At 64.6% G+C, this 57,671-nt stretch carries 48 protein-coding genes and 3 pseudogenes (1 of these 51 running past the window's edge); 35 read left to right on the top strand and 16 right to left on the bottom strand.

Features of this window, described 5'->3' with window-relative positions:
* Positions 1-848 carry the 5' portion of a bifunctional sugar phosphate isomerase/epimerase/4-hydroxyphenylpyruvate dioxygenase family protein gene (locus tag BEK68_RS22785; protein WP_012430328.1) on the bottom strand. The gene continues 1,039 nt to the left of window position 1, outside the view, so only the first 848 of its 1,887 coding nucleotides appear in the window; the start codon lies at positions 846-848; its stop codon lies beyond the left edge, outside the window.
* A gap of 130 nt (positions 849-978) precedes the next feature.
* Here BEK68_RS22785 and BEK68_RS22780 point away from each other — a divergent pair, with 130 nt between their 5' ends.
* From BEK68_RS22780 to BEK68_RS22760, 5 genes are all read left to right on the top strand, one after another.
* Positions 979-1,746, top strand: a complete 768-nt coding sequence (locus tag BEK68_RS22780) for an IclR family transcriptional regulator domain-containing protein (protein WP_009240699.1) — start codon at positions 979-981, stop codon at positions 1,744-1,746.
* 231 nt (positions 1,747-1,977) lie between these two features.
* Complete coding sequence (locus BEK68_RS22775) at positions 1,978-3,363, top strand: MFS transporter (protein WP_004627269.1); 1,386 nt, start codon at positions 1,978-1,980, stop codon at positions 3,361-3,363.
* 19 nt (positions 3,364-3,382) lie between these two features.
* Positions 3,383-4,216 (top strand): shikimate dehydrogenase family protein, encoded by an 834-nt coding sequence (locus BEK68_RS22770; protein WP_012430327.1) that lies wholly within the window; start codon positions 3,383-3,385, stop codon positions 4,214-4,216.
* A 4-nt stretch (positions 4,217-4,220) separates the two neighbouring features.
* Positions 4,221-5,411 carry an MFS transporter gene (locus BEK68_RS22765; protein ID WP_012430326.1) on the top strand — a complete coding sequence of 397 codons (1,191 nt, stop codon included), beginning with the start codon at positions 4,221-4,223 and terminating at the stop codon, positions 5,409-5,411.
* 81 nt (positions 5,412-5,492) lie between these two features.
* On the top strand, positions 5,493-6,566 hold the full coding sequence (locus tag BEK68_RS22760; RefSeq protein ID WP_012430325.1) for a 4-hydroxyphenylpyruvate dioxygenase family protein: 1,074 nt from the start codon (positions 5,493-5,495) through the stop codon (positions 6,564-6,566).
* Between the two features lie 76 nt (positions 6,567-6,642).
* Here BEK68_RS22760 and ggt read toward each other — a convergent pair whose 3' ends face one another.
* Both ggt and BEK68_RS22750 read right to left on the bottom strand, forming a co-directional pair.
* A complete protein-coding gene (ggt, locus tag BEK68_RS22755) occupies positions 6,643-8,373 on the bottom strand; it encodes a gamma-glutamyltransferase (RefSeq protein ID WP_012430324.1) in 1,731 nt (576 codons plus the stop codon).
* A 143-nt stretch (positions 8,374-8,516) separates the two neighbouring features.
* The gene (locus tag BEK68_RS22750) at positions 8,517-8,993 is read right to left on the bottom strand and encodes an Lrp/AsnC family transcriptional regulator (protein WP_004627279.1); all 477 of its coding nucleotides are present in this window, start codon (positions 8,991-8,993) and stop codon (positions 8,517-8,519) included.
* A gap of 80 nt (positions 8,994-9,073) precedes the next feature.
* On the opposite strand from BEK68_RS22750, the pseudogene BEK68_RS22745 reads away from it, so the two are divergent.
* Positions 9,074-10,281: pseudogene (locus BEK68_RS22745) on the top strand (cystathionine beta-lyase).
* An 11-nt stretch (positions 10,282-10,292) separates the two neighbouring features.
* Here BEK68_RS22745 and BEK68_RS22740 read toward each other — a convergent pair.
* Positions 10,293-10,772: an Lrp/AsnC family transcriptional regulator gene (locus tag BEK68_RS22740; RefSeq protein WP_198135802.1), complete on the bottom strand. Its 480-nt coding sequence runs from the start codon at positions 10,770-10,772 to the stop codon at positions 10,293-10,295.
* A 107-nt stretch (positions 10,773-10,879) separates the two neighbouring features.
* Between BEK68_RS22740 and BEK68_RS22735 the strand changes: the two genes are divergently transcribed.
* The 8 genes from BEK68_RS22735 (at position 10,880) to BEK68_RS22700 (ending at position 15,928) form a co-directional block, all read left to right on the top strand.
* Positions 10,880-11,782 (top strand): DMT family transporter, encoded by a 903-nt coding sequence (locus BEK68_RS22735; RefSeq protein WP_015855712.1) that lies wholly within the window; start codon positions 10,880-10,882, stop codon positions 11,780-11,782.
* A gap of 158 nt (positions 11,783-11,940) precedes the next feature.
* A complete protein-coding gene (locus tag BEK68_RS22730) occupies positions 11,941-12,210 on the top strand; it encodes an H-NS family nucleoid-associated regulatory protein (protein WP_012430321.1) in 270 nt (89 codons plus the stop codon).
* 120 nt (positions 12,211-12,330) lie between these two features.
* On the top strand, positions 12,331-12,855 hold the full coding sequence (locus BEK68_RS22725) for a hypothetical protein (protein WP_012430320.1): 525 nt from the start codon (positions 12,331-12,333) through the stop codon (positions 12,853-12,855).
* 228 nt (positions 12,856-13,083) lie between these two features.
* Positions 13,084-13,350 carry a BufA1 family periplasmic bufferin-type metallophore gene (locus BEK68_RS22720; protein WP_004627292.1) on the top strand — a complete coding sequence of 89 codons (267 nt, stop codon included), beginning with the start codon at positions 13,084-13,086 and terminating at the stop codon, positions 13,348-13,350.
* A 21-nt stretch (positions 13,351-13,371) separates the two neighbouring features.
* Positions 13,372-14,238, top strand: a complete 867-nt coding sequence (gene bufB / locus BEK68_RS22715) for an MNIO family bufferin maturase (protein ID WP_012430319.1) — start codon at positions 13,372-13,374, stop codon at positions 14,236-14,238.
* Positions 14,225-14,983 (top strand): HvfC/BufC N-terminal domain-containing protein, encoded by a 759-nt coding sequence (locus tag BEK68_RS22710; RefSeq protein WP_012430318.1) that lies wholly within the window; start codon positions 14,225-14,227, stop codon positions 14,981-14,983. The genes bufB and BEK68_RS22710 overlap by 14 nt, the downstream gene beginning before the upstream one ends.
* On the top strand, positions 14,980-15,450 hold the full coding sequence (locus BEK68_RS22705) for a DoxX family protein (protein ID WP_012430317.1): 471 nt from the start codon (positions 14,980-14,982) through the stop codon (positions 15,448-15,450). Before BEK68_RS22710 ends, BEK68_RS22705 begins: the two co-directional genes overlap by 4 nt.
* A 61-nt stretch (positions 15,451-15,511) precedes the next feature.
* On the top strand, positions 15,512-15,928 hold the full coding sequence (locus BEK68_RS22700) for a BON domain-containing protein (protein ID WP_012430316.1): 417 nt from the start codon (positions 15,512-15,514) through the stop codon (positions 15,926-15,928).
* A gap of 13 nt (positions 15,929-15,941) precedes the next feature.
* Here BEK68_RS22700 and BEK68_RS22695 read toward each other — a convergent pair whose 3' ends face one another.
* A complete protein-coding gene (locus BEK68_RS22695) occupies positions 15,942-16,364 on the bottom strand; it encodes a hypothetical protein (protein WP_012430315.1) in 423 nt (140 codons plus the stop codon).
* A 101-nt stretch (positions 16,365-16,465) separates the two neighbouring features.
* Here BEK68_RS22695 and BEK68_RS22690 point away from each other — a divergent pair, with 101 nt between their 5' ends.
* The 9 genes from BEK68_RS22690 (at position 16,466) to fdhD (ending at position 28,579) form a co-directional block, all read left to right on the top strand.
* Complete coding sequence (locus BEK68_RS22690; RefSeq protein ID WP_012430314.1) at positions 16,466-16,867, top strand: MerR family transcriptional regulator; 402 nt, start codon at positions 16,466-16,468, stop codon at positions 16,865-16,867.
* A 157-nt stretch (positions 16,868-17,024) separates the two neighbouring features.
* Positions 17,025-18,395, top strand: coding sequence for a TolC family protein (locus BEK68_RS22685; protein WP_012430313.1), 1,371 nt, complete (start codon positions 17,025-17,027; stop codon positions 18,393-18,395).
* 4 nt (positions 18,396-18,399) lie between these two features.
* The gene (locus BEK68_RS22680; RefSeq protein WP_004627308.1) at positions 18,400-19,548 is read left to right on the top strand and encodes an efflux RND transporter periplasmic adaptor subunit; all 1,149 of its coding nucleotides are present in this window, start codon (positions 18,400-18,402) and stop codon (positions 19,546-19,548) included.
* A gap of 2 nt (positions 19,549-19,550) precedes the next feature.
* Entirely contained in the window at positions 19,551-22,646 is a 3,096-nt protein-coding gene (locus BEK68_RS22675; RefSeq protein WP_012430312.1) for an efflux RND transporter permease subunit, read from the top strand.
* A gap of 92 nt (positions 22,647-22,738) precedes the next feature.
* Positions 22,739-23,218: an Hpt domain-containing protein gene (locus BEK68_RS22670; RefSeq protein ID WP_012430311.1), complete on the top strand. Its 480-nt coding sequence runs from the start codon at positions 22,739-22,741 to the stop codon at positions 23,216-23,218.
* A 280-nt stretch (positions 23,219-23,498) separates the two neighbouring features.
* Positions 23,499-25,154 (top strand): OFA family MFS transporter, encoded by a 1,656-nt coding sequence (locus BEK68_RS22665; RefSeq protein WP_024542190.1) that lies wholly within the window; start codon positions 23,499-23,501, stop codon positions 25,152-25,154.
* A 28-nt stretch (positions 25,155-25,182) separates the two neighbouring features.
* Positions 25,183-27,522 carry an FdhF/YdeP family oxidoreductase gene (locus BEK68_RS22660; RefSeq protein ID WP_012430309.1) on the top strand — a complete coding sequence of 780 codons (2,340 nt, stop codon included), beginning with the start codon at positions 25,183-25,185 and terminating at the stop codon, positions 27,520-27,522.
* Positions 27,522-27,767, top strand: a complete 246-nt coding sequence (locus tag BEK68_RS22655; RefSeq protein WP_012430308.1) for a hypothetical protein — start codon at positions 27,522-27,524, stop codon at positions 27,765-27,767. Before BEK68_RS22660 ends, BEK68_RS22655 begins: the two co-directional genes overlap by 1 nt.
* The gene (gene fdhD, locus BEK68_RS22650) at positions 27,764-28,579 is read left to right on the top strand and encodes a formate dehydrogenase accessory sulfurtransferase FdhD (RefSeq protein WP_004627318.1); all 816 of its coding nucleotides are present in this window, start codon (positions 27,764-27,766) and stop codon (positions 28,577-28,579) included. The genes BEK68_RS22655 and fdhD overlap by 4 nt, the downstream gene beginning before the upstream one ends.
* Positions 28,580-28,597: 18 nt before the next feature.
* On the opposite strand, the gene BEK68_RS22645 is transcribed toward fdhD, so the two are convergent.
* A complete protein-coding gene (locus BEK68_RS22645) occupies positions 28,598-30,493 on the bottom strand; it encodes a potassium transporter Kup (protein WP_004627320.1) in 1,896 nt (631 codons plus the stop codon).
* A 351-nt stretch (positions 30,494-30,844) separates the two neighbouring features.
* On the opposite strand from BEK68_RS22645, the gene BEK68_RS22640 reads away from it, so the two are divergent.
* Both BEK68_RS22640 and BEK68_RS22635 read left to right on the top strand, forming a co-directional pair.
* Positions 30,845-31,048 (top strand): cold-shock protein, encoded by a 204-nt coding sequence (locus BEK68_RS22640; RefSeq protein WP_004627322.1) that lies wholly within the window; start codon positions 30,845-30,847, stop codon positions 31,046-31,048.
* A 177-nt stretch (positions 31,049-31,225) separates the two neighbouring features.
* On the top strand, positions 31,226-31,432 hold the full coding sequence (locus tag BEK68_RS22635; protein ID WP_004627325.1) for a cold-shock protein: 207 nt from the start codon (positions 31,226-31,228) through the stop codon (positions 31,430-31,432).
* 76 nt (positions 31,433-31,508) lie between these two features.
* Here the strand turns inward: BEK68_RS22635 and BEK68_RS22630 are convergent, their stop codons facing one another.
* Positions 31,509-33,032: a CoA-acylating methylmalonate-semialdehyde dehydrogenase gene (locus BEK68_RS22630; RefSeq protein ID WP_012430307.1), complete on the bottom strand. Its 1,524-nt coding sequence runs from the start codon at positions 33,030-33,032 to the stop codon at positions 31,509-31,511.
* 1 nt (position 33,033) lies between these two features.
* Positions 33,034-34,371, bottom strand: a complete 1,338-nt coding sequence (locus tag BEK68_RS22625) for an aspartate aminotransferase family protein (protein WP_004627328.1) — start codon at positions 34,369-34,371, stop codon at positions 33,034-33,036.
* A gap of 155 nt (positions 34,372-34,526) precedes the next feature.
* Between BEK68_RS22625 and BEK68_RS22620 the strand changes: the two genes are divergently transcribed.
* The 4 genes from BEK68_RS22620 (at position 34,527) to BEK68_RS22605 (ending at position 38,999) form a co-directional block, all read left to right on the top strand.
* Positions 34,527-35,930, top strand: coding sequence for a PLP-dependent aminotransferase family protein (locus BEK68_RS22620; RefSeq protein ID WP_012430306.1), 1,404 nt, complete (start codon positions 34,527-34,529; stop codon positions 35,928-35,930).
* Positions 35,931-36,122: 192 nt separating this feature from the next.
* Positions 36,123-36,866: an acetoacetate decarboxylase gene (locus BEK68_RS22615; RefSeq protein WP_012430305.1), complete on the top strand. Its 744-nt coding sequence runs from the start codon at positions 36,123-36,125 to the stop codon at positions 36,864-36,866.
* 53 nt (positions 36,867-36,919) lie between these two features.
* Positions 36,920-37,705: a 3-hydroxybutyrate dehydrogenase gene (locus BEK68_RS22610; protein WP_004627334.1), complete on the top strand. Its 786-nt coding sequence runs from the start codon at positions 36,920-36,922 to the stop codon at positions 37,703-37,705.
* 31 nt (positions 37,706-37,736) lie between these two features.
* Positions 37,737-38,999: a DUF3734 domain-containing protein gene (locus BEK68_RS22605; protein ID WP_012430304.1), complete on the top strand. Its 1,263-nt coding sequence runs from the start codon at positions 37,737-37,739 to the stop codon at positions 38,997-38,999.
* Positions 39,000-39,026: 27 nt separating this feature from the next.
* On the opposite strand, the gene BEK68_RS22600 is transcribed toward BEK68_RS22605, so the two are convergent.
* Positions 39,027-41,138, bottom strand: coding sequence for a cation:proton antiporter (locus tag BEK68_RS22600; protein WP_012430303.1), 2,112 nt, complete (start codon positions 41,136-41,138; stop codon positions 39,027-39,029).
* Positions 41,135-42,211, bottom strand: a complete 1,077-nt coding sequence (locus tag BEK68_RS22595; protein ID WP_004627341.1) for an oxidoreductase — start codon at positions 42,209-42,211, stop codon at positions 41,135-41,137. Before BEK68_RS22595 ends, BEK68_RS22600 begins: the two co-directional genes overlap by 4 nt.
* 265 nt (positions 42,212-42,476) lie before the next feature.
* Between BEK68_RS22595 and BEK68_RS22590 the strand changes: the two genes are divergently transcribed.
* From BEK68_RS22590 to speG, 3 genes are read left to right on the top strand one after another with little or no spacing between them, the layout of a single operon-like run.
* Positions 42,477-44,597 carry a TonB-dependent receptor gene (locus BEK68_RS22590; protein ID WP_012430302.1) on the top strand — a complete coding sequence of 707 codons (2,121 nt, stop codon included), beginning with the start codon at positions 42,477-42,479 and terminating at the stop codon, positions 44,595-44,597.
* A 30-nt stretch (positions 44,598-44,627) separates the two neighbouring features.
* Positions 44,628-45,770 carry a PepSY-associated TM helix domain-containing protein gene (locus BEK68_RS22585; RefSeq protein ID WP_012430301.1) on the top strand — a complete coding sequence of 381 codons (1,143 nt, stop codon included), beginning with the start codon at positions 44,628-44,630 and terminating at the stop codon, positions 45,768-45,770.
* Positions 45,771-45,825: 55 nt separating this feature from the next.
* Positions 45,826-46,368 (top strand): spermidine N1-acetyltransferase, encoded by a 543-nt coding sequence (gene speG, locus BEK68_RS22580; protein WP_004627346.1) that lies wholly within the window; start codon positions 45,826-45,828, stop codon positions 46,366-46,368.
* Between the two features lie 16 nt (positions 46,369-46,384).
* On the opposite strand, the gene BEK68_RS22575 is transcribed toward speG, so the two are convergent.
* On the bottom strand, positions 46,385-47,101 hold the full coding sequence (locus BEK68_RS22575) for an ArsR/SmtB family transcription factor (RefSeq protein WP_012430300.1): 717 nt from the start codon (positions 47,099-47,101) through the stop codon (positions 46,385-46,387).
* 88 nt (positions 47,102-47,189) lie between these two features.
* Here BEK68_RS22575 and BEK68_RS22570 point away from each other — a divergent pair, with 88 nt between their 5' ends.
* The 3 genes from BEK68_RS22570 to BEK68_RS22560 all read left to right on the top strand — a co-directional run bounded on the left by BEK68_RS22570 (position 47,190) and on the right by BEK68_RS22560 (position 50,029).
* A complete protein-coding gene (locus tag BEK68_RS22570) occupies positions 47,190-48,329 on the top strand; it encodes a cytochrome P450 (protein ID WP_012430299.1) in 1,140 nt (379 codons plus the stop codon).
* A 48-nt stretch (positions 48,330-48,377) separates the two neighbouring features.
* A complete protein-coding gene (locus BEK68_RS22565; protein ID WP_004627352.1) occupies positions 48,378-48,722 on the top strand; it encodes an antibiotic biosynthesis monooxygenase family protein in 345 nt (114 codons plus the stop codon).
* 152 nt (positions 48,723-48,874) lie between these two features.
* Positions 48,875-50,029, top strand: a complete 1,155-nt coding sequence (locus BEK68_RS22560; RefSeq protein ID WP_012430298.1) for a Gfo/Idh/MocA family protein — start codon at positions 48,875-48,877, stop codon at positions 50,027-50,029.
* A gap of 52 nt (positions 50,030-50,081) precedes the next feature.
* Here the strand turns inward: BEK68_RS22560 and BEK68_RS22555 are convergent, their stop codons facing one another.
* The 5 genes and pseudogenes from BEK68_RS22555 to BEK68_RS25985 all read right to left on the bottom strand — a co-directional run.
* Positions 50,082-50,372 (bottom strand): hypothetical protein, encoded by a 291-nt coding sequence (locus BEK68_RS22555; RefSeq protein WP_012430297.1) that lies wholly within the window; start codon positions 50,370-50,372, stop codon positions 50,082-50,084.
* 168 nt (positions 50,373-50,540) lie between these two features.
* Entirely contained in the window at positions 50,541-53,780 is a 3,240-nt protein-coding gene (locus tag BEK68_RS22550) for a bifunctional cytochrome P450/NADPH--P450 reductase (protein ID WP_012430296.1), read from the bottom strand.
* Positions 53,781-53,930: 150 nt separating this feature from the next.
* Entirely contained in the window at positions 53,931-54,713 is a 783-nt protein-coding gene (locus tag BEK68_RS22545) for a DUF2968 domain-containing protein (RefSeq protein ID WP_012430295.1), read from the bottom strand.
* Positions 54,714-54,819: 106 nt separating this feature from the next.
* Positions 54,820-56,236 (bottom strand): annotated as a pseudogene (locus BEK68_RS22540) (sigma-54-dependent Fis family transcriptional regulator).
* Between the two features lie 990 nt (positions 56,237-57,226).
* A pseudogene (locus BEK68_RS25985) lies at positions 57,227-57,671 on the bottom strand (ABC transporter permease subunit); the annotation flags it as partial.

The following is a 57,671-nucleotide window of genomic DNA, read 5'->3' as shown; positions in this document are numbered from 1 at the left end:
GCCGGCAGTTCTGCCCCGCCCGCTTCGGACTCCAGCCAGAGTAGTGAACGCATGCCATCCAGCGCCGTGAGCCGCGCGGGCGCGGAGCGGAAATCGTCATTGAAGACTTCGAGCGACAAGGGCCCGGTATAGCCCGCAGCAAGCAAGTCGCGCGCAAAGTCCGTCACCGGCAGGTCGCCCTGCCCCGGGAAGTTACGGTGATGCCGGCTCCAGGACAGTACGTCCATCGACAGCCTTGGCGCATCGGCAAACTGCACGAAGAAGAGCTTGTCCGCCGGCACGTTGTGGAGGCCATCCAACGTGTCGCCCAGCGACAGCGTATGGAAGCTGTCGAGAATCAGCCCGAGCGCCGGGTGGTCAGCCTGCTGCACGATTTGCCACGCTTGCCGCCAGGTTCGCGTGTGCCGCCCCCATGCCAGCGCCTCGTAGCCCACACGCAGCCCACGCCCGGCCGCAGCTTCCGCCATCTGGCGCAGATCGTCTGCTGCGCGCGCCGGGTCGTCGATGGCGATGTCCTGCACGTTGCTGCATACCAGCACCGTCTCGACGCCCAGTTCGGCCATCACGTCGAACTTGCGCTCGGCGCGCGCCAGGTTTCGGGCGAACAACTCACGCGGCATGGCTTCGAAGTCACGGAACGGCTGGTACAGCATGATCGCGAGCCCAAGGTCTGCCGCCATCTGGCGCACGCGGTCCGGCGAGCCGTCGAAGTTCAGCAGATCGTTTTCGAAGATCTCGATGCCATCAAAACCGGCAGCGGCCGCCGCCTCCAGCTTTTCAGGCAGCGTGCCGGACAGGCACACGGTGGCGATGCATTTGGGATAGCGCGCTGCGCGGAGCGAATTCATGGCGATGCGTTGTCTGTCGATGCCCGCAGCGTAGGTGGCCACACCCCGCATTCACAAGCGGCATTCGCGCAACAGCGTGCGATCACCGTACAATCATGCGCACATATCGCTCGTTTTTAGGGTTATCGCCATGACGAAGGAACCGCTGAACCGGCGCGACTGGATTGCCGGGCTGGAAAAAGGGCTCGCGATCCTGGAGGCATTCGACCACGAGCACCCGCGGTTGACGCCCACCCAGGCCGCCGAGTTGACCGGCCTTACCCGCACAGCCGCGCGCCGTTACCTGCTGACGCTTGAACACCTGGGCTACCTCACCAGCGAAGGCACGCTGTTCAGTCTGACGCCGCGTGTGCTGAAGGTCGGCTGGTCGTACTTCGATTCGGCGCGCCTGCCGCGCACGGTGCAGCCGTTCCTGCAGCAGGTGACCGCCGCCGTGGGCGAGGTGGCATACCTCAGCGTGCTGGATGATTGGGAGCTCGTTTTCATTTCGCGCACCAGCACCAGTCGGGTCATGAGCACGGGATTCGTCCTGGGTGCACGCGTGCCCGCCCCGCTCGCGTCGGCCGGTGTGATGATGCTGGCCGCGCAACCCGAGCAGAAGGTCAAGGCATGGCTGGAAACCTGTGTGCTGACGCCGTACACGCCTTACACGATCCTGCAGCGGGACCGCCTGTTCGATGAAATCCGCAAGGCCGGCAGGCAGGACTACGCCGTGGTCGAACAGCAGTTGCAGATTGGCGTGCGGGGCGTGGCCGTGCCGTTGCGTGACCGGCACGGCAACGTGATCGCCGCGCTGAGCGTGAACATGCAGGTCGGTGAAGAAACCACCGAGCACGCCTTGCAGCGGGTACTGCAGGTGCTGCAGGACACCGCCCTTTCGATCATGCGCGTGCTGTAGCGCGCCACGCACCTTCGTTGCACCAGGACGCCATGCTTTGACACACGTACGGACTCGGAGAAACCCTTGAGTCGTGCGTTATTCGCACCATATTGTGCGATTATCGAACGAATTCAACGGGCGATCGCTTGTGCGTCGCCCCGGCGGCGGACTACGCTGCGTTGCGTGTACAGACGGCCCTTCATCGAACGCATCGCACGATAGGCCGCACAGATAAAACCGGAGACAACCATGACCGCAGCCCCTGCCCACGAGCCCTTGGGCAAGCACCAGTCGAAGAAAGCCGCCGCCAGCGGCTGGATCGGCTCGGCGCTCGAGTACTACGACTTCTTTATCTACGCCACCGCAGCGGCGCTGATCTTTCCGCAAATCTTCTTCCCCAAGGGCGACCCCAAGACGGCCATCATCGCCTCGCTGGCCACGTACGGCGTGGGTTACATCGCGCGGCCGATCGGGGCGTTCGTGCTGGGCCATCTGGGCGACACGCACGGGCGCAAGAACGTGCTGCTCTGGTGCATGTTCCTGATGGGTTTTTCGACCATTGCCGTGGGCTTGCTGCCCACGTACGACCAGGTTGGGCTGTGGGCTCCCACGTTGCTGGTCATCATGCGGCTGATCCAGGGGTTTGCCGTGGCCGGGGAAATTTCGGGCGCCAGTTCGATGATCCTGGAGCACGCACCATTTGGCCGGCGCGGGTTTTTTGCGAGCTTTACGCTGCAAGGGGTGCAGGCGGGCCAGATCCTGGCGGCTGCCGTGTTCTTGCCGCTGGCGCACTACATGCCGGCCGACCAGTTCAACAGCTGGGGCTGGCGCATTCCGTTCCTGCTGAGTTTCGTGGTCATCATCGCGGGCTACGTCATCCGCCGCGAAGTGCACGAAACACCGGCGTTTACCGCTGAGCAACAGCAACAAGGCCGCCCGCGCTCGCCCGTGATCGACGCTTTCAAATACAGCACGCCCGACATGTTGCGCGTGGTCTGCATGGCGCTGATGAACGTGATTCCGGTGGTGGCGACTATCTTTGGGGCCGCCTACGCGGTGCAGCCGGCTTACGGCATCGGCTTTGCCAAAGACATCTACCTGTGGATTCCGGTGGTGGGCAACATCGTTGCCGTGCTGGTCATTCCGTATGTTGGCGACCTGTCCGACCGCATCGGCCGCAAGCCACCGATCGTGCTGGGCTCGCTGCTCGCCGGCGTGCTTGCGTTTGCGTATCTGTATGCCATCAGCATCAAGAACGTGCCGCTGGCCTTTGGCATGTCGATCCTGATGTGGGGCGTGGTCTATCAGGGCTACAACGCGGTGTTCCCGAGCTTCTATCCGGAGCTGTTCCCGACGCGCACCCGTGTATCGGCTATGGCGATTTCGCAGAACATCGGCACCGCAATTACTGCCATGCTGCCGGCCCTCTTCACCGCCGTGGCACCGCCGGGAGCCACCAACATCTGGCTGACCGTGGGCGCCATTGCCTTTGGCGTAACGGTGATTGCCGCCGTGGCCGCCATGACCGCTCGTGAGACGTACCGCATCCACATGGACGACCTGGGTCAGCCAGCCGCCCAACCCGTCGACAAGGCAGAATATGCCCGCCAGCGGGCCGGAGCCCTCGCTGCCTGAAACACCCCTGCCCTGAACCATGATTTCTGGAAAAACCACCCTCATCGCCCACATCGGCTACCCGACCGAGACGTTCAAGTCGCCGATGATCTACAACCCCTGGTTCGAGCAAAAAGGCATCGATGCCGTTGTGATGCCCATGGGGGTCAAGGCAGAGGATTACCCGCAGAGCTTCGCGTCGATCTGCCGTTTCACCAACCTGCGGGGCGCGCTGATCACCATGCCGCACAAGGTCACCACGGTGGAGTTGGTCGATGAAGTCACGCCGGCGGTGCGCATTGCCGGCGCCTGCAATGCGGTGCTCAAGCGCGATGACGGCACGTTGCTGGGCGACCAGTTCGACGGCGCCGGCTTCGTGCGCGGCGTGCTGCGCAAGGGGCGCCAGCTGGAAGGCGCGCGCGTGCTGCTCTCGGGCGCCGGCGGTGTCGGCTCGGCGATTGCCGCGTCGCTGGCGGCGGCCGGTGTGGGCGAGTTGGCCCTGTACGACACGCGCGCAGAATCCGCCGAATCGCTCGGCCGACGTCTACTCGAGCACTACCCCGCGCTTGCGGTGGGTACCGGATCGAATGATCCGGATGGCTTCGATGTGGTCGTCAACGCCACACCTGTCGGTATGAAGGACGATGATCCTCTGCCCTTCGACGCCGCCCGCATCGCACCGAGCTGCTTCGTCGGCGAGGTCGTCATGAAATCCGAGTACACGCCGCTGCTGCGCGCGGCGCTCGACAAGGGTTGCGATGTCCAGGTCGGCACCGACATGCTGTTCGAGATGATTCCCGCGTACCTGGAGTTCTTCGGCTTCGGCACCGCCACCGCAGATGAGCTGCGGCGCAGCGCTGCCATTGCCTACTGAGCCGATGACGCGTCGCCCTCTGAGCTTTGCCCTGCTACTGCCGTTGTTACTGTCGGCACAGCCGGTTGCGACCGACAGCTACCTCCCCGCCCTGCCAGCCATTGCCCAGGCGCTGGGATCGGCCAGCACGAGCCTCACGGTCTTCGCGCTGGCCTTTGGCATCGGGCAACTGCCGATGGGCAGCCTGGCCGATCGTTTTGGCCGGCGCCATGTGCTGCTGATCGGGCTCGCGTGCTACGCCCTGGCTGCACTGGCCGGCGCGCTGGCGACAACCGCTTCCATGCTGACCGCTGCGCGCGCGCTGCAGGGCTTCTCGATGGCCGCCATCCTCGTGTGTGCGCGTGCTGCCGTACGCGATCTGCACCCGGCACGCGATGGTCCGCACGTCATGGCACGCGGCCTCACGGGGCTGGGCTTCGTGGCGTTGATGGCACCGATTCTCGGTGCCTTTGTCGCGCAACACGCGGGTTGGCGCTGGGTGCTGGTGGGCATGAGCCTCTATGCAATCGTGCTGTGGGCGATGTGCTGGTATGGCTTTGCCGAAACCCGGCAAGAGACACACATCCAGGCAGGCAGCGTGCGCGAGATCTTTGCCAGCGCGGATTTTCGCGCCTGGGGGCTGCTGGCGGCCACGACCTACGCCGGCATCTTCTGCTTCCTGCTGCTCTCGCCGATGGTCTATATCGCGTACCTCGGCTTATCGCCCGAGCTTTATGGTTGGATACCGGCTGGCGGCTCGCTCGTCTATATCGTGAGTACGACCGGCTGCCGGCGCCTGCTGCGCCGCCAGAGCCTCGTGCGGACGGTGCAGCAAGGCGCCACCCTCAGCCTGGTTGGCGCCGGCATCCAGGGTTTGGGCTGCTGGCTGCTTCCCGGACAAGCGTGGCCGCTGCTGCTCGGGCACGGCATCTATTGCATGGGCCACGGCATTCACCAGCCCTGCGGCCAGGCAGGCGCGGTGGGCGAGTTGCCGCACCTTGCGGGGCGCGCGGTGTCATGGTCGGGCTTCATCATGATGCTGGCGGCCTTCTGCCTGGGGCAGACCGCAGCAGCCTTTGATGACACGTCGCACAGCCTCGGCGCCTGGCCCATGGTGGTGCCGATGATGCTTGCCGGCACCGTGCTGGCGTCCATCGCCTTCCTTTGGCTGCCGAAGCTGCAGAGCCAGCCGGATCCACAAAGCGCTGCCGCATAGCGACTGCCGGATGCGCATTGCCACCCCCGTGGTACACAATGCGGTGTCCCCATTCTTTGCTTCAGCCACAGGAGTTTGACCATGAGCCGCAACGCCGACCTGCCGTTCAAGACCGCCGGCTTGGAGTTCATTGAGTTCGCCACGCAAGCGCCGGCAGCGCTCGGCCAGGTGTTCGCATCGCTCGGCTTCAAGGCCATCGCCCGGCACGTAAGCAAGGATGTCACGCTGTATCGGCAAGGCGACATGAACTTCCTCGTCAATGCTGAAGCCGATTCCTTCGCGCACCGCTGGGCCGAGGAATATGGCGTGGGTATCTGCGCCATCGGGATCCGCGTCGACGATGCCCAGCACGCCTATGACCGCGCCGTCGAACTGGGCGCATGGCCGGCCGAGGCAGAGCCGATCGGCCCGAGCGAACTCGTGATCCCGGCTATCCAGGGCGTGGGCGATACGCACCTGTATTTTGTCGACCGCTGGCGCGGCAAGCACGGTGCCAGGGGCGGCCTGGGCGACATCTCCATCTACGACATCGACTTCCGGCCGCTGGACGCCGCCACCGCGCATGAGGACTGGCACCACGCCGGCGTTGGACTGGCCCGCGTCGACCACCTGACGCAAACCGTCGGCCCCGGCCGCCTGCAGGATTGGATCGACTTCTACCGCAACCAGCTCGGCTTCAGCGAAATCCACGAGCTGCACGCCAACTGGCACGTGGCGGCCGATTCCCGCGTGATGGTGTCGTCGTGCGGCATGATCCGCATTCCGCTCTATGAAGAAGGCACGCACCGCGCCCATCTCATGCACGCCTACCTGCCCGACCATCCCGGCGAAGGCGTGCAGCATATTGCGCTGGCCACCGACGACATCCTGCGCACAGCCACATCGCTCGCCGCCAACGGCCTCACTTTCGTCGAGCCGCCCGCGCACTATTACGACACCGTCGACGCGCGCCTGCCTGGTCACGGATTGGATCTGCAAGCCCTGCGCCGATACGGCATCCTGGTCGACGGCGAAATCGTCGACGGCGCACCCAAACTGTTCCTGCAAACCTTCGTCAAGCGCCATCCGGGCGAGATCTTCTTCGAGATCGTGCAGCGACTCGGGCACCACGGCTTTGGCGAAGGTAACCTGCCGGTGCTGACCGCGGCAGCCTGATCCGGGAAACGCCGCAAAGAAAAAGCCCGCCAAGTTTCGGCGGGCTTTTTTCGTGCTGCGGGTGCTGCAATGCCAATCAATAACCGGCTGCCAGCCCCGTGTTGCGACGCGGATCATTCGCGCCATAGAAGCGGTTGTTGCCAACCGGCTTGCCGCCCAGCGACGGCGCCCCGACGATGATCGCCGCCAGGTGGTTGGCCGGCTGCGGCGCGCCAAGGTTGTGGCCCATCGATGTCAGGATCTTGCGCGTATCTTCCGACAGCGCATACGGCTCGACGTTGGTCACATCCGGCAGCCATTGCTGGTGGAAGCGCGGCATGTCGACGGCTTCCTGCACGTTCATGCCGTAGTCGATCGCGTTGATCATGGTCAGCATGACGGCCGTGATGATGCGGCTGCCGCCCGGCGTGCCCACCACCATGACAGGCTTGCCGTCCTTGGTGACGATCGTCGGGCTCATCGACGACAGCGGACGCTTGCCCGGGGCGATCGAGTTGGCCTCGCCCTGCACCAGACCGTACAGGTTCGGCACGCCGACCTTGGCGGTGAAGTCGTCCATCTCGTCGTTCAGGATCACGCCCGTCTTGGCCGCCGTGACCTTCGCACCAAACCAGTCGTTGAGCGTGTACGTGACCGACACCGCGTTGCCGTACTTGTCGGCAATCGAGTAGTGCGTCGTGTTGCTGCCTTCATGCGGCTCGACGCCCGGCTTGATGTCCTTCGACACGCCCGCCTTCTTCGGGTCGATCACGGCACGGATCTTGGCCGCGTAGTCCTTGCTCAGCAGACGGTCCAGCGGGTTCTTCACGAAATCGGGATCGCCCAGGTAGCTGTTGCGATCCACGTAGGCGTGGCGCATGGCTTCGATCTGGTAGTGCGTAGCCTGCGCGGAATGCCAGCCCAGATCTTTCAGCGGATAGCCTTCCAGGATGTTCAGCATTTCGCAGATGATCACGCCGCCCGAGCTCGGGGGCGGTGCCGACACCACGTGATAACCACGGTAGTCGCACTCGACCGGCGCCAGCTCGCGCGTCTTGTAGCTGACGAGATCATCTTGCGTGATCAGGCCACCGCCGGCCTTGCTCGATGCAGCAATGGCCTGCCCGACCCAGCCCTTGTAGAAGCCGTCGGTGCCATGTGTGCTGATCTCACGCAGCGTCTTGGCCAGATCATGCTGCACCAGCTTCTCGCCCACCTGGAAGGGCTGCCCCTTGTTCAGGAAGATCGCGCCCGATGCGGCGTCTTCCTGGAAGTCCTTGGTGGAGGTGTGCAGCATGTCGACATCGCCCTGATCGAGGACGAAGCCCTTTTCGGCCAGCGTGATGGCCGGTGCGATCAGTGCAGCGCGTTGCATGGTGCCGTACTTCTGGCGGGCGTATTCCATGCCGGACACGGTGCCCGGCACGCCCACGGCCAGATGACCCTTGGTGGACGCGCCCTTGATGACGTTGCCGTCCTTGTCCAGGTACATGTTGGCGGTGGCGGCCTTCGGGGCGACTTCACGGAAGTCGAGGAAGGTCTTGCGACCATCGGCCAGCTGGATGGTCATGAAACCACCGCCGCCCAGGTTGCCGGCTGCCGGATAGACCACGGCCAGCGCGTAGCCCACAGCCACTGCCGCGTCGACAGCATTGCCGCCGCGCTTGAGCACTTCCACGCCGACCTTGCTGGCCAGGTGCTGTGCCGCGACGACCATGCCGTTCTCTGCGGCCACGGGTGCGACGGATGCCGCGTGTGTGACGGTCGTGATGCTGATCGATGCGATTGCGGCGGCGATCCACCGCATGCCTGTTCTTGGATTCTGCATAGGAGCTCCTTTGGTACCCTCATGGACGCCGGTCGTGCCAGCGTACGTGTTATGGCGCGCGAACCTTATCAGGCGGCGCGCTGGCGCACTATAGCCTCATCCCCGTATTGACGCGTTGCGCGGGTGGTGGGACGCAGGCAACGCTAACCCAGTGGTACCTCAAGCCCAACCTTCACTCGGTTGAGCACCACGGCCGTGCGGTACCACTTGATGTTGTCGTTGTCGTCGAACAGGCGGCGCGCGAGGGCTTCGTATTCCGTCATCGTGGCCACGTTCAGGATGAGGACGAAATCGGCCTCGCCGGTCACGTAGTAGCACTGCTGCACCTCTGGGCCGGAGAGCGCCCTCTTGAGCGCGGCCATTGCCGCGGTATTGGTGCGCTCGGCATGCACCTCAACGATCACGGTGATGGGTTTGCCCACCCGCTCAGGGTGCACCACCGCCACGTTGCCGACGATGACGCCCGCCTCCTCCATCCGCTTGATGCGCCGCTGCACGGCTGCGGTCGATAGATTGACCTCCTCCCCGATCACACGCAGCGGCGTGGTGTAGCACCGCTGCACGGCGTTGAGGATGGCGATGTCGAAGGCGTCGAGTTCGAGCGATTTCTGTGGGGCCATGGCCGACTCGGAGCGAGAAATTTTTGCGTCTGGCTCGGCAGAATAGCTGAAATTGCTCTCCGGACGTGACATAGGATTTCATGGTTCATGTGTTCGCAGAGGCCCATCCCATGCATTGGCAATCCCGGCTCGTCAGCCCGGAAACCCTTGCCCCTGGCGGTTTTCGTTCATTAGTGACACCGGTCTACCACGGTTCAACCGTGCTGTGCGACCACGCGGCGCAGGTCGTGGACGACTGGCGCCATGCGCAGCACGGCTATACCTACGGCCTCTACGGCACACCGACCGCCATCGAACTCGGCGCACGGATTGCGCAACAGGAGCGCGCTCGCCACAGCTTTATCGTCCCCGGCGGGCAGGCTGCCATCGCCCTCGTCTACTTGGCCTGCTGCGGGGCGGGCAGCCATGCACTGGTGTCTTCAGTGCGTACGGACCCAATCGCAGCATGGCCGACGGCCTGCTCAAACGCATGGGTATCGACATCGAAACCTATGACCCGCTCATCGGCGCGGGCATCGCCGGGCGCATCCGCCCGAACACCGCGCTCGCTTGGACGGAGAGCCCCGGCTCGGTCACGAGGGAAGTGCAAGACGTGCCGGCAATCGTGGCTGCGGCGCACGCGCGCGGCGTGCCGGTGGCGCTCGACAACACCTACATGGCCGGCGTGTATTTCGATGCCTTTGCGCATGGTGTGGGCATCAGCATGCAGGCATTGACCAAGTACGTTGGCGGCCACAGCGACCTGTTGCTCGGTTCGGTATCGGTCAACTCGAAGGCGATGTTCGAACGTGTAGGCAGCGCGTTTGCCGACCTGGGCATGGGCGCCTCGCCCGACGATTGCAGCCTGGCGCTGCGTGGCCTGCAAACGCTGGGGCAGCGGCTTGAGCGCCTGCAAGCCTCCACGCTGGCGGTGGCGCGCTGGCTTCATCTGCAGGATTGCATTGCCACTGTGCTGCATCCGGCGCTGCCGTCATGTCCTGGCCATGAACTCTGGAAGCGCGACTTTACCGGCGCAACCAGCGTGTTTTCGGTGGTGTTCCAGGAAAGCGTCACCGCCGAACAGGTCAATGCATTCATCGATGCGCTGCGCATGTTCCGGATTGGCATGAGCTGGGGCGGCACGAGCAGCCTGGTGATGCCATATCCGGATCTGGCACGGCCGAACCGCCACTATCGCGGCCGCCTGGTGCGGCTCAATGTCGGCCTGGAGGCGCCGGAAGACCTGATTGCCGATCTGCGGCAAGCCATGGCTCGCGCAGCCATCCAGGAGCCCGCCGCCGTCGCATGACCGCCGGCGCGTCATTCAGCCGATGCAAACGGCGGCGCACGCCGCTTGACCGGCTGCGTCTTGACGATGGCGGTGTTGGTCTCGGCGTGATAGGCCACGCGATCGAGAATCTGGTCGAGCTGATCGATCGAGCGCACGTACAGCCGGGCGATGAAGCAGTCCTCGCCGGTGACCTTGTCGCACTCGCCAATCTCCGGAATCTCTTCGATCAGCTTCTGCACGATATGCAGCTTGCCCGGCATGGGCCGCACCCGGACGATGGCCTGCAGCGTGTAACCCAGCGATGCCGGGTCAATGTCGATGGTGTAATGCCGGATCACGCCGCGCTCTTCCAGCCGGCGCAGACGCTCCGACACGCTGGGGGACGACAGCCCCACCTGCTCGGCGAGTTGCTTGAGCGAGATGCGGGAATCGGTCAGCAGGACGTCAAGAATGCGTTGATCAAGCGCGTCAATCGTATTCACCGTGCCTCCTTTCGCCCATTCAGGCATTTCGCCTTATTTCATTAGAAAGAACTTTTAGTTTGCCTTAGAAAAGCAATGGAAGTCAGGCAATCCGCATGCGATCCTTTTTGCATCCAATGCTCAAGGTGGTTCGCATGAACGATAAGACGCGCGGCACGGTCGAGATGACCACCGCCATGGTCATCTCCGGGACGATCGGCTGGTTCGTCGTCCGCTCAGGCCAGCCGGTGGCCGACGTTGTGTTCTGGCGCTGCGTGTTCGGCGCGCTGACGCTGCTTGCGGTATGCGCCGGACTGGGCCTGCTGCGCGGCGCGATCACGTGGCGGCGCGCCGCGATTGCCACGCTGGGCGGCGTGGCCATCGTCATCAATTGGCTGCTGCTGTTTGCAGCGTATCCGCGCGCGTCCATCTCGATTGCCACGGCGGTCTACAACACGCAGCCATTCATGCTGGTCGGGCTGGGCGCGATGTTTCTGTCGGAAAAGCTGACGGCCGCCAAGCTCACGTGGCTGGCCATCGCCTTTATCGGCGTCGTACTGATCGTGCAGGTGGGGCCTGCCGCCAGCGTCGGTACCGATTACCTCGCGGGCATTGCGATGGCGCTGGGCGCGGCGTTTGCGTATGCGGTGGCCGCGCTCCTGATCAAGAAACTGGCCGGTACGCCGCCGCATCTGATCGCGCTCATCCAGGTGTGCGTGGGCGTGCTGATGTTGGCGCCGCTGGCCAACCTGTCGCATCCGCCCGCCGATGCGCATACGTGGGTGATGCTTGTCACGGTGGGCGTGGTGCATACGGGGTTGATGTACATCCTCCTCTATGGCGCCATCCAGCGGCTGCCGACGCATCTGACGGGGTCGTTGTCATTCGTCTATCCGATTGTTGCCATCGTGGTGGACATTGTTGCGTTCGGGCATCGGCTGCAACTCGCGCAGTTTTTGGGCGCGGGGGGGATCCTGCTGGCGGCGGCGGGCATGAACCTGGGGTGGTCGCCGTATCGGTGGTTGCGGGCGCGGGCCGAATCCCCCGTTTCCAAATAACGCAATACGCGCAATAGCCCCCCGCATTCGCAACACGAATGGGCGGCCCAACTGCTGTTATTCTTGTGTGTTTTCCGCTGGCGCCCGGCGCGCCCTGCGCCTGCCTCTCTCTCCCCCTTGGCAGCCGGCGGACAGAAACCCCAAAACATACGTACAAGATGAAGGAAGGTCACCCGCCGGAGCCGGGTCGCGAAACCGCGATCGCCTGGATCCTGGAACAAATGCAAACCTACGATCTGTCTGTCGACGATTTGCAGGCGCATGGCTGCTTTGACGCGCCACCGCCGCCGCCCGCACCACCTGCGTCCATCGGCCCGGTCTACATGAGCGCCGACGGCCAGCACTGGGACGGCTCGGGCGACATGCCCGACTGGCTGCAACGCGCCGTCAATGCCGGACAGAGCATCGAACATTTCCGCGTGGGCTGACGCGCAGACAGCGCAGGTACGCCGGTTGCGCGGTTGTTGGCGTAAGCGCTGCCGGTTCGTTGATCTGTGAGTTTCCACTGCATTGCCGGCCGGCGCTCCAACCCAACGGAGGACGTCATCATGCCGGAACGCAAAACCGTAGAACGTGCGCGCGCCGACAAGCGCCACGGCAAGGCCGCCTCAACGCAGGCAGGCAACTTCGTGAAGGAAGAGATGGATCACATCCGCGAAGGCAAGCACGGTGCGAAAAACACCAAGCAGGCTATCGCGATTGGACTATCCAAGGCACGCCGCTCTGGCGTTGCCATCAAGCCGCCGGGGGAAGGCAAGGCGTCGGCTGCCACGCGCAAGAAGGCGGAACATGACGTGAAGGCGGGCAGCAAGAAGAGCAGCCACGCCAGCGCCAGCGCCAGCAAGGAATCCACCGCAAAGCGCAGCAAAACCACCACACGCACGCTGCAAAAGGAAGGCCATTCGGCGGCATCCAAGTCGTCGCTATCCAAGCAGGCCCATAGCGCGGCCTCCAAGCGTTCGAGCAGTGAACGCTCGGCGGCGGCCAAGAAAGGCGCCGCCACCAAGGGCGCGGCGGGACGCTCCGCTGCCGCAAAGAAGGCGGGACGCACGCGCGCTGCGCACGCCAGGTAAATCTTTCCTGTTCAGTCTGCAGGCGACCCATTGGGGTCGCCTTTTTTATTGCCGTTCGCTGCCCTAAAAAAGAAATTCAAAAAATTTCCGCTCTCCGTGTCAGGAACGCAGCCATGCGCCGACGAAGGTGCACGGAACACATCTGCGCGATGCCGCAGTGCACCGTACGGCGAGGGATTTCGCCCCGTCAGCCGTTCAACGACACCTGTTCACTCAAGGAGAACACAAATGAAACAACACGCCATGATCGCCGCCGCTCTGGGTAGCCTGCTCGCGCTGGGCGCACTGTCGACGCCGGTGCACGCCGCCGACGCTGCCGGCAAGGAAAAGTGCTACGGCGTCGCCAAGGCCGGCCAGAACGATTGCGCCAGCCCCGGCAGCGCCCACGCCTGCGCCGGCCAGTCGAAGATCGACAAAGACCCGATGTCGTGGAAGTACGTGCCGGCCGGCACCTGCGCGCAGATGGGCGGCACGATGCAGACTCCGTCCAAGTAACGCGCGACGCCGGTGACCGCCATGCAGACCGCTCTGCCAACCTGCGCCGGCGCAGGCCTGCGCGCGCCGCACTTTCCTGCCCTGCTGCACGGGGAAGCCCGCTTCCCGTGGGCAGAAGTGCACAGCGAGAACTATCTGTATGGCGGCCCCGCACGTGCAGCGCTGCTGGCCGCGCGAGCGCACCAGCCGGTGAGCCTGCACGGCGTGGGCATGGGGCTTGGCAATGCGGATGGACTGGATGTCGAACACGTACGCGCCATCGCCATGCTTGCCGATGCCGTAGCGCCGGCCGCCATTTCCGAGCACCTGTGCTTCAACCGCAGCGGCGCGCAGGTCGTCAACGATCTTTTGCCGCTGCCCTATTCCCGCGAATCGCTCGATATCGTCTGCGCCAACGTCATGCGGGCACAGGACATTCTCAAGCAGCCGCTGCTGATCGAGAACATTGCCGCGTACATCGACTGCCGCACGCTGGTCGATGCCGACGAGGCCATCTCCGAAGGCGCATTCCTGACCGCCCTCGCCCGACGCACGGGCTGCGGCATCCTGCTGGACCTAAACAATCTGTACGTGAACAGCGTCAACCATGGCGTGACAGTCGAATCCGTACTCACCGATATCGACCCAGCGCTGGTCGGCGAAATTCACCTGGCGGGCTTCAGCGTGGAAGACGGCATGCTGATCGACACGCATAGCGCGCCGGTCCATGCGCCCGTCTGGGCGTTGTACAACGCGTGGGTTGCCAAGCACGGCGCACGCCCGACACTGATCGAATGGGACGCTGAACTGCCGCCCGTGCAGGTGTTGCTGGACGAGGCGGCACGTGCCCAGGCGGTACTGAATCGCCACACCAACGCCATGCAGGAGACACGCCATGCGACTGCCTGACTGGGAGGCACACCTCATCGGCGCGCTGACGCATCCTGTAAGCGACGATGAAACACGTGGCATCGCCATCTACCGCAATGCGCGTCTGGCCATTCTGCGTAACACGCTGGCGGGGGCCTATCCCGTCTGCCGCGCGCTGGTCGGCAACGACTGCTTTGATGCGCTTGTGCGCGACACGCTGGCCGCGCAGGCGTCTACATCGCCCAATCTGCATCGCTATGGCAATGCGCTGCCGGATGTCATTGCGCAATGCCCGTTGGCGCACAGTGTGCCGTATCTGGCTGACGTGGCGCGGCTGGAATGGTGCGTCCACTGGGCGCATTACGCCCCGGATGCACACGTCGAAGCGGCGAACGCCACCCTCCTCGCGCAGCCCGCGGACACCGTCCGCGCGGGGCTGATCGAAGGTGTGCAGTGGGTGGCCTCACCGTGGCCGGTGGTGTCGATCTGGCGCGCACATCAGCCCGGCGCAACCATCGCGCTCAACGAAATCGACCTGGACGCAGCCGAAGCCGCTGCGATTGCCGTGCGGGGGCACCGCGTTGCCGTGCTCGATCTCGATGCCGCCACAGCGATGTTTCTGGCAGCTTGCGAGGCTACGCCATCGCTCCAGACCGCGCTCGAGACCACGTTGGCTGAGCTGCCAGCTTTTGATCTGACCGCGAGCCTATCTGGCCTCTATCGCTCGGGGCTGCTCGCGCTATCTGCATGCCACACAACAATGCCTACCGGAGACACGCCATGAATACCCTCACCACAACCTTTGCCCCACTCACGCGTATCCGCGCATCGCTGGAACGGCTTGCCGGCCCGCAGAGCATGCTCTGTTCGATCATCCTGTTGATCGCGCGCGCGTATCTCTTCTACGTGTTCTTCCGCTCGGGCCTGACCAAACTGCACGACTGGGACACGACCGTGCTCCTCTTCACCGAGGAATACAAGGTGCCGCTGCTGCCGCCCGCACTGGCAGCGGCGCTTGGCACCTTTGGCGAACTGGTCTTCCCCTCTCTGATGCTGGCCGGCATCGTGCCCCGGCTGGCGGCGGCGGGGCTGTTCTTTGTCAACGTGGTGGCAGCGGTGTCGTACTGGGCCAATCTGTCGGCATCGGCCATCGAGTTTCACTTGGTTTGGGGCGTGCTGATTGCGCTCGTGGCGACGGTGGGACCCGGCTGGCTGGCGGCGCAGAACCTTTGGCAGCGCCGTAAGCACTAAGCGGATTGTGTGGGCGGCAGGCTTATGATGTGAGCCTGTCGCCCTCTCTTCAGGAGCATCGATGCGCTTCCCTCAGTTGTCCTTCGCTGCCTCGGCCGGTGTGTTGGCTGCAATCGGCGCCGCAGCGCTTCTTACGGCCTGCGCGTGGGGCGATAGCCCGAACACCGCCGGCGCGCGCATGCTCGACGACTCGCTCCTGACGTACCAGGTCAAGGCGGCGCTGGATCAGGACACGGCGCTCAGCACGCGCCAGATTCGCATCCGATCCAGCCCGGACGGCAAGGTCATCCTGACGGGCTGGGTCGATACCCCAGAGATGGCCCGCCGGGCCGGCGACGACGTCAAACGCTTTGTTGACTCGGCCAAACTCGACAACCAGTTGCGCGTGCTGTCGCGCATGCAGGTGCTCGGCGGCGGCCCGTACATCCCGGCCGGCTTGCCGCCCGAGGCGCCGGCCAGCGCCCCGGCCGCGCGCTAAACCACGCAAGCGGTTACGCTGCCCGCGCGCCTGCTCGCCCGGGCACGCGGCCCACGGGCAGCGATTGCAGCAGCCCGAAGCCAATCTCTGCGATCAGGAAGGGCACCACCAGCAGCGTAGCGCCCGATGCCAGCGCGTATGCCTGCCACGCCGCAAACAGGCCGCGCGCCACGGCGTCGTACCGGCCGAGCACCACACTCGTCTGTCGGATACGCAGCACCGACCACACGCACACCACCGATCCCATCAGGTTGGCCATCAGCAGATGCGTCGGCTCAAATGGCGGCAAGCTGCCGATGCCCAGCGCGTGCGCCAATGCGCTCAGCGCCTGATGCAACAGCGCGAACGTCCATGGCGTGGCAAAGGGTGCGGTCACGATCAGGTCATACCAGGCGCTGGCTCGCACAATGCGCAGGAAGGTCGATTCGGAAACCATGGTGAAACTCCAAAAGGGAAGTGAAGGAGTCGCCACGCTAAAGCTTGGTGTACGCTCCAAGGTCAAGCCCCCCCCCTGACCGCCCCCCCGTCCAAACCACCATGCCTGCTGCTCTCCCCGCGCCCATTTCCAATGCGCATACCGGCGACCTGTCCATCGGCGACTTGGCTGCTGCCACCGGCGTCTCGCGGGATGGCCTGCGCTTTTACGAGGCACGTGGACTGATCCGTGCGCGGCGCCGGAGCAACGGTTACCGCGCCTATCCGCCCGAAATCGTGGAACTGGTGCAGTACGTCCGCACGGCCCAGCAGCTGGGTTTCACACTGGCGGAAATTAGAGAAGGCATGGCGCAGGTGTGGCAGCAACCCGACACCGTTGCCGCCGTCACCGCGTTGCTGCGGGAGAAACTTGCCACCATTGATGCCCGCATCGCCAGCCTGCAGGCCATGCGAGAGGCACTTGCCACGCGCGTCGGCATGGCATGTCCACTTGCACCGGCCTGAGACGGTCGTCATGTCTTGTCATATAACTGTCGCAGACTGGCACTGGAGGGCGGGGTTTTTGCGTTTTCCCCCATCCTGACAGCTTGCTGAGCCGTGAAAGGCGCTTGAAAGTTCGCGTCGGTAAAAACGCTCCCGTCTCAAGGGGGAGTCTGCTGCAGTGAAATATCGGGGTGCGTTTCATTCAAGGGCAAGGGCCGTGCTATGCGCGGTGGCCTGCCTGCCATTTGCCGCTGCCTGGGCAGCCACGCCGGCATCGGCGCCGGCTGCGGCCAGCATGCCGGTCCCGACCATGCCGCCGATCCAGCCATCCGTGCCGGGCGTGACGGGTGCTGGCTTCAACCTGGTCGAACTGTTGCAGGAGCTGAAAGGCAACAACCCGCAATTGATCCAGGGGCGCCACACCTACCTGTCAGCCAAGTCGATACCGCCGCAGCTTGCGTCGCCCAACAACCCGCAGCTCGGCTATATCTGGAACAGCATCCCGAAGGGATTCCCGCTGGCGGTGAACCGCGCGGGCGGCAGCCAGTACAACCTGACGCAGCAGATTCCGTTTCCGGGCAAGAAAGCGCTGGCGGCCGAGATTGCCGATCGCCAGGCTGAGTCCCTGAACGCGCAAAACGACGCGCTGTACCTGCAGCTCTATGCGCAGCTTTCCACCACGTACTACCAGGCGATTGCGCTGCAAAAGCAGATCGACGTGCAAAAGCTGACCATCACGCGCCTGGAGCAGGTCAAGCAGATCACGCGTGTGCGCTACGCCAACAACGCCGCCGCCTACGCAGACTTCCTCAACGCGCAGGTCATGCAGAGCAGCGCGCAGAACGACCTGTTTGCCGCTCAGCGCCAGTACGACAGCACGCTGCAGACGCTCAACACGCTCATCGGGAAAGATCCGAGCTTCCCGCTCGTGCTGCGCGCAGACGACGAGGCTGTCCACCTGCCGGAAGAACCGCTGCCCGAACTGGAAAACCAGGCGCTGCGCGAGCACCCGTCGATCAAGGCATCGGCCGAGCTGATGGACGCGGCACGCAAGAGCGTGACGCTGGCGCGCAAGGCCTACCTGCCCGACTTCCAGGTCATTGCCACCGTCACGACGGACAACCCGCCGTATGGCGTGCGCCCGAACAGCTACCAGATCGAGCTGGACGTGATCATCCCGTTCTGGTTCCTGACCAAAGAGAAGTACGGCGTGAACCAGGCGGTGGAAAGCCAGATTGCCACCGAGGCGAACGACGTGTCGGTGCGCCAGCAGACGTTACTGGCCGTCGATACCGCCTACAACACGCTGCGCCAGACGCTTGCGCAGCTCGACTTCAACAAGCAGCGGCAACTGCCGCAGGCGCTGGCGGCCTATCGCGTCACGATGACCAACTACGCCAGCAACAACGCCGATTTCAACGACCTGCTTACCGCCCAGGGCGCGCTCAAAAACGCCGAACTGGCGGTCGCGCAGGCGCAGGCCACGGCCTTGCAGGCCTATCACGCGCTGCTCGCGGCCACCGGCCGCTCGCCGGTTCAAGCTCAATAACATCATGAAGAAGTTCTCTCCTGTCGTTGCTGTGATCGCCCTGGCAGCGGCCCTCGCTGTGGGCGTGGTGGTCGGACGCAAGTGGCCTGCCGCCGTGCCGGCCGAGACTGCAAAACCCGAAGCGGGCCCGGCATCTGCGCCGGCTGCCGCGTCGCGTCCGAAACCGGACTCCATTGAAATTCCTTCTGGCGGCTTCGACCCCCAGCAGGTGAAGGTCGCGCAGGCCAGCCAGCTTTCGGTGCCGGTGGAATTGTCCACACCCGGCAAGCTGGCCTACAACGCGGAGCGCACCAAGCTGGCGTCCGCACGCGTGGCCGGCCGGCTTGATCACATCCTCCAGTTCGAAGGGGCGCTGGTGCGTGAGGGCCAGCCGATTGCCGAGCTGTACGCGCCGGACTACATCTCTGCGCAGAAGGAATACCTGCTGGCGCTGAATACCGCCCGCCAGCTCAAGGGCTCCAACATGAAGGACTTGCAGGAAGACGCAGACGCCACCGTGCAGTCCGCCGCAGGTCGCCTGCACGTGCTGGGCATGTCCGATGCCGATGTCGCGCAAATAGCCAAGCGCGGCACACCGGCTGAACACCTGACGCTGCGCGCGCCCATCTCGGGCACGATCGTCAAGCGCAACATGGACCCGGGCGCCTTCCTCAACGTGGGCGACTCGTTCATGAGCATCGTCGATACGCGTGTGCTGTGGTTTACGGGCAATGTGTATGAGAACGACATTGCCAGCGTGCGCATCGGTCAGCCGATCTCGCTGCACACGTCGGCGTATCCGGACCGCGAGTTCACGGGCCGCGTGAGCTTCATCGCCCCAAACATCGACCCGGCCACGCACACGTTGACGGTGCGCTGCGACGTGCCGAACAACGACGGCCTGCTGCGCCCCGAGATGTACGCCACGGCGCGCATCCAGACCGGCACCGGCCAGGCCACGGTGGTGCCGAAGTCCGCCCTGGTGAAAGACCATGGCAGCTACTTCGTGATCGTGCAGAGCGATGCTACGCACTTCAAGCGCGTCGAAGTGCACGGCAAGGACATCGGCACCGACGGCAACTTTGCCGTGACGGCAGGGCTTGAGGCTTCGTCGCAGGTGGTGGTGCGCGGTGCCGCGCTGCTTAACGAGATGATCGTCAAGGCAGGAGCGTAGGCATGGGCTTCAACCCCATCGCGGGCATTCTCAAGCGGCGGCTGCTGATTGTCTTCCTGGCTGTCGCGTTGCTGGTGGCTGGCGTGCTGTCGTTCCGCGAGCTGCCACTGCAGGCGTATCCGGGCGTGGCACCGCTGTCGGTGCAGGCCATCACGCAGTGGCCCGGCCGCAGCACGACCGAAGTCGAGCAGCAGATCACCATCCCGATTGAAAACGCACTAGCCGGCGTGCCGGACGTGCAGTCGTTCCGCTCGGTATCGCTGTTCGGCCTGTCGGTGGTGACGCTCAAATTCAAGGAAGGCACCGATAGCTTCAAGGCGCGGCAGAACTTTTCGCAGTATCTGGCGAGCGCCAACCTGCCGACGGGCGTGCAGTCTTCACTGAGCCCCGACTCGGACGCCACCGGCGAGATCATGCGCTTTCGCCTCGAGGGCGATGGCGTCGACCTCACCACGCTCAAGAGCTACCAGGACTACGACATCTCCAAGGGGCTCAAGCACGTGCAGGGCGTGGCCGATGTCAGCTCCTTCGGTGGCAAGGTGAAGGAGTACCACATCGTCCCATCGCCGGCGAAACTGCAGTCGTACGGCATCACGCTGTCGCAGCTCATCACGGCCATCGGCAACGCCAACAACAACACCGGCGGCAACCTGCTGCGCGATGGCGAGCAACAGTTCGTCGTGCGCGGCGTGGGCCTGCTGCAGACGGTGGACGACATCCGCAACGTGGTGGTCAACACCAACAATGGCGTGCCGGTGCGCGTGCGCGATATTGCCGAAGTGGAAGTCGGGAACGTGCAGCGTCTGGGCCAGGTGCAATACAACGATCAGCCCGACGTGGTGGAAGGCATCGTGCTGCTCAAGCGCGACGCCAACGCCACCGAGGTGCTGGCCAAGGTGCGCGAGAAGGTGGCGGAGCTGAACAACGGCGTCCTGCCCAAGAGCATTCAAGTCAAGCCGTTCTACGACCGCCAGGTGCTGCTCGACATCACCATGGGCACGGTCGAACACACACTGGTGGTGGGAATCTCGCTGGTGCTGGCGGTGTTGTTCGTCTTCCTGGGCAACTTCCGGGCGGCGGCCGTGGTGGCGGCGGTGATTCCGCTGGCGCTGTGCGTGTCGTTCATCAGCATGGAGCACTTCCATGTGCCGGCCAACCTGATCTCGCTCGGGGCGATCGACTTTGGGGTGATCGTCGACGCGGCCGTGATCGTGATGGAAAACATCATGCGGCACCTCGAAGAAGGCGCCGAGAAGCTCGAAGACGCGATCATCAAGGCGACCAACGAAGTGCAGCGCGCGATGATTTTTTCCACCGGCATCATCATCGTGGCGTATTCCCCGCTGTTCTTCATCGGCGGGGTGGAAGGCATCATCTTCAAGCCAATGGCCTTCACGATGGGCTTTGCCCTGATGGCGTCGATCGTGCTGAGCCTGACGTTCGTGCCGGCTACCACGTCGTTCGTCTTCGGCAAAACGCTGCATCCGCATTCGCCGGCCTTTATTGCGGCGATTCTGCGCTGGTACAAGCCATTGCTGCGCAAGCTCATTGCACGCCCGATGGCCGTCTTTGCCACGGCCATTACGGCGCTATTGCTGACGCTGTACAGCGCCACGTTCCTCGGTACGGAGTTCCTGCCCACGCTGGAAGAAAACAACCTGTGGCTGCGCATCACGCTGCCCAATACGGTGGACCTGGATTACTCCGCGTCGGTGGCCAACGACTTGCGTATATACTTCACCAAGCAGCCGGAGATCAAGCAGGTTTCGGTGCAGATTGGCCGCCCGGACGACGGCACCGACTCTACCGGCGTATTCAACCAGGAATACGGCCTGTACTTCGCACCGCCCGACCAGTGGGAGGCCGGCATGACCAAGGGCAAGCTGGTCGAGCGCCTGTCGAAGCATCTGGAGAAGATTCCCGGCATCGAATACAACTTCTCGCAATACATCCAGGACAACGTGGATGAGGCGCTCTCGGGCGTGAAGGGCGAGAACTCGGTCAAGCTGTTTGGCAATGACCTGAACATGCTCGAAGCCAAGGCCAACGAAATCCAGGCGCAGCTCAAGAAAGTATCGGGCCTGGTGGACGTGGGTATCTTCCGCGAGCTGGGCCAGCCGACGCTGAACGTTTCGATCGACCGCCAGGCGGCTGCGCGCTTCAACATCAACGTGAGCGACGTGCAGAACCTCGTGCAATACGCCATTGGCGGCGCCCCGGTCACGCAAATCCTGGAGGGCGAGAAATCGTTCGGCTTGGCGGTGCGCCTGAATCAGCAGGCACGTGCGTCGTACGACGCCATCCGCGAGCTGCTGATCGATACGCCTGACGGCCAGCACATTCCGCTGTCGATGATCGCCAAGGTGGAAATGACCGATGGCCCGTTCTTCATCTACCGCGAGGAAGGCAAGCGCTACATTGCCATCAAGTTTGGCGTGCGCGGCCGTGACCTGGGCGGCGCCGTGGACGAGGCCCAGCATGTGGTGGGCAGCAACGTAAAACTGCCCGAAGGCTACACCGTCAAGTGGGACGGCCAGTTCAACGAGATGAAGGTCGCCCAGGGCAAGCTGATGGTGATCGTGCCGTTGACCATCCTTGTGATCTTCCTGCTGCTCTACAGCACGTTCGGCAATTTCAAGGATGCGCTGATGGTGGTGCTGAATGTGCCGTTTGCCGCCATCGGCGGGCTGCTGGCGCTGCACATTGCCAACGAGACGCTGTCGATTTCGGCGGGGATCGGCTTCCTGTCGTTGTTCGGCATCGCCATCCAGGACGGGGTGATCCTGATTTCGTACGTCAATCGTCTGTCCCAATCCGAAAACGTGCGTGAAGCGACCGTCGATGGCGCCGCGCTGCGCCTGCGACCAGTGATCATGACGGCCATGCTGGCAGGCCTGGGTCTGTTGCCGGCGGCGCTGTCGCACAGCATCGGCTCGGAAGCGCAGCGCCCGCTGGCGCTAGTGATCGTCGGGGGCATGGTCACTACCACGATTCTCACCCTGCTGGTGTTGCCGGTGGTCTTCACGTGGGCGCATCGCCATCGTCGTCCGCCCCCGCGCGATTCGGACGTCAATCCGACTGCTGCCATGCTGCCTTAACCTGCGCATGTGCTGAAAGCGCAACGGGCGCATCGCTTTACCGGCGGTGCGCCCGTTTTCATTTGGGCTCACACCAGAATCGGACCAATCTCATGGCGACGCGTGGACGAGGCGAGCAGAGTGCATCTCTGATTCCCACCGCACGCACCGCCACCATGCACCCCACGTCCAACGTCTCCCCCAGCGTCGTCGCACAATTCCCGCTGCAGGTCATCACTACGCTCACCGAGCTGTTTGGCACCGATCTGCAGCAATGGCGTTTTATCGTCGATTTATTTTGTGAGACGGTGGAACAGGATCTCGCCAACCTGGCGAACGCCATCCGCACCGCTGACGACGACACACAGATCGTTGAAGCGGCGCACCGCATCGTCGGTTCGGCTCGCATGCTTGGGCATCAGGCGATTGGCGATGCCGCCCGCTGCATCGAGCGCGCAGCGCAGAGCATCGGACCGTATCAGCAGCGTGTGGAAGACATGCAATCCGCCCTCACCTGCCTGCGCGCGCTGGCCAGTGAATTCCGCCAGCAGGCAAGCGGCTGCCCGTGGTCAGACGCTGCGGTTGCGGGCTGACCGTCCGCCACCCTGCGCCGCACATCGCTTGAACAGGCCCCTCGGCTATTTATGTTTTCGGTCACATAAATTAAGAAATTAGGCTGCAAGTTGCGTAAATCGCAATACAACGGGTGACTACAACTATTGATCTAGAACAGGCTGCCCCACTATCTTTCGCGGGCAACGTCGGCGCATTCCAACTGCAGCCGGCTGGCACGCACCGGCCATGACCGGCGCGGCCGCACCGTTTCACCACGTACGTCACAACACGGGCTCAACTTATCCGGGGGTGGATTCGATGTCCGAAGCAGTCCTGCATCCATTTTTTTCGCGCGAGCGCACCGTCGCCGCGGTTGGCTTCAACCGCTGGCTGGTTCCGCCTGCCGCACTGGCCATCCATCTGTGCATTGGCATGGCCTACGGTTTTTCCGTCTTCTGGCTGCCGCTCGGCCGCGCGCTGGGCATCACCAAGCCGCTCACATGCGGCGCCGATGTCTCGCTGGTCGCCGAGCTGTTCACCACCACCTGCGACTGGCGCGTCTCCAGCCTGGGCTGGATGTTCACGCTGTTCTTCGTGTTCCTGGGCGCATCCGCTGCCATGTGGGGCGGTTGGCTCGAACGCGTTGGCCCGCGCAAGGCTGGCGTCGTGTCGGCTGTGTGCTGGTGCGGCGGGCTGCTAATTTCCGCACTGGGCATCCAGATTCACCAACTGTGGCTGCTGTGGGTGGGCTCGGGCGTGATCGGCGGCGTCGGCCTGGGGCTGGGCTACATCTCGCCCGTGTCGACGCTCATCAAGTGGTTTCCGGACAAGCGTGGCATGGCCACGGGCATGGCCATCATGGGTTTTGGCGGCGGCGCGATGATCGGCGCCCCGCTGGCTGACCGCCTGATGAAGCTGTTTGCGACGCCCGAATCTGTGGGCGTGTCGCAAACCTTTATTGTGCTGGCCGGCATCTACTTCGTGTTCATGATGGCAGGTGCGCTGGGTTACCGTGTGCCGCCCACGGGCTGGAAACCGGCAGGCTGGACACCCTCCCCGGCCAAGGCGAAGGACACGATGGTCACGCAACGCCATGTCCACGCAAACGAAGCGCTGAAGACGCCGCAGTTCTGGCTGATCTGGGCCGTGCTGTGCCTGAACGTATCGGCCGGTATTGGCGTGCTGGGCATGGCCTCGCCACTGCTGCAGGAAGTGTTTGGCGGCAAGCTGCTGGGCGTGACGACGTCGTTCATGGACCTGACCGCCGCGCAAAAGGGCCAGATCGCAGCCATCGCTGCGGGCTTCACGGGTCTGCTGAGCCTGTTCAACATCGGCGGCCGTTTCTTCTGGGCGTCGCTCTCGGACCGCCTGGGCCGCAAGATGACCTACGCGGTCTTCTTCGTGCTCGGCTTCGTGCTGTATGCGTCGATTCCGTGGACGTCGCACACGGGCAATATCGCGCTGTTCGCACTGGCCTTCTGCGTGATCCTGTCGATGTACGGCGGCGGTTTTGCGACCGTGCCGGCGTATCTGGCTGACATGTTCGGCACGCAAATGGTGGGCGCCATCCACGGCCGGCTGCTCACGGCGTGGTCGACGGCCGGCATCCTGGGCCCCGTGCTGGTGAACTACCTGCGCGAATACCAGATCGCCCATGGCGTGGAACGCGCAGCCGTGTACGACATCACGATGATGATCCTGGCCGGCCTGCTGATCCTCGGCTTCATCTGCAACCTGCTAGTGCGCCCTGTCAACGCGAAGCACTTCATGACCGAAGCGCAGCTCGACGAGCAACGACATGCTGCGGCAACCAAGAGCCCAACGCCGTCGGTTGCTTCGCCGGAGACGTCGCTGGAATGGCAGGCGCATCCGGGCTCGGCGGTAGCCGTGGTGCTGGCCTGGGCCGCCGTGGGCCTGCCGTTGGGCTGGGGGGTTTGGATTACACTCCAAAAAGCTGCCGTTCTCTTCTCCTGACACGTGATTTAAAGCCGCCCCGCCACCCATGAAGCACCAGAAGATCGAGTTCTACCGTCACCCGGCCGGTGGCTGGGGCGCGCTCAAAAGCGTTGCGCATCAATTGCTGTCGCAGGGCATCGCGGCCAAGGGCGCCAAGACCATGCTGTCGGCCAACCAGCCCGATGGCTTCGATTGCCCCGGCTGCGCCTGGCCTGATCGCGACCACGCCTCCACGTTTGAATTTTGCGAGAACGGCGTCAAAGCCGTGGCTGCAGAAGCGACGTCGCGCCGCACCACACCGGAGTTCTTCGCGCAGCACACCGTGCGCGAACTCGCCGAGTGGTCGGACTACGCGCTGGAAGATCAAGGCCGCCTGACGCACCCGATGGTCTACGACGCGGGCAGCGACAAATACGTCCCGATCGACTGGGACGCCGCCTTCGCGCTGATCGCGCAGCACCTGCGTGCGCTGCCCGATCCGAACCAGGCGATCTTCTACACCTCGGGCCGCACCAGCAATGAGGCGGCCTTCCTCTACCAGTTGTTCGTGCGCGCCTATGGCACGAACAATTTCCCCGACTGCTCCAACATGTGCCACGAGCCTTCCGGCACGGGCATGCGGGCCAGCATCGGCGTCGGCAAAGGCACCGTCACGCTCGACGACTTCACCAAGACCGACTCCATCTTCATCTTCGGGCAGAACCCGGGGACGAACCACCCGCGCATGCTTGGCGAACTGCGCGAAGCATCCAAACGCGGCGCCAAGATTGTTTCGTTCAACCCGCTGCGCGAGCGGGGGCTGGAGCGCTTTGCTGATCCGCAAAGCAAGATCGAGATGCTGACGCTGGGCTCCACGCGCATTAGCACCGAATACCACCAGGTGCGCATCGGCGGCGACCTGGCGACGATCAAGGGCATCATCAAACACGTGATCGAGCGTGACGACGCGGCACGCAGCCGCGGCGAGCCCGCCATCATCGACCACGCCTTCATCGCCCAGCACACTGGCGGCTACGACGCCTTCGCCGCTGACGTGCGCACGGAGTCGTGGGCGACCATCGAGGCCGAATCGGGCCTGCCAGAGCACGAAATCCGCCAGGCGGGCGACACGTACATCAAAGCCGGCAGCGTCATCGCGTGCTGGGGCATGGGCATCACGCAGCACAAGCATTCGGTTGCGACGATCCAGATGATCGTCAACCTGCTGCTCCTGCGCGGCAACATCGGCCGCCCGGGTGCCGGTGCGTGCCCGGTGCGCGGCCACAGCAACGTGCAGGGCGATCGCACGATGGGCATTTACGAGCAGCCCGCCCCCGCGTTTCTGGATCGGCTGGAGCAAGTCTTCGGTATTCAAGTGCCGCGCGAACATGGCTACGACACCGTCGGCGCCATCGAAGCGATGCAGCAAGGCGCCGCGCGCGTGTTCTTCGCCATGGGTGGCAACTTCGCGGCCGCCACGCCGGACACCGCCGCCACGTGGGCCGGCCTGCGCCAGTGCGACCTGACCGTGCACGTGACCACCAAGCTCAACCGCAGCCACATCGTGCACGGCAAGGCCGCGTTGATCCTGCCGTGCCTGGGCCGCACCGAGGTCGACCAACAGGCCGGCGGCGCGCAAGGCGTGACGGTGGAAGACTCGATGAGCATGGTGCACATGTCGGCAGGCATCAATCCGCCGGCCTCTCCGCATCTGCTCTCGGAGCCGGCCATCGTGGCGCGCCTGGCCGAAGCGACGCTGCCCGAAAGCACCATTCCGTGGCGCTGGCTGGTGGAAGACTACGACCGCATCCGCGAACGCATTGAAGCCGTGTTCGACGACTTTGCCGGCTTCAACGAGAAGATTCGCGTGCCGGGTGGCTTCCGCCTGCGTAACACCGCATCGGAGCGTGTCTGGAACACGCCGTCAGGCAAGGCGGAATTCCACGCGCATGCCGTGCCGACTGATACCCCGGTCCACCGCGCCCGCGAGCGCCATGCCGACGCCACCGTCTTCACGCTGGCCACGGTGCGCTCGCATGACCAGTACAACACCACCATCTACGGCATGGACGACCGCTACCGCGGTGTGTTCGGCCAGCGCCGCGTGGTCTTCATCAACAAGGAAGACCTGCACACGGTCCGCATGAAAGACGGCGAGTGGGTCGACATGGTGACGCTTTCCGAAGACGGCACCACGCGCCGCGCCGATGGCTTCCGTCTGGTGGCGTATGACATTCCGCGCGGGTGCCTGGCGGCGTATTACCCCGAGACCAACCCGCTGGTGCCGCTGTCTTCCGTGGCCGACCAGGCACGCACGCCGACATCCAAGTCGATTCCGGTGATGCTGGTGCCGAGCCAGGTCGCGCGCACCGCTGACACCCAAGCGGCCACCACGGCCGAAGCCTGATGCCCACCGAGCCGGCGTGGTCTGCGCTGCAGCTGGCGCTGCTGGCCGCATTGCGCGAGACCGACGCCGGCAAGCCGGTGTCGATGCCGTGGCTGACCAAGCGCGTGGGCGAGCGCGCCAGCACGGTCCTGCGCGCGCTGCATCCGCTGGCCGATGCAGGCCTGCTGCGCGTCACCATGGACGACACACGCTGGCTCATTGCGCTGCTCGACGCCGGCCGCGTTCTGCCTGACTTCACTGCATGACTTTTCTGCCCCACCACCCCGCCGGCTTGCCCGTCGTTTCCACCGCCGCGACGAAACGCACGCGCGCTGGCACGCAAGAGGACACCCCCGCCGCCATTGCCGATGAAGCTGCGGTGGCGCTTGTCTTCAACGGCATCACGCATGCGGTGATGATGGCGTCGCCGACTGACCTGGAAGACTTCGCGCTGGGCTTTGCGCTGTCGGAAGGCATCATCGACAGTCGCGCCGATTGGCGTGGCGCAGACGTGGAAACGCATCCGCATGGGCTCGAAGTACACGCAGAAATTGCTTCGCATTGCTTCGTGCGGTTGAAGGAACGCCGTCGGGCGCTGGCCGGCCCGACCGGCTGTGGGCTGTGCGGCATTGAAAGCCTGCAGACTTTTGAAGACGCGCCGCAACCGCTTGTGCCACCCGCGTGGTTGGCATCACTTGCCGACGCGCAGGTATTGGATGCCATGCAGGCGATGACGGCGCATCAGCCGGCCAACGCGCTCACGGGCGGCTTGCATGCGGCGGGCTGGGTGCCCGCAGACACCCATGCACCACTGCATGTTCTGGAAGATGTGGGCCGCCACAACGCTCTCGACAAGCTGATCGGCCGGCTGGCTCGGCTCGGCATCCGCCCCTCGGATGGGTTCATCGTCATGACGAGTCGTGCGAGCTTCGAGCTGGCGCGCAAGTGCGTTCAACTGCAGGTGCCGCTGCTGGCAACGATCTCCGCGCCGTCCTCACTCGCGATCCGCCACGCCAAGGCCGGCCAGCTGACGCTGCTTGCGTTCTGCCGAGGCGATAGCGTGACGCGGTTTGCGTAACGCACAGAACGCGCGAGATTAGATCTCCACCTTGCTCCCCAGCTCAACCAGTCGGTTGGCAGGAATCCGGAAGAAGTCCGACGGTTTGGCGCTGTTGTGCTGCATCCAGGCAAACAACGACTCGCGCCACATCGCCATGCCCGGCAGTGGCGACGGCACCACCGTGGCGCGCGTAATGAAGAACGAGGTTTCCATGTCTTCAAAGACGATGCCCAGCCGCTCGCCCACGCTGCGGACGATCTCGTCCACAGCGGGCGTTTCCTTGAAGCCGAAATCCACCACTGCGGTGTGGATGTCGTCGCCAATGGTTTTGATGACCAGGCGCTTGGCAGGGTCCACATAGGGCACGGCAAGCGTGCGGAAGTGGATGAACAGCACGCGCTTGTGCAGCACGTGGTTGTGCTTGAGGTTGTGCAGCAACGCCAGGGGCACGAAATCGATGCTGGGCGTGAGATACACGGCCGTGCCGTCCACACGATACGGTGGATGGCGCAGCAGCCCGTCCATGAACGGCTCAAGCGGAATGCCGCCTTCTACATTGCGCGCCTTCAGCAGCTGTGTGCCCGAGTGCCACGTCACCATCAGGAAGAAGATCAAGCCGCCCAGCAGCAATGGGAACCAGCCACCCGCGGCAATCTTGAGCAGGTTGGCGGCGAAGAACGACAAATCGACCGCCAGGAACACGGCGCCAATACAGGCCACCAGCGACAGGCGCCACTTCCACGCGTTGCGCATAACCACCGTGACCAGCCCCGTCGTCAGCACCATGGTGGTCGTCACCGCAATACCGTAGGCCGCAGCCAGGTTGTCGGACTTGCCGAAAGCCAGCACCACCGCCACCACCAGCGCCAGGAGCACGTAGTTGACCACCGGCACATAGATCTGGCCGATCTCCACATCCGACGTGTAGAGAATCTTCATGCGCGGCGCATAGCCCAGATGCACGGCCTGCGCCGTCATCGAAAACGCACCCGAGATGACCGCCTGGGACGCAATGACCGTGGCCGCCGTGGCCAGCACCACCATCGGGCCCACAGCCCAGTTCGGCATCAGCAGGAAGAACGGGTTCTGCACGGCGCTCGGCTCGCGCAGCAGCAAGGCGCCCTGGCCGAAGTAGTTCAGCAGCAGGCACGGCATCGCAATGTAGAACCACGCATAGCGGATCGGGCGCGCGCCAAAGTGGCCCATGTCGGCATACAGCGCCTCGGCACCGGTCAGCGCCAGGAACACCGAGCCGAACACGATGAACGCCAGCACCGTATGCCGGAATCCGAATTCGATGGCGTACACCGGGCTCAGCGCCACCAAAATCTGCGGCGACTTCACCACCGAAACCAACCCCATCAGCCCCAGCAGCACGAACCAGATCACCATGATCGGCCCGAACAGGCGCCCAACCACGTGCGTGCCATGCCTTTGAATCAAAAACAGCGCGATCAGCACGATCAGCGCCAAGGGCAACACCCACTTCTGCAGCGCAGGCGCCATGATTTCCATGCCTTCGATGGCGGAGAGCACCGAGATGGCGGGGGTAATGACGGCATCGCCATAGAACATGGCGGCGCCCAGCAGGCCGAGGAGCATCAACGTGCGTGTGAACCGGGCGCTGCCGCTGCTCGCGCGCATGGCCAGCGCCGTCAGCGCGAGGATGCCACCTTCGCCGTTGTTGTCGGCGCGCATGACGAAGAGCACATATTTGACGGATACCACCAGCGTCATCGCCCAGAACAGCATCGACAGGATGCCGAAGACGGTCTGATCGGAAAACGGGACCCCATGTTCGGGGTTGAAGCATTCCTTCAGGGCATACAGGGGGCTGGTGCCAATGTCCCCGAAGACCACGCCGATTGCGCCCACCATGGTGGCCATCAACGCGGGATTTTTCTTGGTTTTACTGGCTGCGGCTGTCGTCATGGGTAGGCTGCGACTGGAACGACGGGGTGCGCACGCAATTTCCGTGCACCGTCTGCGGCGCTGGCTTACGGGGTGAGCCGAGTGCGGCAGAAGCCACTAAAGCTTAGGTGAAAACGCCCGGTTTTGCGCGGGTGTTTGCACCGATGGCAAGAGCGCGCCAACCCTGGTGCAGGCCCGAAAACAGCGGCCGCGGCCGCTCCAAACGGAAACCTTGAAAAAACAGACTTTGACGAGGCGACGCGCCAAGCATATATTCACCAAACGATCGTTTGGCCGGTTCGGCCGGGTCTGCCTGCTACGTTTGTATTTGGCCGGCGGCCGATCGATTTCTCAACTTCACGACTCAAAATCATGGCTACTGGTACCGTCAAGTGGTTCAACGACGCAAAAGGTTTCGGCTTCATTACCCCGGATGATGGCGGCGAAGACCTTTTCGCACATTTCTCCGCGATCAACTCCGCAGGCTTCAAAAGCCTGAAGGAAGGTCAGAAGGTGTCGTTCGAAGTTACGCAAGGCCCCAAGGGCAAGCAAGCTTCGAACATCGTGCCCCAGTAACAAGGAGCACGCGGGCGCGGTAGACCGGTTTTGGCTTGCCGCGCGGGGTTTCCTCGCGCGTGTATTGGCCGGAATATTCCGCCAGGCAGGTTGTTTCAGTACGTGTTTGCCATCAAGCAGTCGGATGGCCACCGGAAGCGGTGGCCTGGTTTGACGAACCCCTATTGGGAGCATGCAATGGCCAGCCGAATTGAAGAGAACGCCGTTGAATATGATCCGCCCGCCGGGGCAGCTGCAGAAATGCATGCTGCCCCGAGTTTCATTCGGGATTCGGAAATCCAGTTTTCGCGCTCGCAGACATTCCACGAGGGCCAGCGCGTCAGCTTCGATGTAGAAATCGGGCCCGATGGCGAACTCATCGCCGTCAACATCAAACCAATATGACACGCCGGTTTCAACTCGGCATGTTCAAAAGATGAAGGGAGGCATTGCCTCCCTTTCTCATGGTCGATGCGCCGGCTTACTTGGCTGTCGGCATCACGAACTCGGCGCCCTTGGCAATCGAATCCGGCCAGCGTTGCATCACGCTCTTGTAACGCGTGTAGAAACGCACGCCTTCTTCGCCATAGGCGTGGTGGTCGCCGAACAGCGAGCGCTTCCAGCCGCCGAAGCTATGCCACGCCATCGGCACCGGAATCGGCACATTGATACCGACCATGCCCACCTGGATCTGCCGCGCAAATGCGCGCGCCACGCCGCCATCGCTCGTGTAGCACGACACGCCGTTGCCGAACTCATGCGCATTGATCAGATCCACCGCCTCGGCAAGGTCATGCACGCGCACCACCGAAAGCACGGGGCCGAAGATCTCTTCCTTGTAGATCGTCATCCCGGGCTTGACGTGGTCGAACAGCGTGCCGCCCGTGAAGAAGCCTTCGGCATGGCCGTCGACCGTGTGGCCGCGGCCGTCCACGACCAGCTCGGCGCCCTCTTCCACGCCCTTGGCGATATAGCCTTCCACCTTGGCCTTGTGGGCGGCGGTCACAAGTGGACCCATTTCGCTGTCGGCCTGCATGCCGTTGCCGATCTTGAGCGCGCGGGCGCGCTCGGCAAGGCGCGGGACGAGCTTGTCAGCCACGTCGCCCACTGCCACAGCCACGGAGATCGCCATGCAGCGCTCACCGGCCGAACCGTAGCCTGCACCGATCAAGGCATCCACCGCTTGGTCGAGGTCTGCATCCGGCATGACGACGAGGTGATTCTTTGCGCCGCCCAGGGCTTGCACGCGCTTGCCGCGCTTGGTGCCTTCGGCGTAGATGTATTCGGCGATGGGCGTGCTGCCGACGAACGAAATGGCCTGCACATCCGGATGCTCGAGCAGCGCATCAACGGCATCCTTGCCACCCTGTACCACGTTGAACACACCATCGGGAAGGCCCGCCTGCTTGAGCAGGTCGGCAATCATCAGGCTGGGGGTCGGGTCACGTTCGCTGGGCTTGAGGATGAACGTATTGCCGCACGCCAGCGCAACCGGCGCCATCCACATCGGCACCATGAACGGGAAGTTGAACGGCGTAATGCCGGCCACCACGCCCAGCGGCTGGCGCAGGTTCCAGTTGTCGATGCCGCCGCCGATGTTGTCCGTGAACTCCGTCTTGAGCAGGTTCGGAATGCCGCAGGCGAATTCGACGACTTCAATGCCGCGCGTCACTTCGCCTTTGGCATCGGAGAACACCTTGCCGTGCTCACGCGTAATGGCGGCGGCCAGAGCATCGTGGTTCTGGTCGAGCAGCTCCTTGAACTTGAACAAAACGCGCGAGCGCTTGAGCGGCGAAGTCTCGGCCCAGTCCGGGGCAGCCGCATGCGCGGCGGCTACGGCGGCGTCCACTTCGGATTTGCCGCCCAGCAGCACCTGCGCGCTCACCGCGCCCGTAGCGGGGTTGAAGACATCGGCGCTGCGTGTGCCGCTGCCGGCATGGCGCTGCCCGCCGATGTAATGGCTGACAACGGATTCGGTCACGGCGGGATCAATCGGTCGGTTCATTTCAGGCTACCTCTTGCAGAACGGTACGAACGGTGTCGAAGATGCGCGCGATCTGCGCCTCTTCGATGATGAGCGGCGGGGAGAACGCCAGGATGTCGCCGGTGTAGCGCACCAGCACACCACGCTCCAGGCATTTCAGGAAGACTTCGTAAGCGCGCGCGCCCACGGCGCCGGGGCGCGATTCCAGTTCGATGCCGGCCACGAGGCCGAGGTTGCGGATGTCCTTCACATGCGGCGCGCCCTTGACCGAATGCGCTGCCGCTTCGAACGCCGGCGACAACGAACGCGCGCGCTCGAACAGCCCTTCGCTGCGATACAGGTCCAGCGCGGCCACCGCCGCGGCCGCGGCCAGCGGGTGGGCCGAATACGTATAGCCGTGGAACAGCTCGATCGCGCCTGGCGCGCCGGCGTCGACGACGGTGTCGTGCACCGACTGGCGCACGGCCACGGCGCCCATCGGCACGGCGGCGTTGTTGATGCCCTTGGCCATCGTCAGCAGGTCCGGCGTCACGCCAAAGAACTCGGCCGCCGTTGCCGCGCCCAGGCGGCCAAAACCGGTGATGACTTCATCGAAGATCAGCAGGATGCCGTGCTTGTCGCACAGCGCGCGCAGACGCTGCAGGTAGCCCTTGGGCGGCACCAGCACGCCCGTGGAACCCGCCAGTGGCTCGACGATGACGGCGGCGATGGTCGACGCGTCATGCAGCGTGACGAGGCGCTCCAGTTCGTCGGCAAGGTGCTCGCCCCAGGCCGGCTGGCCCTTGGAGAATGCGTTGTGCTCGGGCGCATGCGTATGCGGCAGGTGGTCCACACCCGGCAGCAAGTTCGCCGAGAACGCCTTGCGGTTCGGCGAAATGCCGCCCACCGAGATGCCGCCGAAACCCACTCCGTGATAGCCACGCTCGCGGCCAATCAGGCGTGTGCGCTGCCCTTCGCCCCGCGCGCGGTGGTAGGCCAGCGCAATCTTGAGCGCCGTATCCACCGCTTCGGAACCGGAGTTGGCGAAGAAGATGCGGTTCAGGCCTTCCGGCATGATCTCGGCGACTTTTTCTGCCGCGCGGAACGCCAGGGGGTGCCCCATCTGGAAGGTGGGCGCGAAATCCAGCGTGGCGGCCTGCGTCGTGATGGCGTCGACGATTTCCTTGCGGCAGTGGCCGGCGTTGACGCACCAGAGGCCGGCAGTGCCGTCCAGCACCTCGCGGCCATCGCCGTCACGGTAGTACATGCCCTGGGCGGAAGTCAGCAGGCGCGGTGCGGCCTTGTACTGGCGGTTGGCCGTGAACGGCATCCAGAAGTAGGACAGATCGGTGGTTTCCAGCGGGTGGGGTGCGGGTTTCATCGGCGGCTCCGAAAAAACAGCGGAAAGGGAACGGGCTGGGCAAGCCAGCGGTTGAAGCAAACTGTACAGAGTCCAATGCGACACGGACATGCACAGATGGCGGTTCTATAAGAAACTGTATAGGCCCTCATCACGGCTTCGTGCCGCATCGCAACATGCAACTCGAACTCGATCCTTCTCATCCCCAGCGTACGTTGGTCGACCAGATCGTCCAAGGCATTCGTGCGGCGGTCGACAACCATTCTCTGCTGCCGGGCACGCGGCTGCCCTCGGTGCGCAAGTTGGCCCAGGCGCACGATGTAAGCACTTTTACGGTGGCGGAGGCCTATACACGGCTGGCGGCTCTGGGCGCCATCGTGGCCCGGCCACGTTCGGGCTACCTCGTAGCGGCGCGTACACCCACCCAGCCGGCCCCCGTGGCCCCACGCTGGGAGCCGCCCACGCTCAACGCGGCGTGGCTGCTGTCGGATGTGTTTGCCGACCGCTCCATCTCCATCAAGCCCGGCTGTGGCTGGCTGCCGAACGACTGGCTGGACGAGCGCGGCGTACAGGAAGCCATGCGCACCGTGAGCCGTGTTTCCGCGTTGCGGGTGGCGGGCTACGGACATCCGTGGGGCTATGCGCCGTTGGGCGAATACGTAGCGCAGTCGCTTGCGCTACGGGGCCTGCCGGTGGAACGGTCGCAAGTGCTGCTGACCAGCGGCGCCACGCAGGCGCTCGACCTGATCGTCCGCACGCTGTTCAAAGCCGGCGACGTCGTCGCGGTGGATGATCCGGGCTATTGCAACGTACTCCAGGTACTCAAGCTGGCCGGTCTGCGCGTGGTCGGAGTGCCGCGCACACCGGACGGGCTCGACACCGCGGCACTGGAAGCCATCCTGCGCGCGGACGATGCCGACCGGCCGCGCGCCCTCTTCACCAGCTCCGTGCTGCAGAACCCCACTGGCTCCTCAATGACGGCGCAGAACGCCTATCGCGTGCTGCAACTGGCCGAACAGCACGGCCTCTGGATCGTTGAAGACGACCTGCACCGCGAGCTGGCCGACCCCGCCGCCCCGATGCTCACCGCACTCGACGGCCTGCGCCGCACGCTGTACGTGAGCGGGTTCTCCAAGACGATCTCGCCCTCGTTGCGCGCAGGCTACGTGGTGGCCGATGCCGCCATCACACGCGAGCTGGCACGCACCAAGATGGCAGTGGCGCTCACCTCGTCGGAAATTACCGAGCGCATCGTGCACGCGTTCGTCACCCGCCCCGTCTATGCCGAACACGTGGCGCGGCTGATTGCGCGGCTCGGAGAAGCGCACACGCGCGTCGAAGCGCTCATGCGTCAACATGGTGCCGAGCCGTTCGATACGCCGGGCCGCGGCCTCTTCCTGTGGGCGCGGCTGCCCGGCCAGGCCGACGCCTCCGCACTGGCCAATCGGGCTATCGAGCACAACATCTGGCTCGCGCCCGGTCAGTACTTCCGGCCGCATGACGAGCCGAGCCCGTGGCTGCGCTTCAACGTCGCGTACTCCGCAGAACCGGCACTCTGGGAATTCCTCTTGCACGCGTGACGGCGCTGCCCCGCATGCGGCGCAACGGCGTATTGCATGCAATCAATCGCGTAACGGGCAATCAAACGTGAAATTCGCGTGAACGGAAGGCGGCAGCGTCACAAATGCGCGACACCATGCTTAGTCGCCTACCGTTCTCTTGCCGTACCGACTCCCAACGCCACCTGCAGACCAACCTGCACAAGGAGTGCCATGGACATTAAGACCGTCCGCGAAACCGCCTTCGCGATGCCGCTCACGAGCCCCGCCTACCCACCCGGCCCGTACCGCTTCATCCACCGCGAATTCTTCATCATCACGTACCGCACCGACCCGGCCAAGCTGCGCGCCATGGTGCCGGAACCGCTGGAAGTGCCCGAACCGCTGGTCGCCTACGAGTTCATCCGCATGGCCGACTCCACCGGCTTTGGCGATTACACCGAAAGCGGCCAGGTCATCCCGGTCACCTACGAAGGCAAGCCCGGCACGTACACGCTGGCGATGTACCTGGACGACCATCCGCCCCTGGCCGGCGGCCGTGAAATGTGGGGCTTTCCCAAGAAGTTGGCAAGCCCGAAGCTGGTGACCGACAAGGACACGCTGATCGGCACGCTCGACTACGGCCCCGTGCGCGTGGCCACCGGCACCATGGGTTACAAGCACCGCGAGCTGGATCTGGCCGAGCAGAAACGCCGCCTGGAGCGCCCGAACTTCCTGCTCAAGATCATTCCGCACGTGGACGGCAAGACGGCGCGCATCTGCGAGCTGTCGCGCAACCTCATGATCGACATCGACATGAAAGGCGCCTGGACGGGCCCCGCGTCGCTGGAACTGGCGCACCATGCACTGGCGCCCGTGGCCGAACTGCCCGTGCTGGAGATTGTCGAAGCCCGGCACATCATTGCGGACCTGACCCTTGGCATGGGCGAGGTTGTATTCGATTACTTGGCGCAGTAGCACCTGCCCAAGGCCATTCTTATCCCGTCACCGTCAACCCCCGGAGTACACACATGTCTGATTTGAAAGGCAAAGTCGCCGTCGTCACGGGTGCCGCCAGCGGCATCGGCAAGCAGATCGCCCTCACGCTCGCCAATTCGGGCGCGGCCATTGCCATCGTTGACTTGAACGAAGACGGCGCCAAGGCCGTCGCCAAAGAGATCACCGATGCAGGCGGCAAGGCGATCGGCCTGCGCATGGACGTGACCGATGAACAAGCCGTGGACAGCGGCATCGACCGCGTGGCCGAAGAACTCGGCTCGGTCGACATCCTGGTCTCGAATGCCGGCATCCAGATCGTCAACCCGTTCGTGAGCTACTCGTTTGCCGACTGGAAGAAGATGCAGGCCATCCACGTCGACGGCGCGTTCCTGACCACGCGCGCCGCACTGCGCCACATGTACAAGGACGACCGTGGCGGCGTGGTGATCTACATGGGCTCGGTGCACTCGCACGAGGGCTCGCCGCTCAAATCGGCCTACGTGGCGGCCAAGCATGCACTGCTCGGCCTGAACAAGGTACTGGCCAAGGAAGGCGCGGCGCATAACGTGCGCTCGCACGTGGTGTGCCCCGGCTTCGTGCGCACGCCGCTGGTCGAAAAGCAGATTCCCGAACAAGCCAAGGAACTCGGCATCAGCGAAGATGACGTGGTGAAAAAGGTCATGCTGGGTGATACCGTGGACGGCGTATTCACCACGGTGGAAGACGTGGCCGAGACGGTGCGCTTCCTGGCCACGTTCCCAAGTGCCGCGCTGACCGGCCAATCGTTCGTGGTGAGCCACGGCTGGTTCATGCAATAAGTCTCTGCACACGCAAGGAGGTTGAGGAGATATGCCCGCACCAAAACTACGCGTGGCCGCAACCAAGCGGCCCACGCCGGCAGAGTCGTCACGCCCCGCCGATGCGCCGCTCACCACGGCGCAGCGCATCGTGCTCCCGGCGTACGAGAACATCGCGCTGGTGCTGCAAGGCGGCGGCGCGCTTGGCTCGTACCAGGCCGGCGTGTTCGAAGGGCTGGACGAAGCCGGTATCGTGCCGAACTGGATTGCGGGCATCTCCATCGGGGCATTGAATACGGCCATCATTGCCGGCAATGCGCCCGAGCATCGCCAAGCAAAGCTGCGTGAGTTCTGGCAGATCATCACGCAGCCGACGTTCTCGCCGCCGCTGCCCGACATCCTGGAAAACGCCTGGTTTGACGGCAACGCGCATCTGCGCAAATGGCTGACCGCCATGCAGGCCGCCGACACGCTGCTCGAAGGCCAGCGCGGCTTTTTTACACCGCGCTTTCCTGCACCATTGCCTGCCAACGAAGTCGACCCGCTCGAAGCCAGCTACTACGACACCGCGCCGCTCAAGGCGACGCTGGAACGCCTTTGCGATTTCGACCGCATCAACGACGGTGGCATCCGCGTATCGGTGGGGGCTGTGAACGTCCGCACCGGCAATCTGGAAGCGTTTGACAACACCGAGCGCCGACTGCGCGCGGAGCACTTCATGGCATCCGGCGCGCTGCCGCCGGGCTTCCCTCCCGTGCTGATCGACGGCGAGTATTACTGGGATGGCGGTGTCGTCTCCAACACGCCACTGTCGTATGTGCTGGGCTCCAAGCCGCGCCGCGACACGCTGGTGTTCCAGGTGGACCTCTGGAGCGCACTGGGCCCGGTGCCCAATACGATGATCGGCGTGGCCAGCCGGCAGAAGGACTTGCAGTACTCCAGCCGCACGCGGCTTACCACCGACTGGATGGAACGTTCGCAATCCACGCGCCGGCTAATACGCAAGCTGCTCGACCACCTGCCGCCTAAAGAGTTTGAGCGCACCCAGTGGTACAAGCACGCGCAGGAGATGGCCTGTACCAAGCGCTACAACGTCTTCCACCTCATCTACGCTGCCAAGGAACACGAAGGGCCGGGCAAGGACATCCAGTTCGGTCCATCGACCATGCGCGACCACTGGGCCTCGGGCCTGGCGGATATTCGCGAATCGCTCTCGCACCCGGAGTGGCTTGAGATGCCCGATAACGACACGGGCTTCATCACGCATGACATCCACCGCCATCCGGGCGTGGAGCGGGAAGACAAGAGGCTTTGAGCCACCGCTGCGTCGCTCAGGGCCGGACTACTCCGGCGCGGCCGGCATACGCAGCGCAGTCGACAGCGGCGGCCGCGGCAGCGCGGCCGTCCAGGCACGGCGGATCACCGAGCTGATCTGCTTGTAGACCTCTTTCGAGATCACGGTTTCAGCCAGCATCGTGTCGATTTTGCTCTGGCCGATGTACAGCGCAAACAGCACCAGCAGACGCTTCTCCAACGCAGCGCTGTAGCCGCCAAACTTCTCGCGCAACTCTGCCAGGCCCTCTTCGGCCGCCTCGATCCGGGTGATCAACACGCCATCGAGCAAGTCTGCCATGCGCTCACCCAGCACGGGTTGCAGCGATGCACGGTTGTACGCGCGCAAGCGTTCGAGCACCGTCTGGCGGCAAATGAGCAATTCAAAGCGGTCGGCCAGCGCATTGGCCAGCGGGCGATCGATATGCGCCACACGATGCAGCCAGACCGCGAACCGGTAGCCGGCGTGCTTGGCCAGGATGCGCCGCGAAGCGCGCTTGTAGCCCAGGCGCCCCTCCGTGCGGGCCGCGTCGATCATGTCGGCGGTGTTTCGCATCATCGCGTCGAGGTTGCGGATCGAGACGAGGCCGTTGCCATATTCGGGAATCAACTCGCGCTCACGCGTGGCGAGCGAAACCAGGCCGATGGTCAGGCGTTCGCGTTCGGACAGCGCTTCCTCAAGGTTCAGTTCGAGCGCGCCGGCCGCGACCTCCCGCCGATACACCTCCGCTGCCCGATCGGTCGCGCCCGACGTGAAATGGAAGTGCCCGCCGATGCGGCGCATGGTCGATTCCACTTCCTCCGTCGACATGTTCAGCGCCTGCCCTTGCAGTGCCTGCTCTTGCGGCGACAACTGATCGAGCCCCAGCCACCGCATCACCCAGCGCAGCGTGGCGCCGTTGAAGAGCACGCTGACCAGCACAAAGCCGGTGGCGAGGATGGTCACAAAATGACGATCGGCCGCGTGTACGGCCTGGTTCTCGGCCACCCCCAGCGCCAGCACCAGTGTGACGGCACCACGCAGGCCGCCCCATGCAATCGCCAGTTTGTAGGCATGGCTGACCGGCGCGGAGAGCTTGAGCCACGCCATCGCGGGCAACAGGCCAAACAGCACGGCAAGGCGCGCCGCCAGTGCAGCCAGCACGATCACCGCGAGCCACAGCGCGTCTTTCCACACCGCGCCGTGCAGCAGTTCCGGCACGCGCACCGCAGCCAACAGAAAGACGACCGCTCCAGCCAGCGCCGCAATCTGCTCCCAAATCAGTTGCAGGTGCGACCAGTTGCGCGGCGTCAGGCGCGTGCGTCCCAGCGCGCCGATCACCAGTCCCGCGCAGACCACCGACACCACGCCCGACACGCCCAGCATGTTTTCCGCCACGAGATACAGCGGATACGGCAGCGCCAGCGTCCACGCGGCTTCGGCCTGAGCAATGCCGCGCAGAGCCGGCAGCAGGAATGCGGCGATGCGCCCGGCAATCAACCCGAACACCACGCCGCCACCGAACGCCCTGGCCAGTTCACGCAGACCGGTGCCGACGGTGGCGTCACCGCCGTGCCCCGTCAGCATGGCAAGCAGCACGCCCATGATCGCAATGGCAGCCGCATCGTTCAGCAGCGCCTCGCCCTCCACCAGGCGGATCAGCCGCGCCGGTGCGCCCACGTCGCGAAACACCGCAATCACGGCGGACGGATCGGTCGTGGCAATCATCGCGCCGAGCAGCAGGCACGTGACGATGCCGAACGGCGTGACGGCGGCCGCTGCAAGCCCGATCACACCCGTGGCGACCACCACGGCCACGATGGCCAGCATCAGGATCGGCGCGGCGTCCGGCGCCATGCTGCGCACATCGACCGACAGCGCCGCCTGAAACAACAGCGGCGGCAGGAACAGCCACAGGTAGGCCTCTGCCGGCCAACTCGGATCGACGAGCGGCGCGAAGAACGTGGTCGCAAAGGCAGGCGCGCTGTTCCGCAAGATCACATAGGCGCCGCCGATGCCGATGCCCGCCAGCGCCAGCAAGGTCGACTCGGGCAACGTCAGCCGCGAGGCCAGCATCTGCACCAGCGCCACCACCGCGAGCAGACCGCCCGCCACCAGCAACAGGATGACGACGCCGTTCACGAGGCGGTCTCCCGCGCAGCCAGCCAATCTGCACGTTCGGCATCGGTCAGGTCCGGCACGACTGCCGTGCCGGTTTCGGCGGCAGCCACGGCGGCTTCGAGCACGGCCATGACGGCCACGGCTTGCACGGGCGGCACAGGGTTTGTGCGCTGACCAAAGATGGCGTCGCGCACAGCGGCGTAGTAGGCGCGCTGATCGCCAGCGGGCGTTGCGATGCGGTTTTCGGAGGATGTTGCGCCATCGATGAAAAGGCCGGCGTCATCGTCCACGCCCCAGCCTTGCGCGCCGGGTTGCATGCCGGCGAGCAGTTGCGCTTCCTGCTGATCCATCCGGCGTTTGACGAACGAACCGCGCGTGCCGTGGACGATCCAGCGCGGGGATCCGCCCGCCACCAGCATGCTCGCGTGAAGGACGGCTCGGCGCTCCCCCACGTCCAACACGACATGCGCCCAGTCCGGCGTTTCGGCGCCCGGCCGCTGGCGTGCAAACGAGGCGCTCACCGCATCGGGCAGCCCAAGCAGTTGCAGCGCCTGGTCGATCAGGTGCGGGCCCAGATCAAACCAGATGCCCGTGCCCTGCCCCGCTTGCTCGCGCCAGCGCGCACGCACCTGCGGTCGATACCGGTCGAAATGCGCCTCGACGTGCATGACTTCGCCAAGGGTGCCGCCTCCGATCGCGGCTTGCACGGCGAGGAAATCGCTGTCCCAGCGCCGGTTCTGAAACACCGACAGCACGCGCCCCGCGTCGCGCGCCACCCGCGCCAGATGCCGCGCTTCTGCGAGCGTGACGGTGAACGGCTTGTCCACGACGACATGCTTGCCCGCTCGCAACGCCGCTTCTGCCAACGGCGCATGGCGGTCGTTGGGTGCGGCAATGACGACGAGGTCGACGTCCGCATGCGTTGCCGCCGCTTCTGGCGTGCAGATCACCGCGTTTGGCCGATCCGCGCGCACCGCCTCCGGTCGATTGGAGCCGATGACCTGCAAACGCAGCCCTGGCGTGGCGTCGATCAACGCGGCGTGAAAGCGCTTGCCGGCATAACCGTAGCCGACCAAAGCGGCGCTCAATGGCATCAGATGTGATGAATGCGGCATGTAAAAAAATGGCAGAAAACAAGCGAATAAGACGATGACGGCGCAACTTGGTGCCCAGAATTTCGGGGCAGGACATGGAAAAATTGCCCTATTCCCGCCTAACAAACGTTGCCATTGTCAAAAATACGCCTTTACTTTCTTGTAAATAGGAATTGTTCTCATTATTATCTGCGCCTTCACATTCTGAAGGCGCCAACCTCGGGGGAGGGAGTCGCGCTCCACTTTTTACTTTACGGGAACTGCAATGCCGCCGAAACGTTTGTGCCTGTCTCTGGCCGTCCTTGGAACGCTGCCCTTTGCTCAAGTGGCAAGTGCCGCCGACACCGTTGCTGCAGCCGACGCTGGCACGTTGCCGACTTCCACGGTCAAGGGTGCGCGCAGCAGCACGAGCTACGACACGCCCATCGCCAACACAGCCACGAAGATTCCCGTGCCGCTGCGCGAGATTCCGCAATCGGTGAACGTCGTGCCGCGTGCGGTGATCCAGGATCAGGGCGCGCTGTCGATCAATGACACGCTGCGCAACGTGCCGGGCGTGTCGGCCTCGCTGGGCGATGCGCAGCGCGATCAGGTGACCATTCGCGGTTTCTCGTCGATCAATGACCAATACGTCGACGGCCTGCGCGATGATTCGCTCTACTTCCGCGACCTGTCCAACATCGACCACATTGAAGTGTTGAAGGGCCCGGCGGCCGTGCTGTATGGGCGCGGTTCGTCCGGCGGCATCATCAATCGCGTGACCAAGAAACCGCTGGCCACGCCACTGGCCGAGGTGGGCGTGGTGGTCGGCACGGAGCGCCAGAAACGCGCCGAGTTCGACCTGAACACGTCCATCAACGACGACGCCATCCGCGCGCGCATTACCGGCGCGGTTGAAGATTCGGGTGGTTTCCGCAACGACTACTTCCTGCGCCGCCAGGCGATCTCGCCGTCGTTCCTGTTCAACCTGGCGCCCGATACCAAACTGACCGTGCAGTTCGATTACCTGCACGACAAGCGCATCGCTGACCAGGGCGTGCCGTCGTACCACGGCCGCCCCGTGGATGTGCCCATCGGCACGCGCTATGGCTCGGCCGATGCGGGCGCCGGCAATGTGGAGTCCACCGTCAAGAGCGTGACCGGCACGCTGGACCATCGCTTCAACGACAAATGGTCGTTCCACAGCGTGGTGCGCAATTACGAATACTCGCTGGGCCGCAACAACTACACGACAGTCAGCCGCGTCACCGATGGGCCAATCCCGACCGTCACGCTTGCCGTCAACCAGCGCAACCGCAGCGACCGCGGCACGCTGTGGCAGAACGAGCTGACGCAGAAGGCCGAGACCTGGGGCATCCAACACACGCTGCTGTACGGCATCGAGCTGGGCTACCAGGACAAGAGCGACCGTGTGGCCGCCGCGCCGGGCAGCACGACCTACAACCTGTTCAACCCGACGCTGCAAGTGTTGCCGACCGTACCCGGCAACGCGGTGCCGACCAACTACGGCCTCTCGCACAACGAGACGTATGCGGCGTACGTGCAGGACTTGATCAAGTTTTCGCCGCAATGGACGGTGCTCGCCGGCCTGCGCTACGAAATCCTCAAGCAGAGCCGCGACGACCTGACCCCGCGCAATGTCGATCTGTCACGCACGGACAAGCCGGTCAGCCCGCGCTTCGGCGTTGTGTATCACCCGGTCGAGCCGCTCTCACTGTACGCGTCGTACAGCCGCTCGTTCCAGCCGCTGGCCGATAGCTTCACGTTCTTCCCGAACAGCGGCGCACTGGCTCCGCAATCGACCACGAACTACGAGATCGGCGCCAAGTACGACCTCTCGGCCGGCGCGAGTGTCACGGCCGCGCTGTTCGACATGAAGCAGACCAACCTGACGGCGGCGGATCCGGTCACGCTGCTGGGCGTGCCCATCGGCACCCAGCGCACGCGCGGCCTGGAGTTGTCGTTCACTGGCGAGATCGTGAAAACCTGGTCGCTGATGGCGAGCTATGCCTATCTGAACGGTCGCCTGGAAAACCCGAACGACCGCAGCGGTGGCGTGGCGGTCAACGGCAACCAGCCGTCGCTGACGCCGCGGCACAGCGGCTCGGTATGGCTGAAGCACGACCTGCCGAACGGCTTCTACGTGGCCGGCGGCGTGCGTGCGGAAGGTGCGCGTTACGCATCGCAGTACAACCTGACGACGCTGCCCGGCTACATGACCGTCGACCTGGGTGCCGGTTATCGCAGCAAGCACCTTGATGTCACGCTGAACCTGCAGAACCTGTTCAACCGCGCGTACTACGTGTCGGCTCACGGCGCCGCCGAGAACTACAACATGCCCGGTGCCCCGCGCATGGCGCTGCTGGGCGTGCGCTACAAGATGTAAGCGTCGAACAGGCGAACGGGCGAACGGGCGATGCTGCGACCGGTGCTGTTCCGCTTGCACTGGCTGATCGGGTTGTCGGCCAGTGTGGTGCTGGCCGTCGTTGGCGCCACCGGCGCGCTGATGGCGTACGAAGACGAACTGCTGCGCGCGCTCAATCCCGGCGTGCTCACCCTGCCCGCGCGCAGCGGACCCGCGCCGACGCTGCCGCAAGTGGCGGCGCAGGCGCGCGCTGCCATGCCGGACCGCCCCGTCACCTTCATCACCGCTGCGTCCGACCCCACCCAGCCGTGGCGCGTCTGGTATGCGTGGCCGCCCGGCAAACACGGCGGCAGCAGCCGCGGAGAGCTGCGCTACGTCGATGCCACCACCGGCACGTTGCTGCCGGAGGCGCGCGCGCAGCGCTTCTTTGCCACCGTCAAGCTGCTGCATCGAACGCTGCTTGCTGATGAGATCGGCAAGCAGATCGTGGGGGCCAGCACGGTGGGGCTCGTCGTGATGGCGCTGTCGGGCTTGTACCTGCGTTGGCCGCGTCGCGTCACGAACTGGCGAAGCTGGCTTGTCATCCGATGGAGCCGTGCGGGCCGCATCCGATGGTGGGACGTGCACACCGTCATCGGTACGCTGGTGTTGCCGCTGTATCTGCTGGCCGCCTTCAGCGGGCTGTATTGGGCATATGACTGGTACCGCGATGGCCTGCAGCGCTTGGCCGGCATGCCGGTTGTCTCCAAGGCAAAACCGGTGGAAGTCCCGCGAAAACCGCTCGAAGATGCGGCAATTGAGCGCACGTGGAACGCTTTCCGCGACAACGCGTCGAACTATGGAACGGCCACCCTCCGTATCGACGATGCCCGCTCGGGCCAGGTCGATATCAACTGGCTGCCGGCCGATGCTCCGCACGACCGCGCCTTCAACCGATTGACGCTGGACGCTGCTACCGGCGCCGTCCTGCGCAACGAATCCTTCGCTGCAAAGCCGCCAATGCAACGCCTGCTGGCAGGCATGTTGCCGCTTCACAATGGACGCTATTTCGGCCCGATCGGCGTCGTGCTAGTGTTGATCGGAGCATTAATGCTGCCGGTATTTGCAGCAACAGGGTGGTGGCTGTATCTGGATCGGCGCCGACGCGCGCAACCGCAGCGCAAACACGCATCCGCAGCGACACGTCCTTGCTGACAACGTAGGGACGTCGACGCGATGTCGGGCGCCTCAACACAACAAGGACAACACCATGGTGATCGAAAAATCCCGCGACCTTTGCCTGCGCCCGCTCGAGCGCAATGACCTGCGTTTCGTGCACGAGCTGAACAACGACGCGAAGATCATGCGTTACTGGTTCGAAGAACCGTACGAAACCTTCACCGAACTCTCGCAACTCTACGACCGCCACGTGCACGATCAGCGCGAGCGCCGCTTCATCTGCGAGAACAATGCCGGCGAAGCCGTGGGTCTGGTCGAATTGATGGAGCTGAACTACATCCACCGCCGCGGCGAATTCCAGATCATCATCGCGCCCGGCTGGCAGGGTCACGGCTATGCGTCAACCGCGACGCGACTGGCCGTCGACTATGCATTCATGGTGCTGAATCTGCACAAGCTGTACTTGGTCGTCGACGTGGTGAACGAACGCGCGATCCACGTATACGAGAAATGCGGCTTCCAGCGCGAAGGCGAGCTGATCGAGGAGTTCTTCAGCAACGGCGCGTATCACAACGCCTTGCGCATGTGCGTGTTCCAGCGCGACTACGTGAAGACGATCCGCAACGCCAACTGACGCCAGGCGGGAGAACCTAAGCCGTGTGCAGCCACGCGTGCAATTCGCGCTGTCCGGCTTCGGTCATGCTCAGTGCGCGCGAGTGCTTCTGCCGCGCCAGCCATCCCAATGCGATGCAGCGCTCCGCCACGGCGGCCCCGAGCGCGCCTGCCAGATGCGGGCGACGCTCGCTCCAGTCCATGCAGCCGTAAGCAAAGCGGCGTCGGCCGTTGCGCAGCGCATTCACATCGACGCCGATGGCGGCCAGCGCCTGCTCGCCCTCGGGCGTAACGTCGTAGGCGCCGTGGGTTGCATCGAGCTGCGTCAGCCAGCCGCGCGACAGGAGTTTCTCCGACACCTCGGTGCCGAGCTGCCCGGCCAGGTGGTCATAGCACAGGCGTGCCGCACGCAGGTTTTCAGGCACGACTGAGCGCCGCGGGTCGGCAGGTTTTTCAGGCGCGACCACCAGCAGCGATTCGATCATCTCCGCCACCGCCGGAGAGCGCAGCCCGAAGTACTTGTAGCGTCCGCTCGACAACGAGGTGATGAGCGCATCGGCCTCGAGCCGGCGCAAGTGCGCGCTGGCCGTGGCCGGCTCCACACCGGCGCCGTAGGCGAGTTCCTTGGCGGTGAGCGAGCGGCCTTCCATCAACAGCAGCAGCATGCGGATGCGGGTGGGGTCGCCAATGGTGGCAGCCACACGGCCGATGTCCGGCTGGGTTGTCGATGCGGTGGCTGGGGAAGATGCGGTCATGGTTCGATGGAGACCAAACTGTTGGCGCGTGACAGGCGGGCGACCACTCCAGACAATAGGAGCCATCTTACTCCCGCGCCCCACGCTGATGACCGCCCTCGACACCGCCCCGCCCGCCGACGTGCTGCAAGCCATCGTGCATGCCGATCCCGCACCCTACTACGCCGAACTTGCCGCCACGCGCCCGTTCTTCTTCGACGCCACCCTCGGCTGGTGGGTGGCCGCCAGCGCCGAGGCTGTAGATGCCGTGCTCGGCAGCAGGGCCTGCCGCGTGCGCCCCGCCGATGAACCCGTGCCCAAGGCCGTAGCTGCAACGCCCACGGGCGCATTCTTCGGCCGCCTCGTGCGCCAGATCGACGGGCCAGATCACAGCACGCGCAAGGCCAAGGTGATGGCCGCGCTGGGCCGGTTGGATGTGTCTGCGCTGGCCGGCCAGGCGCTGCGGCATGCCCGCACTGCGCTGCCCGACGCAGCGAGCCTAGATGCCGCGCTGGATGCCGATGCCCACTTTCGCGTGCCGCTCGCCACGATGGCGCAAACGCTGCTGGGCGATCACGCCGATGCGCCTGCCTGCCAGGCCGACATTGCCGCCTATCTGGCCGCGTTGGGGCCGGGGGCCAGCGCAGGGGTCGTCGCGCAGGCCGACGCCGCCGTTGGCCGCTTGCAGCAGCGCTTTGCCGACTCGCCGTTCGCTGGCGGTGACGATGACAGCGACGCCGACATCGCCAATCTCGCCGCCCTGCTCGCGCAAACCTACGACGCCTGCGCCGGGCTGCTCGGCAACTGCATCGTTGCGCTATCGCGGCACGCCGGGTTGACTGCCCGGCTGCGCGCGCAGCCGCTCGCCATCGAGCCTTTTGTGCGTGAAGTCCTGCGCCGCGATGCGCCGGTGCAGAACACGCGCCGCTTCGTCGCGCACGATATCGCGCTGCTCGGCCAGCCGCTGCGCGCCGGCGACAAGGTCTTGGTCGTGCTGGCCGCCGCCAACGTGGATGGCACAACGAACCCGGACCCACTACGCTTCGACAGCGACCGCACAGCGCCGCGCCTGTGGACGTTCGGCGGCGGCACGCACCGCTGCCCCGCCGATGCATTGGCCACCGCCATCGCGCGCGAAACGGTGCGGCATCTGCTGAGCCTGCCGGATGTCGACCGGTGGCTCGCCGGGCTCGGCGAGGTGGCATACCGCCCCTCGCCCAATGCGCGCATTCCCCGCTTTCAAGCTTGAAGTTGCACCAACGAAGACATCACGAAAACGCCCCACAGGAGACTTGCCATGATCGCCGTCATCTTTGAAGTCGAGCCCGCACCGGGCCAGCGCGACACCTACCTCAACCTGGCCGCACGGCTGAAACCGCTGCTCGAGCAGGTCGACGGCTTCATCTCGGTGGAGCGTTTCCAGAGCATCACGAACCCGGACAAGATGCTCTCGCTGTCGTTCTTTCGCGATGAAGAGGCCGTCAAGGCCTGGCGCAACATGGAGCAGCACCGCGGCGCGCAGCACGTCGGCCGCGACCACGCGTTTGCGGACTACCGCCTGCGCATCGCCCACGTGGTGCGCGACTACGGCATGACCGAGCGCGACGAAGCCCCCACCGACAGCCGCGCCGAGCACGCCTGAGCGCAGGGCAAGGCACGTCGCCGGGCCGGATGTGACGCCTTTTTCGCCCCCCGGGCATTACCTTTGCTTAATCAGTCAGAACCCGCACGGCCGAGCACGCCGCACCACGGCCTCGGCATGCTGCCGTGCGCAACGATTGCAAAGGAATTGTCATGAATACCGCTTCTCATGAGGCTGAACGTGAGCCGCAAGTCGCTCCCGCCCGCACCGTTCAGAGCCCGGTGCGTTATGCCGTGGTCGGCGCCGGGTGGATTTCCCAGGCCGCATTTCTGCCGGGCGTGGCGCAAAGCGGCAATTCCGTCGTCACTGCGCTGGTCACCGGCGATGAGGCCAAGGCCACCGTACTGGCCGACCGCTACGGCATCGAGCACGTTCACGGCTATGCCGATTACGACCAGTTGCTCGCCGCTGGCGATATCGACGCAATCTACCTCGCGCTGCCAAACGACATGCATCGGCAGTACGCCCTTCCGGCCCTGCAGCGCGGCATCCACGTCCTCCTTGAAAAGCCCATGGCCACCAGCGAGGCCGATTGCGAAGCGATGATCGAAGCGGCCCGCAACGGCAATGCAAAATTGATGATCGCCTACCGCCTGCATTTCGAGCCGGCCACACTGGCCGCCATCGAACTCGTGCGCGCAGGCAAACTTGGCCGCATTCGAGCGTTCTCGGCCATGTTCAGCCAATCGGTGGCGCCGTCCAACCACCGCGCCAGCCACGGCTATTGGGCCGGGCCGGTGTCCGACATGGGCGTCTATCCCATCAACGCGGTGCGCAACCTCTTTGGCGAAGAGCCGGTAGAGGTGTCGGCCTGTGGGGTTCGGGACCCGGATCTGCCCTTCAACTTCGATGACACTGTCAGCGTGACGCTGCGCTTTGCCGACCACCGCGTCGCACAGTTCGTGGTCAGCTACAGCGGCGCGAACATCGACCAGTACCGCATCCTGGGGACCAAGGGGGATCTGGAGGTCTCGCCCGGCTTCATGTTTGGCGTGGGCCTGAAGTACCGCGCCACGATCGACGGCAAGACGCACGAACAGGCGTTCGACGCGACCGACCAGTTTGGCGGCGAGCTGCAGTACTTCTCCGACTGCATCCTCAACAACCGGGAACCTGAACCCAACGGCGAAGAAGGCTTGGCCGACGTGCGCGTCCTGGCCGCCATTGAGCGCGCGCTGGAATCAGGACAGCCGCAGAACCTTGGGCCGTTCCAGCGTCAGGGCCGCATGGAGACTGCGCAGGTGCGCAAGCTGCCACCCGTGCCCGCACCGGAACTGGTGGACGCGGCTGAACCCAGCAAGGGATAGACACCAGGGAGAAAAAACGCCCGCGACGAACGGCGGGCGTGGGATTCACGATTTACAGCTTGATGCGTTGCACGGCGTCGCGCATGCGCTTCCGGATCGAGACGTCCGAGTTGGTGTTGCTGCTGGAGCCGTCGGTTTCCATGGCGTTATCGCAACGCCATTCCGTAGCTTCACCGTTGTCGGTCAGCGCACAGACGCGGTGCGTCCAGCGGTCCCACACAAACACATCGCTGCCCGCCTCACCGGAGAGCAGCGGCTCAAAACGGTACATCCACAAGTACCCGGCACCCAACAGGGTGACCAGAAAGATCGCCATCCAGGACGCTTTGATTCGGCGCCACATTCTCATTTCTCCTCGCAGAGCCGCTGCGCCGGACGCGTCTGACAGTGCGTCGCTGGGCCAAAAGCGCGGTGCTCCGAAGGATAAATCGTAACATGGGGCACCCGGGCCGCCGCTCAAGCGGGCAGTCGATACGGCAGTGCCGCTACACCAACGACCGCTCGCGGCGCTTCAGTTGAAGACGTCCTGACGGTAGCGGCCAGATTGCATCTGCGCCGTCAACCAGCCGGACGCGGTCGCCAGGTCGCTACCGTAGCGCGCCTGGTGCATGCGGATCAGCGTGTCGCGCACCGCTGGCGCCATCGCACGACCGTCGCCGCACACGTACAAGGTCGCGCCTGCATCGAACGCCGCCCACACGGCTTCGCGCGCATCCCACAGGGCATGCTGCACGAAGCGATGCGGATGCTCGGCCACGCAGGAATACGCGGGAAAGACGCGCACCAAACCTGCGTCTTCCCACGCACGCAAGGTGTCGCGGTAGAGAAAGTCGTGCTCGGGGTGGCGACAGCCGAAGCAGAGCAACGACGTCGCCACCGCCTCACCTGCCGCCTGCTGCGCGGCGCGTTCTTCCAGGAATCCACGGAACGGCGCGATGCCTGTACCGGCGCCGATCAGCACCATCGGCTTATGGGCGTCTACGTCCGGTGCGAACGGCGGGTTGGGCGTGCGGACGGCGGCAGCGATCTCCGCGCCTGCACGCAACGTCATCAGGTAGTTCGATGCCGTCCCGCGATACGTACCCACCCCGGACCAAGCCGGCCCTGACACCGTGCCCACCGTTAGCGCGGCCACGCCGGGCGACACACGCGCCGACGACGCGATGGAATAGAAACGCGGGCGCATCGGCCCAAGCCGCGCGAGGAATGCTTCCAGGGTCAACTCAATTGCAGGCAAGCGGATCAGCAGATCGAGCACGCTCACGTGCGGGGCTTGAATGTCCTGGTCGAAGCGCTCGGCCGCATCGTCGCCTTCCAGCCAGACGGCAAGTTGGCCTCGCGTGAACGGACAGCGCGTGGCCGCGTGCAGCGCGGTGATGTCGCGCACGGTGGCGGTGTCCTGCAGCTCGACGAAATCACGCAACAACTGACGCACGGACACCGGCTGGTTGAGCGGCAGGTGGCGCACGTGCGCATGGCGCGCGGTCAGGGTGACGAGCGCATCGGCCTCCAGCGCAAGCCGCGCGATGGCTGCGTCGACACGGTCGTCGGCATTGCGTGGGTAGACAGCGAGGTGGTCTCCCGTGGCGTAGGTCACGTCGTCGGGCAACTGCACCGTGAGATGACGCGTCGGGCCGCGCGGCGCCTCCCGCGTGAAATCCCACAGGCCGGTGGCGTCGCTGACGAGTTCTTCATTGGCGAGCACCGTCATCGCCCGTGCGGCGGGCGGCAGCATGGCGGCGCGGAGCGCATCAGGCGCAACGTAGTCGACGCGGACGGACGGGCCGTCGGCATGTGTCTGGCGGGCGCCCAGGGCGCTCCAAAGGCTGCGCGTCCAGGCGTCGACGGCAGCATCGAAACCGGCATTTCCGTCCGCCTCACCGCGCGGCACGATGGCGTGCGCGCCGGCTGCCGCGAGCATCGCTTCCACCCGCTTTGGAAACGCCTGGAACGCAGGCCATTGCGAGTTGCCGCAGCCAAGGACGGCATAGCGCAATCCGGTTGCCTGCCGGGTGAGCGCATCGGCGGCATCCAGCCGCGCCTCAAGTGTGCGGGCGCTGTCCGGTGCACGGCCGTTGTAGGTGGCGGCCACCACAACGAGCGTGCCCCGCTGCGGCAGCGCGTCGGCAATGGTGTCGAGCGGCGCCACCTTGGCGTCGAACCCGGCGCGCGATGCGGTGGCGGCAAGCTGCTCGGCGATGTCCTGGCAGGTGCCAAGGCTGCCGCCGTACAGCACGTGCATCGGTTCCCCGCCCCCCGCAAGCGCCCCTTCGGCATCGTCTTGCGTGACGGCCTCGGTGCGCGAAGGCGTGGCGACCGACAACCGCTCCCGTGCATGGCGCAGCCGCGCGCGCAGGCGGAAACCGTCCGGTTTGAGCGTCAGTGTTTCCTTGATGTGGAAGCCGTAATCGTAAGGGTCGGACAGCGCGAAGCGCTGCAGGATCACCGCAAGCGCCAGTTTGGCTTCGGTCAGCGCAAACTGGCGGCCGATGCAGGCGCGCTCGCCATTGCCGAAGGGCTTGTAGGCGTGCGGGTGGAGCTTCGCTTCGTTCTCTGGCAGGAAGCGGTCGATATCGAAGGCTTCGGGGCGATCCCACACCGCCGGATCGCGATGCAGCGCCAGCAGCACGGTCACCACGCGCTGGTCCTTGCGGATGGCGTAGCGGCCGCCAATGCGCGTGTCTTCGTAGGGCGCCACGCCAAAGCTGGGGGCGGTCGGCCAGAGGCGCAGCGTTTCCTTCAACACGCGCTCGATCACATCCAACTGCGCGAGGTGCGCATACTGCGGCACGGTATCGCCCGGCAGCACGCGGTCAACCTCGGCATACGCCTGCGCCAGCACGGCTGGATGGCGCAGCAGCATGTACAGCGCAAAGGTCAGCAGGCCGCTCGTGGTTTCATGCCCGGCGATCAGGAAAGTGATGACCTGGAAGCGGATGTTGGTGTCATCCAGCGGCTGGTCTGATAGCGGATCGCGCGCGTTGAGCATCAGCCCCAGCAAGTCGCTCGCGCCGATGCCGCCATCTTTTGCCTGACGGCGCGCGCGGATCACCTCGTCCACCAGTTGATGCATGGCGGCCACGTCGTGCTCGAACCGCCGATGGTGCTCGCGCATGAAGCGGTCTTTGAGCGGCAGGCGCGTGAGCTTGCCCATGGCTTCGGACAGCACACCCACCATGGCCGCCAGGAACGGATGCAGCTCGGGCGTGTTGAACGAATCGAAGCGGTATCCAAAACCCGCCAGCGAGATGGTGTCGAGCGTGAGCCGCGTCATGTCGTCGGCCACGGGGATATCGGCGTCTGGCCCCTGGCGCGCCCATTTGTCGGCCAGCGCATTGGCCACGTCGAGCATCACGTCGAAGTAGCCCTTCATCGCACGCTGGCTGAAGGCCGGCAGCAGAATGCGATGCGCCTTGCCCCAGTTGGGCTCGTCCTGATGCGCCGTGAAGAGGCCATCGCCCGCTCCCGCCCGCAGGAACGACAGCGGCGGGCCGATCAGCTTGCGAAAGCGCGTTTCGTCGCAGAGTTCAGCCACCAGATCGGCGGAATAGACGAACGGCACGCGCCGCCCGGCAAAGTCGAGCTGGTAGAGGCCTTGGGGAAACTGCCGGCTGGTTTCCAGAAGCGTCTGGGCCAGGCGGTCTTTAGGGAGTTGCAGCAGGTTGCCCAGCCACGGCAAGCCTTTGGGCTGCGGGATGGGCTCCGCCGCAGCGGGCGAGGCATTGGCGGGCAACTCGGAGGCGGAGCGCATGCGCGGTCGACTGCGAAAATGGGTTGTCCGCCAATGTACGCGCCGCTGCGCCCCGCATCAAACAAAGTCGCCATGTTTGAATGCAGGCCCCTAAAAGTGAATCGGGCGACCCGCAGGCCGCCCGATCTGGGGACGATGTGAAGCGCTGGATCAGCGACGGCGCGGCTGTGAATTGAACGGCGCGTTGACCTGGGCTTCGAGTTCGCGGATCTGACGCTGCAATTCGTCGACGCGGGCGCGGGCGGCACGGCGTTCGATATCCAGCGCCTCGGCTTCCGTGCGGGCGACCTTCTGTCGTTCCTGGGCCTGGGCCTGCTGCTGACGTTGGATATCCAGGTCGGTCTTCAGGCCACGAAGCTTTTCCTGTTGCGCGGCAATCTGGCGCTCGGAACGCTCCTTCTGGGCTTCCAGGCGGATGCGCTGCAACTCGAGATCCGCCATCGTGCGGGTCTGCTTGGCGAAGTCGCTGTACAGGCGTTCGGCAGAGGCTTCATTGGTGGTCTTGATGACGCGCCAGAGGTCTTTCTGCTGGAACAGCGTGACGTAGTACGTCAGGTCACTCTGGGCAAATAGCAGGCTGGCGCCGTAGGCCCCGTTATAGGTGGTACGCAGCTCTGACAGTTCGTGCGCCTGCATGCGCTGTTGCAGTTCGAAGACGGCGCTGGTCGGGGCTGGACGCTCGGCGCGGGCGGCGCCGGGCGTGGCTGGCGCAGCGGGTGCCGTCGCAGCCGGCTGGCCAACCGTGGCAGTCAACGCCGGCACAGGCGCGGCGGCAGCAATCGGTGCAATAGCAGTGGGCGGAGCGGCCGGGCTCTGCGCCACGGCCGATGTGCAGGCGGCCGTACCAGCCACGACTGCGATGGCGGCCGCGATGGCCAATCCCCTCTGAAACGCCTGGTGCGACGCTTTCCCTGATTGTTTTTTTGTTCTCATCTCGACCCTGTGGATTCTGCGCAGGTGTTGCAGCCAAAAACTATACGCGATCCGCCACCCGAGTGGCGCATCGGGCGCCCGCCGCAGAGTAGGGTGTTGTATGGCGTCACTCCAGCTCGCGAAGCTCGGTTTCGCCGTCGGCGATCTGGTATTTGCGCATCTTTTCCCACAAAACCTTACGGCTGATGCCGAGTGTGGCGGCGGTGTCCTGGCGGCGCCAGTTGTTGGCGTCCAGCGCCGCGAGGATACGGCGGCGCTCTTCTTCGCCGCCATTGCCACCACTTCCACCCCCCACCGCGATCGCCATACCCGCCATTGCCACCATTTCCCGCCTCGCGCTCGAACGCATCGCGCTGCAGGCCGGCAAACAGCGGCAGGATGCGGGCCTCGTCCCAGCGGCCGAACTGGCGCAGGGTGATGCCGATGCGCTCGGCCAGGTTGCGCAGTTCGCGCACATTGCCGGCAAAGTAGGCCCGCCCGACCGATGCCCGCACCCATTCGGGCACCGGCGGCATGGCATCAAACGTTTTGTCGCCCAGCAAATGCCGCAGGAAGGAAAGCAGCAGCGCGATCTTGTCATCCGCGCCGCGCTGCTCCAGGCTCGGGATGCGCAGCTCGATCACCGCCAGGCGGAAGTACAGATCGGCGCGGAATTTGCCCGTGGCGACCATCTCGCGCAGATTCTTGTTGGTAGCGGCCACCAGGCGGAAATCCAGCTTGACCGGCACCGTCGAGCCCAGCCGCGTGCATTCGCTGTCTTCCAGCACGCGCAACAGCTTCACCTGCTGATACAGCGGCAGATCGCCCAGCTCGTCGAGAAACAGCGTGCCGCCGTTCGCTTGTTCAAAGTAGCCGCGGTGCGCATACATGGCGCCCGTGAACGCGCCCTTGGCATGGCCAAAAAATTGGGATTCGAACAGCCCGTCGGGAATCGCGCCACAGTTGACCGCCACGAACGGGCCCTTGCCATAGACACTGTTCTTGTCATGCAGCAAGCGCGCAATACGTTCCTTGCCGGCGCCGGTTTCGCCGTAAAGCATGACGTTGCTGTCGCAATCGGCAAAGGTATCGACCTGCTCCAGCAGCCCGTGCATGGCCGGCGACGCCGCCACGAGGTCGCTCTGATCCTGCGCCTGGGCCTGCGCCGACGACATCGACGGCAAGACCTTGCTGATCTGCGCGCGCAGTTCAGTCGCGCCAAAGTCCGGCCCGAGCACGTGCGTGTATTCGGGCGGGAAGCGGCTCGAATCATGCTGCGCGTCCGAGGCCACCCAGATTACCGGCATGCCTTGCGCGGCCTGCCAGTCGAGCACCGTAAAGCCGCCGCTTTCCACCACCGAGGCGCTGATCACCGCCACCGCGGGCTTGAGCCGAGGCTCGGCCGGCTGAAAGTCGATGCCGCCCGCGCGGATCACCTCTGCCCCGAACGGCGCCATGAACCGCGCCACACGATCGGCAATGTCGTGACGGCCTTCCCAGACAAAAATCTCAAGCGTTTCGTACGCCCAGCGATCGGTTTTCATGTCGTCGCTTCCATGTCAGTAAACCAGCTCGACGGCGTCGCAGTCGAGCGAGAGGAGTTTGATGTCGGCGTAGCCGAGTTGGATGCCGAGAACCCCGAGCAGTGGGCTGAGAACGGCATCCAGGGTCGTCCCGACCAACGCCAACACCGGCGCTATGACGGGTGCAAGATCAGAACCCAATTGAACGGTTCCTCCGAGCGGGAGAGTCACCGTTAGTTGGAGCTGATTCAGATTGCTGTTCAAGATGGAACTGAAGACGGCCTGCGTCGCAACGCGTGGCGGAGACTTACCGCTGGTATCCGTTTGAGGATTCAGGCCGATCTGCGTTGCGGCAATGGTTTCGTCGCCCCAATTGGAGTTTGCGATTGGCGACACGTTGGCTTTAATACTCACGGCCCCGAGGGGCCCCAAATCAACCAAACCCGCGGGAGATGCGCTTGCGCAATCCATTGAACCATTGACCGCCTTATCTGCATCGGTCGCGATACATATCGACACGGGCTGGGGCTGTGCGGAAATCGTGGCTGATGAGCTGGCACGAGGAACAGTGCAGCTATTTGACTTCGCATGGGCTTGCGCTGCCGCGACTTGCAGGCCAATAGGCACACTCACAGCAAGGACCCCCGGCGCGCCAACCAGCACCCCCACGCCCAAACGCACCTGAGCCGTCCGCGCCTGGGTCTTCCATTGCCCGGCGCTCGGACCCGACAAAAATTGCCCCGGCGGCCCAACAGCAATCGCCGGTGGCTCAATGATCTTCAACGACAACGTGACCGCGCCGAGACCCAGCAGATTTAGCTTCACAGGCGCCACATTCACAGCCGACTGACTATTCGCAATCTGCGCAGCCGTTGTCAGAAGATCGAGCACGTTGACGGTGGCATTGAGCGCAGCCTGTTCATTACCGGCCAGCGCCAGCACCTGCAGCAAGCCCGGCGAAGAGGCTCCACCATCGCCAATATTGATCGGCACATTCAGATCGCTGCCAAATGACAACGCATTGCTGGCGCCTGCCCCACCCACCGACACCCCAGCCAGCCCTGACTGCGATGCCACTGAGATGACGGCATTGATGCGCCACGCCTGCGGCAGCACCACGGTCAGCAGCGCCTGTGGGGGCGACATGCCCAGCGCCAGTGCCGCATTGCGCTGCCCGGCACCGACGGCACGCAAGCCGGCTTCCATGCTTTGGGTGATGTAGGCCGCGCCCACGGCGGCAAGTGCAGCGACCACCGTGGCGGTTTCCGGCACCGACACGCCCAGGGCCATGGGGATCAGAAAGTACGCCCAGAACATCAGCATGAGTACCGGGATAGCCCGCAGCGTGGCCAGCAGCCCGCGTAGCAGGCGCGCCAACCGGCGCAAGCCCGGCGTGGCGTCGAGCCTGTCCAGCAACAGCGCACAACCGACGCCCGCTGCCGTGGCCATCACGCAG

This window comes from Ralstonia pickettii (assembly GCF_001699815.1).
Taxonomy (GTDB): Bacteria; Pseudomonadota; Gammaproteobacteria; order Burkholderiales; family Burkholderiaceae; genus Ralstonia; species Ralstonia thomasii.
The sequence above is the reverse complement of the archived record's forward strand: the minus strand, read 5'-3'. Positions and strand labels throughout refer to the sequence as shown.

Bases quoted from the DNA above. Each gene is read 5' to 3' on its own strand.
- fdhD (WP_004627318.1), top strand. From the start codon at position 27,764: ATGACTTTTCTGCCCCACCACCCCGCCGGCTTGCCCGTCGTTTCCACC.
- BEK68_RS22670 (WP_012430311.1), top strand. From the start codon at position 22,739: ATGGCGACGCGTGGACGAGGCGAGCAGAGTGCATCTCTGATTCCCACC.
- BEK68_RS22655 (WP_012430308.1), top strand. From the start codon at position 27,522: ATGCCCACCGAGCCGGCGTGGTCTGCGCTGCAGCTGGCGCTGCTGGCC.
- BEK68_RS22550 (WP_012430296.1), bottom strand. From the start codon at position 53,780: ATGCGCTCCGCCTCCGAGTTGCCCGCCAATGCCTCGCCCGCTGCGGCG.
- BEK68_RS22735 (WP_015855712.1), top strand. From the start codon at position 10,880: ATGAACGATAAGACGCGCGGCACGGTCGAGATGACCACCGCCATGGTC.
- BEK68_RS22770 (WP_012430327.1), top strand. From the start codon at position 3,383: ATGATTTCTGGAAAAACCACCCTCATCGCCCACATCGGCTACCCGACC.
- BEK68_RS22640 (WP_004627322.1), top strand. From the start codon at position 30,845: ATGGCTACTGGTACCGTCAAGTGGTTCAACGACGCAAAAGGTTTCGGC.
- BEK68_RS22775 (WP_004627269.1), top strand. From the start codon at position 1,978: ATGACCGCAGCCCCTGCCCACGAGCCCTTGGGCAAGCACCAGTCGAAG.
- bufB (WP_012430319.1), top strand. From the start codon at position 13,372: ATGCAGACCGCTCTGCCAACCTGCGCCGGCGCAGGCCTGCGCGCGCCG.
- BEK68_RS22705 (WP_012430317.1), top strand. From the start codon at position 14,980: ATGAATACCCTCACCACAACCTTTGCCCCACTCACGCGTATCCGCGCA.
- BEK68_RS22660 (WP_012430309.1), top strand. From the start codon at position 25,183: ATGAAGCACCAGAAGATCGAGTTCTACCGTCACCCGGCCGGTGGCTGG.
- BEK68_RS22635 (WP_004627325.1), top strand. From the start codon at position 31,226: ATGGCCAGCCGAATTGAAGAGAACGCCGTTGAATATGATCCGCCCGCC.
- BEK68_RS22560 (WP_012430298.1), top strand. From the start codon at position 48,875: ATGAATACCGCTTCTCATGAGGCTGAACGTGAGCCGCAAGTCGCTCCC.
- BEK68_RS22625 (WP_004627328.1), bottom strand. From the start codon at position 34,371: ATGAAACCCGCACCCCACCCGCTGGAAACCACCGATCTGTCCTACTTC.
- BEK68_RS22620 (WP_012430306.1), top strand. From the start codon at position 34,527: ATGCAACTCGAACTCGATCCTTCTCATCCCCAGCGTACGTTGGTCGAC.
- BEK68_RS22590 (WP_012430302.1), top strand. From the start codon at position 42,477: ATGCCGCCGAAACGTTTGTGCCTGTCTCTGGCCGTCCTTGGAACGCTG.
- BEK68_RS22610 (WP_004627334.1), top strand. From the start codon at position 36,920: ATGTCTGATTTGAAAGGCAAAGTCGCCGTCGTCACGGGTGCCGCCAGC.
- BEK68_RS22680 (WP_004627308.1), top strand. From the start codon at position 18,400: ATGAAGAAGTTCTCTCCTGTCGTTGCTGTGATCGCCCTGGCAGCGGCC.
- BEK68_RS22585 (WP_012430301.1), top strand. From the start codon at position 44,628: ATGCTGCGACCGGTGCTGTTCCGCTTGCACTGGCTGATCGGGTTGTCG.
- BEK68_RS22555 (WP_012430297.1), bottom strand. From the start codon at position 50,372: ATGTGGCGCCGAATCAAAGCGTCCTGGATGGCGATCTTTCTGGTCACC.
- BEK68_RS22750 (WP_004627279.1), bottom strand. From the start codon at position 8,993: ATGGCCCCACAGAAATCGCTCGAACTCGACGCCTTCGACATCGCCATC.
- BEK68_RS22605 (WP_012430304.1), top strand. From the start codon at position 37,737: ATGCCCGCACCAAAACTACGCGTGGCCGCAACCAAGCGGCCCACGCCG.
- speG (WP_004627346.1), top strand. From the start codon at position 45,826: ATGGTGATCGAAAAATCCCGCGACCTTTGCCTGCGCCCGCTCGAGCGC.
- BEK68_RS22780 (WP_009240699.1), top strand. From the start codon at position 979: ATGACGAAGGAACCGCTGAACCGGCGCGACTGGATTGCCGGGCTGGAA.
- ggt (WP_012430324.1), bottom strand. From the start codon at position 8,373: ATGCAGAATCCAAGAACAGGCATGCGGTGGATCGCCGCCGCAATCGCA.
- BEK68_RS22645 (WP_004627320.1), bottom strand. From the start codon at position 30,493: ATGACGACAGCCGCAGCCAGTAAAACCAAGAAAAATCCCGCGTTGATG.
- BEK68_RS22725 (WP_012430320.1), top strand. From the start codon at position 12,331: ATGCCGGAACGCAAAACCGTAGAACGTGCGCGCGCCGACAAGCGCCAC.
- BEK68_RS22730 (WP_012430321.1), top strand. From the start codon at position 11,941: ATGAAGGAAGGTCACCCGCCGGAGCCGGGTCGCGAAACCGCGATCGCC.
- BEK68_RS22565 (WP_004627352.1), top strand. From the start codon at position 48,378: ATGATCGCCGTCATCTTTGAAGTCGAGCCCGCACCGGGCCAGCGCGAC.
- BEK68_RS22765 (WP_012430326.1), top strand. From the start codon at position 4,221: ATGACGCGTCGCCCTCTGAGCTTTGCCCTGCTACTGCCGTTGTTACTG.
- BEK68_RS22675 (WP_012430312.1), top strand. From the start codon at position 19,551: ATGGGCTTCAACCCCATCGCGGGCATTCTCAAGCGGCGGCTGCTGATT.
- BEK68_RS22710 (WP_012430318.1), top strand. From the start codon at position 14,225: ATGCGACTGCCTGACTGGGAGGCACACCTCATCGGCGCGCTGACGCAT.
- BEK68_RS22665 (WP_024542190.1), top strand. From the start codon at position 23,499: ATGTCCGAAGCAGTCCTGCATCCATTTTTTTCGCGCGAGCGCACCGTC.
- BEK68_RS22760 (WP_012430325.1), top strand. From the start codon at position 5,493: ATGAGCCGCAACGCCGACCTGCCGTTCAAGACCGCCGGCTTGGAGTTC.
- BEK68_RS22720 (WP_004627292.1), top strand. From the start codon at position 13,084: ATGAAACAACACGCCATGATCGCCGCCGCTCTGGGTAGCCTGCTCGCG.
- BEK68_RS22690 (WP_012430314.1), top strand. From the start codon at position 16,466: ATGCCTGCTGCTCTCCCCGCGCCCATTTCCAATGCGCATACCGGCGAC.
- BEK68_RS22570 (WP_012430299.1), top strand. From the start codon at position 47,190: ATGACCGCCCTCGACACCGCCCCGCCCGCCGACGTGCTGCAAGCCATC.
- BEK68_RS22575 (WP_012430300.1), bottom strand. From the start codon at position 47,101: ATGACCGCATCTTCCCCAGCCACCGCATCGACAACCCAGCCGGACATC.
- BEK68_RS22695 (WP_012430315.1), bottom strand. From the start codon at position 16,364: ATGGTTTCCGAATCGACCTTCCTGCGCATTGTGCGAGCCAGCGCCTGG.
- BEK68_RS22545 (WP_012430295.1), bottom strand. From the start codon at position 54,713: ATGAGAACAAAAAAACAATCAGGGAAAGCGTCGCACCAGGCGTTTCAG.
- BEK68_RS22630 (WP_012430307.1), bottom strand. From the start codon at position 33,032: ATGAACCGACCGATTGATCCCGCCGTGACCGAATCCGTTGTCAGCCAT.
- BEK68_RS22595 (WP_004627341.1), bottom strand. From the start codon at position 42,211: ATGCCATTGAGCGCCGCTTTGGTCGGCTACGGTTATGCCGGCAAGCGC.
- BEK68_RS22615 (WP_012430305.1), top strand. From the start codon at position 36,123: ATGGACATTAAGACCGTCCGCGAAACCGCCTTCGCGATGCCGCTCACG.
- BEK68_RS22740 (WP_198135802.1), bottom strand. From the start codon at position 10,772: ATGCCTGAATGGGCGAAAGGAGGCACGGTGAATACGATTGACGCGCTT.
- BEK68_RS22700 (WP_012430316.1), top strand. From the start codon at position 15,512: ATGCGCTTCCCTCAGTTGTCCTTCGCTGCCTCGGCCGGTGTGTTGGCT.